The following is a 41,279-nucleotide window of genomic DNA, read 5'->3' as shown; positions in this document are numbered from 1 at the left end:
GATCAGGGCGTTCATGCCAGCACCTCCACGGCGAAACCGGCGGCGGTGCGATGAAACACGGCGCGACGGCCTTGGGCCACCAGCAGCGCAGACAAAGCGCGGGCTTCGGCCTCGGAAGGCAGTACAGAAACAGGCGTGGTAACGGCAGGGAACAGACGGAACAGGGCGATGGAAATCTTGGGCATGGTTGCCTCCTTACTGAGCGTAATGCCCGTCCCCGCTGCTAAACGGGGATGGCGGGCGCATGGCGGGGTTAGCAGACCGGCAGTAAGGGACCGGCAGCCCGAAGGCTCCCCGCCACGGGCCGCCATAGAAAAGGACGCACCAATGGCGTTTAACGGACGCAAAAAATGCCGCATATGGCGGCTATCCGCCTTACTGTTCGAGCTGCTAAACCCGGTCGCTGTTTTGAATGCGACGTAAAGATGGTGCAGCAATTGAGCGGGCTTGTCAATTCGCTGGCGGGGGTGGGCAATCAGGGTCGCGCATTTCATCGGGGGTGATATTTCTAAAGCGTGGGGCGGAGTCATCGGGAATGGGGCCGGGTATTAGCGGGCATTTTATTAAAGTCGCCATTCAATATTAAATAAGTGAATTAAATCCATTTCAGCCGACGCTATTTAAGGTCGATTGCAGGGGGGCATGGCCCGCCGGCCGGCGAGCCATGGTGCTTAGCCCAGGACGCGATGCCGCACGCGGCCGGGCGTCACGATCAGCGCTTGCCGAGGCGAGGGCGATAGGCCCGGCAAGGTGCGCAGCCGCTCCGGCGGAATCCGCGCGCCGCCGTGGATGGGCTGGGCCAGGGTCATCGGCTCGCCTTCCAGCGTTTTGTACTGGTGGCAGCAGTCATCGTTGCTGCAGTTGTAGTAAATCTCCTTGGTCGCGGCGCTGAGCATGCGGCTGGTCCGCACCCGCGACACCGCGCCGCATAAGGGGCAAGGGAAGGCCATGGTTCAATCTCCTTCAGTCGACGATTTCAACGGCGTCAATCAGCACGCAGGCGGCGAGGTTTTCGACGACGTAGGCATCGTGGCTGGAATGGTAGAACTCCACCCGGTTTAGCGACGGCTCTTCGTGGTAGTGGTAGCGGGTGGCGTGTTGGTTGAAGTACAGCGACAGGTTGTCCAGCCGGGTAATCAAGATGCTGTCGCCGGGGAAGAAGGCGGCCGTCGCCGCTTGCAGCCCGCCCAGGCGCTGTTTGTGAAACACCAGGTCGTCCTGGGGATTCGCGTCGCAGACCGCATCCGGCAGCAAGTCCGCGCCCACCAGCACCACCAGGCCGGGATCATCGCGCCACGCCGGCGCCATCCGCTGCTTGAGCGCATAGCGCACCAGGCGATGCAGCGAGCGGAAGCGTTCGCTCTCGCCGATGCGGGCGCCCTCGATCCAGTTTTGCGGCGCTTGCTCGCGGATCTGCTGCAGCCAACCGATATTGACGTCTTCCAACAGCGGATGGCTGTCCCGGTTCGAGTTCGGCGCGCGCTGCAGACCGTGGAAACCGATCATGATGCGGTCCAGCAGCATGCGGCGTTCCAGCGCCTGACGCGCGCGGGCTTCAAAGCCGGCCGGGGTCTGGCTCTCGCTCCACCAGGCGTCCAGCGTGTCGTAACTGAAGGCGGCGTCGAAGTTGGTTTGCTGGCAGTGGTACTGCGCCGGCCGCCAGGTCTTGCCGGCAGGCTGGCGTTCATGGCGCTGGATGTCGACGGTGGCCGCCAAGGTGCCGGCGAGATCGAAGTGCTTGGCCTGCCCGCGGATCTCGGAGACGCCGAGCAGGTTGATGGCGGACAGCAGCCGGCTGCGGGCCTTCAGCGCGTTGAGGCGGGCTTGCGCCGCTTGGGGCGTGGGGGTGGCGTACAGGCTGTCCTGGGCGCGGTACTGCTCCAGCGCGTGGTAGTAGTGGTCGATGAACTGGTTCAGCGCGTGGCGGGTGGGGTTCTGCATGTGTCGTCTCGGTTAGCGGTTGATCAGGGCTTGGTACTGCGCGTCGCGCTGGGCTTGGTATCGCTGTTGGGCAATCACGTTGTGTTGCTGTAGCGGCGGGGTGGCCAACGGCGGCAGCGGCTGGTTCAAGCGGGCGAGCAGGGTGTCCGGGGCCGCCGGGGCCGCGCTGCATAGCGTCTGCTGCAGCGCGCCGGGCTTGAGCACGGCATAGACTTGCTCTTCTTCGCGGTGCCAGTCGGCACTGCCGAACACGCGCTCGATGCAGGCCGGCGGCGCTTGGGTCAGCAACAGCGTCAGCACCGGCAGTTGCTCGCCCCACTGGGGCAGGTGATCGTCGAGCACCGCGTCCCAGTACTGGCGCTGCAGCGCGTCGCGCGCCTCGGCCAGCGCCTTGCGCTGCTCGAACAGCGCTTCATGCTGGATCTCGGCTTGAATCTTCTCTTCCTCGGCGATCTTCAGCGTTTCCTCGGCCAATTCCAGGTTGGCCATCTCCTTGTGCTTCAACTCGCGCACCGCCTTGGTGGGAATGCCCAAGGTCGAGCGCATCGCCTGGCGGCAATCCTTGCGCGCCTGCTCGGCCTCCATGCGCAGCGCGGCGGCGGTGTGCTCGCGGCGGGTGGTTTGGCTGGTCAACTGCTGCCAGGCGTCGAGCGCGTGTTCGAAGGCGCTCTGGCGTTCGGCCAGCTCGGCCACGGCCGCGGCGAGACGGGTTTGGGTGGTGGGGTTCTGGATATGCATGGTCTGAGTCCGGGAAGTTGCGGGGTTAAGCGCGGCGGGCCGCGATGCGTGCCGCCATCCAGCTCTCGATTTCAGAGGACAGCCAGGCCACGCTCTTGCCGCCCAGCGGCACCGGAGCCGGGAAACGGCCCTGCTTGATGGCGTCGTACACCGACGAGCGGGACAGGCCGCAAGTGGCGATGACTTCCGGCAAGCGCAGAAAGCGCAGCGGTTGAGGAGAGGGCGAAGCGGCAACAGCGGTCATGAAGCGTCCTTGTCGGTTGAGGTGGATATCAGTGGATGGCATCGGATACGCCGATCAGCGAACGCAGTATTTCAGAAATGACAAACCGGGTTTGGGGGTTGGGTTGTGCCGCGCTCCCACACAACAAAAAAATTTGAAATGCCAAAAAATCGCGGATTTTGCTATTGACGGTGGGCGGGAAAACAAGGAACGCGGGCGCAAAATGGCCCGCCATGGAACAGCATCGGACGGCGGTGGACGGGCTAGGACGGACTCAGCGGCAAGGAAACGGGGGACAGCGGGAAAACGCGAAGCGGGGACGGTCAGCGAACAGGGCGACTGCATGCATAGCGTGCATGAAAACGCATGAATCCGGGCAGGGGGACAAGGGTGCGCCAGGCCATACGGCAAGGGCCTGGCACGGGTTCATGCAGCTGCATGATTAGCGGCCCATGAAGTGCGGGGGCGAGGCGGGGCTTCGATAGCGCGCGCTGGGTGTAGCTGGTAAGGAATGGATTTACGAGGGTCAAATGGGTTGTATTGACCGCAGGCCTACCAGGGCGAGCCCACTATTGCATAAAAGCTAATCAAGCGTGTGCTGCTATATTACTTTTTCTTATTGTTTGAAATTAATTTAGCCGCATCAATCTGCGTCTGGACAAAATCAGACCATGCTTGCAAGACTGTTTTCCGCTGCTCAGCATACTCGGCACGGTTGTAAACCCCTTTAATTCCGACGATTTTGTGGGCTAGTGCCTTTTCAATTGCGTCGGACGGATAGCCCATTTCATGTAAATGCGTGGATGCCGTGCGGCGGAAGTCATGTAGGACGAAATGCTGCACATCCAGCGATAGTGAGTTCACTGCTTGATTGAGCGTGCTCCGGCCAATCGGCCTATCTTCACGGCTACGACTGCTCGGGAAAAGAAACTTGGAATGTCCTGCCAAAATCTTTAGTTCTTGCAGCATTTCCAATGCTTGGCGGGATAGGTACACCCGATGGGGCTTGTTTTTCTTCATCCGCTCAGCGGGGATGTCCCATATCCCAGCATCCAAATCAAATTCAGACCAAGTCGCTTGAATCAGTTCGCTCTTTCTAACCATGGTGATGGCTAACAGGTGCAGTGCCAGACGTAGAGATCGGCGGACATCTGATTGGTACACGGCCCGTAGTACTTGGCCGATTTCCTCGCCTGATAGCACCCGGTCGCGGCTTTCTTCCACTGCGATAAAGCGGGCCACCAAAGCTGCGGCAGGGTTGGTTTCCGCTAGTTGTCGTGCGATCGCATAGTCGTACATGCGCTTAAGTGCGTTGCGCGTAACAAGGGCCATCTTTGGGGCTCCGCGGGCCTTGATCCGGTCGCAAAGCTCCAGCACGTCAGACGGCTTCACTTCCATCAGCGGCATGCCCCCTAACCAAGGTAATACGTCCTTGTCCATGATCCGGCGCATCGTCTTCTGATAGCTGCCTGATTTTCCCTCTAGCTGCTCTTCCAACCAATTGTCGGCGAAGGCCGCAACCGTATTGAGCCGTTCCACTTTGGCCGCTTGGACTGCTCGCTTAGGGGACTCTCCATGAGCTACTAGCTCTGCCCATGCATCCCGCTGCTTGCGTGCAGCTTTCAAGCTGATTTCTGGGTAAGGCCCAATAGTCAAAGTCGGCTGCCGAACCCCATGCAATTGATAACGATAGCGCCAGACCTTGGTACCGCTAGGCATCACTTCCAGCAGCAAGCCACCCGAGTCCGTGATCCGGTAGCGAGCATCTTTTGGCTTCAATGCATTGATACGGGCATCGGTCAGTAGTTTGGTAGCTCTTGGCATAGTCTCCCCTTTGGTACACGCTCGAAATCAAAGGTACACGATAGTGGCTATAAGCCTTGCTCTATGTAGGTTCCAAAATTTATGCGCGAAATTTGGCAAATAAACCCCGGAAAAACGGAGTTGATTCTGTATAAATATCAAAATAAAATCATTTGTAAGTCATTGAAATGTATTGGATTTATTGTTTTTGGTACACATAAATAGGTGTTGAAATTTGTGTGCCAAATTTACATGACAATGTATTTATAATTTGATCTTGAGGATAGGAAAAGCCGTTGGTCTAGGTACACATAAAAACCTACACTATCGAGTGTGTGCCTAAGTGTGTACCTAAAGCCATCGGCTGTCTATGGATGTTGCTGGATGCTACTGGACGAAAGAATGTAGCAATAGCAATGGTTGTGAGGGGTTTTTTGGATGCTACTGGATGTCGTCGGACATCCAGTTATTTGCCGATGCAGAAGCGGCTGAAGATCACGCCCAGCAGATCGTCGGCGCTGAATTCGCCGGTGATCTCGGACAGCGCGTTCTGCGCCATGCGCAATTCCTCGGCGAAGATTTCCACTTGTTCCCAATCCGCGTGGGCCAGTTCCAGGTGTTCGGCGGCGCGGCGGATGGCGTCCAGGTGGCGCTGGCGCGCCAGGAACACGCCTTCGCCGCCGCCGCTGTAACCTATCATCTCCAGCAGCTTGGCCTTGAGCAGCTCCACGCCGGCGTGGGTGCGCGCGGACAGGCGCACCAGCGGGTGGCCGTCTTCATCGGCCAGGCCCGGCGCTTCGCCGGACAGGTCCACCTTGTTGAACACGTGCACGCGCGGCAGCGCCGCCGGCAGCCGTTGCAGGATGGCCTGCACCTCGCCGGTCAGGCCGTCGCGGCTGTCCGCCAGCACCAGGGCCAGGTCCGCGCGCTCCACCGCCTGCCAGGTGCGTTCTATGCCTATCTTCTCCACCACGTCGTCGGTGTCGCGCAGGCCGGCGGTGTCGATGATGTGCACCGGCACGCCGTCGATGACGATCTCCTCGCGCACGGTGTCGCGGGTGGTGCCGGCGATGTCGGTCACGATGGCGATGTCGTCGCCGGCCAGCGCGTTCATCAGGCTGGATTTGCCGACATTGGGCTGGCCCACCAGCACCACGTGCATGCCCTCGCGCAGGATGGCGCCCTGCTTGGCGGTGGCCTGCACCTGCACCAGCCGGCCGCGCAGCCGTTCAAGCTTGCCCAGCGCGTCCGCCTGCTTGAGGAAGTCGATTTCTTCCTCCGGGAAGTCCAGTGTCGCCTCCACCAGCATGCGCAGGGTGATCAGCTCGTCCACCAGTACGTGGATTTCCTTGGAGAAGGCGCCCTTCAGCGATTTGAGCGCGCTCTTGGCCGCGGTTTCGCTGCTGGCGTCGATCAAGTCCGCCACGCTTTCCGCCTGGGCCAGGTCCAGCTTGTCGTTGAGGAAGGCGCGCTTGGTGAATTCGCCCGGTTCCGCCAGCCGCGCGCCCAGCTCCACGCAGCGCGCCAGCAGCATTTTCAGCACCACCGGCCCGCCATGGCCTTGCAGCTCGATCACGTCCTCGCCGGTGAAGCTGTTGGGGCCGGGGAAGTAGAGCAGCAGGCCGTTGTCCAGCGGCTGGCCGTGGGCGTCGACGAAATCGGTGTACAGCGCATAGCGCGGCTTGGGCGTTTTGCCGCCGCTGACGGCGGCGGCGAAGGGCAGCAAATCCTTGCCGGACACGCGGATCACGCCGACGCCGCCGCGGCCGGGTGCGGTGGCGATGGCGCAGATGGTGGCGGGGGTGTAGCTAAGGCTCATGGGCATTCCTTGGAATCTGGGCCGCGGCCCCCGCGCGGCGGGGCGTCGTGGCGAGTACGCTTCAATTATCCAGCAAAAAACCCGGCCATGCGGCCGGGTTTGGGGTTCAGAGCGCGCGGGGCAATCAGGATTGCAGCGCGGCCTTGCTTTTCTTCTCTATGCTCTTGTTGATCTGCCACTGCTGGGCCATCGACAAGATGTTGTTGACCACGTAGTACAGCACCAGGCCGGACGGGAAGAAGAAGAACATCACCGAGAAGGCCACCGGCATGATCTTCATCATCTTGGCCTGCATCGGGTCCGCCGGCGGCGGGTTCAGGAAGGTCTGCAGGAACATGGTGGCCGCCATGATCACCGGCAGCACATAGAACGGGTCCGGGCGGGCCAAGTCGGTGTACCATAGGATCCACGGCGCCTGGCGCAGCTCAACCGAAGCCAACAGCGCCCAGTACAGGCCGATGAACACCGGGATCTGGATCAGCATGGGCAGGCAGCCGCCCAGCGGATTCACCTTCTCGGACTTGTACATCTCCATCACCGCCTGCTGGAACTTCATGCGGTCGTCGCCGTACTGCTCCTTCATGCGCTCAAGACGCGGCGCCAGCGCCTTCATCTTGGCCATGGAGCGGTAGGACGCGGCGGTCAGCGGGTAGAAGATGGCCTTGACGGTCAGGGTCAGCAGCACAATGGCCCAGCCCCAGTTCTGCACCAGCAGGTGCAGCTTGGTCAGCAGCCAGAACAGCGGGGAGGCGAAGATGTGGAAGATGCCGAAGTCCTTGGCGTATTCCATGCCGTCCGCCAGCTTGCTGATCACATCGTACTCTTCCGGGCCGGCGAACAGCGGCACCGACACGCTCAGGCTCTGGCCCGGGGCGATGGTGGCGTAATCCACCAGCGCGGCGGCGGAGTTCAGGCCGTTGCTCTGCTTCAGCTCAAAGCGGCAGGACTTGTCGTCCTTGCACACGCTGGCGCCGTCCAGCGGCTTCAGAATCCACGCGGACATGAAGTAGTGCTGGATCATCGCCACCCAGCCGTCGCTGCCGGTCTTGGCGTAATCGCCCTTGCCCTTGGCCAGATCGTCGAAGCTCACCTTCTGGAATTTGTTTTCCGAGGTGTACACCGCCGGGCCGGTGAAGGTGTGGGCCAGGCGGCCTTCGCCTTCCGGCGTTTGGCTGTCGCGCAGCAGGCGGTAGTAAGCGGTGGCGGCCAGCGGGGCGGCGCCGCCGTTGGCGATGTCGTAACGCACGCCGATCTTGTAGCTGCCCTTGGTGAAGGTGTAGATCTTGCTTACCTTCACGCCATTGGCTTCCGGCGCGGTCAGCTTCACTTCCAGCTTGTCGCCGGAGAGCTCGTAGCTGGTTTTTTCCGCGGTGAACACGGTTTTGTGGGTGGGCAGCGCAGGGTTGCTGGCGGCCACCAGGCCGGTTTGCGCCACATAGACGCGGCCGTTCCGGTCCGTCAGCAGATCAAGCGGCTTTTTGCTGTCCACGGCGGAATCGTGCTTCAACAGCGTCAGCTGGCGCAGATCGCCGCCCACGGTGTCGATTTCCGCTTTCAGCACATCGGTGTTCACCGTGATGCGCTGGCCGGAAGTCAGCTTGTTGGAATCCACCGGCTGGGCGTTGTGGGACGCGCTGTTGGCGGCCTGCTGCTGCGTGGCGGCCTGTTTTTGCGCGGCCACCTGCTGCGGCGTCGGCTTGGGCGCGAAAAACTCCTGCCAACCTAGCAGGATGCCCAGGGACAGCATGATGAAGATTATGAGGCGCTTGGAATCCATCTCTCGATACCGGATTTAAGTTCAGGGAACTGGGTCGTAGCCGCTGCCGCCCCAGGGGTGGCAACGTCCGATGCGTCTGGCGGCCAGCCAGCCGCCCTTGAGTGCGCCGTGCTTTTTCATGGCCTCGATCGCGTAGCTGGAACAGGTGGGCTGGAAGCGGCAACGCGGTGCCAGCCACGGGCTGATAGCCAGCTGGTAAAAACGGATCAGGAGGATGAAGAGGCGCGACATCGTGCCAGTTTAGCAAACAGAGAAGACAAAGCCGTGATCACTTCAGTTCGCTCGGCGCGCGTAAAAGGCACCTTGGCGCGGACCACGAAGTCCATGTCCGGCAGCGTTTGCCGGTTCAGGCGGAACCACTCGCGCACCGTGCGCTTGATGTAATTGCGACGCACGGCCCGCTTGTGGACCTTGCGGCCCACCACCAGGCCCAGCCGCGCGTGCCCCAATTCATTGGGCCGGGCCGATACCTGGAACGTGGCGTTGCTGCGCGACATCCGCAAACTAAAAACGGATGAGAACTCATCCGTTTTTAATAGCCGGTGCGCACGGCGAAAGCGGTAAGCCGACAAAGGCTTATACGGCCAGACGCTTGCGGCCTTTGGAACGACGGGCTGCGATCACTGCGCGGCCGCCGCGGGTCTTCATGCGGACCAGAAAGCCGTGGGTGCGTTTACGACGGGTATTGGAGGGCTGGTAAGTACGCTTCATGATTGGAATTCCTGTTTCGAAACGGAAATAAACGCGTGATTTGACAGGATAAACGCCGGTTTGTCAATGAGGAATTTTCTAAGCACCTGTGGATAACTTTGAGAAAAACCGTTAGAATGCCAAGGCTTACCGTTCCGAGTCCGCTGCGCAATTATTGAACGCGCGCCGGGGCGGAACGCCAACCCAGAGAAGCACTGCCAAAATTCAGCCCCACCCACTGGAGCAACGCGCGCCCGCGCAAGCGCGGCGCGTGCCGGATCCAGGAATTTTGCCAGCGGTTCTCGGGGGCCGCCCCGTCCATGCCTGGCCCGCCTTGCGGCCCGGCGATGCGCGGAACGCGGCCCTTGAATCATGCCGAACACACGTCGTCCGCCCCAAGCGCGGGGCGCGGCGGCTTCTCCCGCCGCTTGGCCTTAAAGCCGACAGCGGGTTTTTCGCTTTTACTTGCGTATATGTAATGACCGAACTGGATCAATTTTGGCCTGGCTGCCTGGCCCGCCTGGAGGCCGAACTGTCTTCGCAACAGTTCAATACCTGGATCAAGCCGCTATCGGCCGAAACCACGGAAGAGGGCATCGCGCTGTTTGCGCCCAACCGCTTCATCATGCAGTTCATCAAGGACCGCTTCCTGGCGCGTATTGAAGAACTGGCGGTGGAGCTGGTGGGGGAATGCCTGGTGGAACTGCGCCTGGGCGCGCCCGCCGGCCGTCCGGCCGCCGCGCCCGCGGTGATGCCGGCCAAAGCCAAGCCCGCGCCCAGCGTGCCGACGCCCAGCGCGCCGTCCCAGGCCAAGCAGGCCGCGGTCAAAGCCATTGGCGGCAGCCACGAAAGCACCCGGCTCAACCCCTCGTTCACCTTCGACACCCTGGTGACCGGTAAGGGCAACCAGCTGGCGCGCGCCGCGGCCATGCAGATTGCGGAAAACCCGGGCGACCAGGCCTACAACCCGCTGTTTGTTTACGGCGGCGTGGGCCTGGGTAAGACCCACTTGATCCAGGCCATCGGCAATCACGTGTTCCAAAAGAACCCGCAAGCCAAGATCCGCTACATCCACGCCGAACGCTATGTGGCCGACATCATGCGCGCCTACCAGCACAAGGCCTTTGACGAATTCAAGCGTTACTACCACTCGCTGGACCTGCTGCTGATCGACGATATCCAGTTCTTCGCCGGCAAGAACCGCACCCAGGAAGAATTCTTCTACGCCTTCAACGCGCTGATCGAGGGCGGCAAGCAGGTGATCATGACCTGCGACAGCTACCCCAAGCAGATAGAAGGCATGGAAGAGCGGCTGATCTCCCGCTTCTCCTGGGGCCTGACCGTGGAAATCCAGCCGCCGGAGCTGGAAATGCGCGTGGCCATTCTGATGAAAAAGGCCGAGGCGGACAGCATCAAGCTGGACCACAACGTGGCCTTCTTCATTGCCCAGAACGTGCGCTCCAACGTGCGCGAACTGGAAGGCGCGCTCAAGCGCGTGGTGGCTTACGCCCGCTTCACCAATCAGAACATCTCGCTGGAACTGGTCAAGGAAGCGCTCAAGGACATCCTGGCCGCCGGCAACCGCCAAGTGACCGTGGACGCCATCCAGAAAACCGTGGCCGAGTACTACAAGATCAAGCTGTCCGACATGCACAGCAAAAAGCGCAGCCGCGACATCGCCCGGCCGCGCCAGGTGGCGATGGCGCTGGCCAAGGAACTGACCCAGCTGTCCCTGCCCAATATCGGCGACGCCTTTGGCGGCCGCGACCACACCACCGTGCTGCACGCGTGCAAGACCATTGCCGAAATGCGCGGCAACGACGCCGATATCGCTCACGATTACGACACGCTGCTGGCCATGCTGCGTAACTAAGACCATGAAGCCTAACTTGAACCGACTCACAAACACCCAACGGGAGCCCGCCCCATGCTGATCCTGCAAGCCGAACGCGATGCCCTGCTCAAGCCACTGCTGGCAGTCACCGGCATTGTCGAGCGTCGTCACACCCTGCCCATCCTGTCCAATGTGCTGATAGAGAAAAAGGGCGGACAAGTGGGCTTCCTGGCCACGGACCTGGAAATCCAGATCACCACCGCCAGCAGCGACGAATTGCCGGGCGAAGACTTCCGCCTGACCACCTCCGCCAAGAAGCTGCAGGACATCCTGCGCGCCATCCCGGGCAACGCAACCGTGACCCTGGAACAACTGGACGGCGGCCGCCTGACCCTGAAAGCCGGCAAGAGCCGCTTCAACCTGCAAACCCTGCCGGCAGACGACTTCCCGCTGTTGTCCGTGGGCAGCGCCAGCGACTCCAGCTTCAGCCTGAGCCAGCGCGAACTCAAGCGCCTGATCTCCCAGGTGCAATACGCGATGGCGGTGCAGGACATCCGCTACTACCTGAACGGCCTGCTGATGCAGACCGACGGCAACCAGGTGCGCCTGGTGGCCACCGACGGCCACCGCCTGGCCTTTGCCAGCGCGGACGTGGAAGCCAACCTGCCCAAGTCCGAAGTGATCCTGCCGCGCAAGACCATCATCGAACTGTACAAGCTGCTGCAGGACATCGACGACCCGATCAATATCGAAGTGCTGGCCAACCAGGTGCGCTTCAGCTTCGGCTCCACCGTCATCATCAGCAAAGTGGTGGACGGCAAGTTCCCGGACTACAACCGCGTCATCCCGCTGGACAACGACAAGATCTTCTTGATTGAACGTCTGGAATTCCTGCACGCCTTGCAGCGCGCCGCCATTCTGGCCAACGAGAAATTCCGCGGCGTGCGCCTGGTGCTCAAGCCCGGCTCCATGTCCATTCTCTGCACCAATAGCGAGCAGGAAGAAGCGGAAGAAGAACTGGAAATCGCCTACCAGGGCGGCGAGCTGGAAATCGGCTTCAACATCAACTACCTGATGGACGTGCTGACCAACCTGCCGGCGGACACCCTGCAACTGGCCTTTGGCGATTCCAACCGCAGCACCCTGGTGACCATACCGGACGTCAGCAACTTCAAATACATCGTCATGCCCATGCGGATTTGACGTCGGCCGCCACCCGGCAGCCCGCCGGCGGCGGAGGCCCCGCCCCCGCCCCGGCAAACGGATTTTCAGATTGACCGGCAGAGGCCGGCCGCGCGGCGCCAGGAGTCACTCCCGGCCCGCCCGGCCCCTCTCCATACAGAAAGCAGCAGATGAGCGAACAGGAATACGGCGCGGATAGCATCAAAGTCCTCAAAGGATTGGATGCGGTACGCAAACGCCCCGGCATGTATATTGGCGACACCTCGGACGGCACCGGCTTGCACCACATGGTGTTTGAAGTGCTGGACAACGCCATTGACGAAGCGCTGGCCGGCCATGCCGACACCATCAAGGTCATCATCAACCCCGACAACTCCATCACCGTGGAAGACAACGGCCGGGGCATCCCCACCGACATCCACCCGGAAGAAGGGCGATCGGCGGCGGAAGTGATCATGACCATCCTGCACGCCGGCGGCAAATTCGACAGCAACAGCTACAAGATCTCCGGCGGCCTGCACGGCGTGGGCGTCTCCGTTGTGAATGCGCTGTCCGACTGGCTGCGTCTGAAAATCTGGCGCGACGGCAAAGTCCATGAAATGGAATTCCGCCGCGGCGACGCCGTGGCTCCGCTCACCGTCACCGGCCACACCAACCACCGCGGCACCGAAGTGACCTTCCGCGCCAGCGAAGAAACCTTCGGCCTGGTGGAGTTTCACTTCGACATCCTGGCCAAGCGCATCCGCGAACTGTCCTTCCTGAACCAGGGCGTGGGCATCAACCTGATAGACAAGCGCAGCGGCAAGGAAGAAAGCTTCGCCTTCTCCGGCGGCGTGGCGGGCTTCGTGGAATACATGAACCGCAACAAGAACGTGCTGCACCCCAAGGTGTTTTACGGCCTGGGTGAAAAAGACGGCATGACCGTGGAAGTGGCGATGCAGTGGAACGACTCCTACCAGGAAAGCGTCCAGTGCTTCACCAACAACATCCCCCAGCGCGACGGCGGCACCCATATGACCGCGCTGCGCCAGGTGATGACCCGCACGCTGAACCAGTACATTGAAGAGAGCGAAGTGGCCAAAAAGGCCAAGGTGGACACCACCGGCGACGACATGCGCGAAGGCTTGACCTGCGTGCTGTCTGTCAAACTGCCGGACCCCAAGTTCTCCAGCCAGACCAAGGACAAACTGGTCTCCAGCGAAATTGGCCCGGTGGTCAATGAAGTGATCAGCGAAGCGCTGAAAACCTATCTGCTGGAACACCCCAACGACGCCAAGATCATCTGCGGTAAGATCGTGGAAGCCGCCCGCGCCCGTGAAGCCGCGCGCAAGGCCCGCGAAATCACCCGCCGCAAAGGCATCATGGACGGCCTGGGCCTGCCCGGCAAACTGGCGGACTGCCAGGAAAAAGACCCCACCCAGTGCGAACTGTACCTGGTGGAGGGTGACTCCGCCGGCGGCTCCGCCAAACAAGGCCGCGACCGCAAATTCCAGGCCATCCTGCCGCTGAAGGGCAAGATCCTGAACGTGGAACGCGCCCGCTTCGACAAAATGCTGCAAAGCCAGGAAGTGGCCACCCTGATCACCGCCATGGGCTGCGGCATTGGCAAGGACGAGTACAACCCGGACAAACTGCGCTACCACCGCATCATCATCATGACCGATGCCGACGTGGACGGCGCCCACATCCGCACCCTGCTGCTCACCTTCTTCTACCGCCAAATGAACGAACTGGTGGAGCGCGGCCACATCTACATCGCCCAGCCGCCGCTGTACAAAGCCAAAGTGGGCAAGCAAGAGCGCTACCTCAAGGACGACTCCGAGCTCAACCAGTTCCTGCTGCAACTGGCGCTGGAAAAAGCCGAACTGATCCCGGCGGAAGGCGCCGCCGCGCTGTCCGGCGACACCCTGGGCGAAATTGCCCGCCAGTTCCTGCTGACCCGCTCCGTGATTGAACGCGAAAGCCGCGTGATTGATCCGCTGGTGCTGGAAGCCATGCTCAAGACCGGCCCGCTGTCCCTCAGCAGCCAGCAAGAAGCGGACGCCGCGCTGGCCAAACTGAGCGCGCTGCTGCCGGCGGACGCCATCGAACTGCAACTGCTGCGCGATGAAAAGAACGACGGCCACCTGATCAAAATCATCCGCAAACTGCACGGCAACGTGATGGTGACGGTGATGGACCAGGACTTCTTGGAATCCGGCGACTACGCGGAAATGAAGAAAACCGGCGACATGCTCAGCGGCCTGCTGCGCGAAGGCGCCCACGTCAAACGCGGCGAAACCGTGAAACCGGTGGCGGAGTTTGGCGAAGCGCTGGACTGGCTGCTGGCGGAAGTGAAGAAGGGCATGAACATCCAGCGCTATAAGGGCCTGGGCGAGATGAACCCGGAACAGCTGTGGGAAACCACCATGGACCCCACCGTGCGCCGCCTGCTGAAGGTGCGCATTGAAGACGTGATGAGCGCGGACGACGTGTTCACCACCCTGATGGGCGACGAAGTGGAACCGCGCCGGAACTTCATCGAGGGCAATGCCTTGATTGCGCGGAATATCGACGTGTAAGGATGTAGGATCCCACGAATGTCTAGCGCATCTAGATTTTGGGGATTCTCTTTGCTTGCTCACTAGCAAAAGGCCCCCAGACCAGGGGGCCTTTTTGAGCTTTGCGAATACTCGCCTGCCTAAGTAAGAAAGAGCCTGCAGCTATTAAGTACAAACATGCTTGTACTTTTTGAATACCCGGTCGTGCCATCTCCTTCATACGACCAAAAAAAATTAGAACCGAACAATGGCCATCAAAAAGTCTGACCTCTATTCCAAGCTCTGGGCCTCGTGCGACGAGTTGCGCGGCGGCATGGATGCCAGCCAGTACAAGGATTACGTGCTGGTGATGCTATTCATCAAATATATCAGCGACAAGTACGTCGGCCAGCCTTACGCTCCCATCCAAATCCCCACTGGCGCCAGCTTTGCTGACATGGTGGCCCTGAAGGGCCGCAGCGATATCGGCGACCAGATCAACAAGAAGATCATCAAGCCGCTGGAAGATGCCAACCGTCTGCGTATCAAGGCGGATTTCAACGACGATGCACTGTTGGGGTCGGACAAGGAGAAGGTTGAACGGCTGGGTAATCTGATCGGCATATTTGAATCCAAAGACCTGGACTTCTCCAAGCACCGCGCCGATGGCGACGACCTGCTGGGCGATGCCTACGAATACTTGATGCGCCACTTCGCCACCGAAAGCGGCAAGAGCAAGGGCCAATTTTATACCCCGGCCGAAGTCAGCCGCGTGATGGCCCAGGTGCTGGGCATTGCTCAGGCGCAAACCAGCCGCGAAACCACGGTGTATGACCCCACCTGCGGCTCGGGTTCGCTGCTGCTGAAAGTGGCCGAGGCTGCGCCAACCGAGGTCACCGTCTATGGGCAGGAGAAGGAAGAAGTCACCAGCGGCCTGGCGCGCATGAATATGATTCTGCACCACAACCCGGGAGCAGTGATCGAACAAGGCAACACCCTGGCCGATCCCAAGTTCCTGAAAGGCGATCAGCTCAAAACCTTTGACTACGTGGTGGCCAACCCGCCGTTCTCGGACAAGCGCTGGAGCACGGGTTTCAGCCCTGAGGCGGATGAGTACGGGCGCTTCGAAGGCTTTGGCGTGCCGCCTGCCAAGCAGGGCGACTATGCCTATCTGCTGCATATCATCCGCTCGCTGAACAGCACCGGCCGCGGCGCGTGCATTCTCCCCCACGGCGTGCTGTTCCGTGGCAATGCCGAAGCCGAAATCCGCAAGAGCCTGGTGCGGCGCGGCCTGATCCAGGCCATCATCGGTCTGCCGGCCAACCTGTTCTACGGTACCGGCATCCCGGCCTGCATCATCGTCATCGACAAGGCCGGCGCGGCGGCGCGCAAGGGCATCTTCATGATCGATGCCTCTCAGGGCTATATGAAGGATGGCCCAAAGAACCGCCTGCGCGAGCGCGACATCCACCGCATCGTCGATGCCTTCAACACGCTGGATGACAGCAACCCGCGCTACACCCGCATGGTGGGTCTGGACGAGATTGAGGGTCACGACTTCAACCTCAACCTGCCGCGCTACATCGACAGCAGCACCCCGGAAGACCAGCAAGACATCGATGCCCACCTGAACGGCGGCATCCCCGAGGCCGATATGCTGGCGCTGAGCCGTTACTGGGCAGTGTGCCCGCAGCTGCAGGCCGCGCTGTTTCAGCCCCGCCGCCCCGGCTATCTGGATCTGACCGTGGCGCCTGCCGCCATCAAGTCCGCCATTCACCAGCACCCGGAGTTTCAGGCCTTCACCCTGGCCATGAACGGCCATTTCGAAGCCTGGCGCGCGCCTGTGGCGCAGCGTCTAAAAATGCTGGTGCCGGGTTTCCATCCCAAGGAGCTGATCCACGAGCTGGCCGAAGGCCTGCTGGCCCACTACGAACAGCAGCCGACGGCCGAAGTGCTGATCGACCCCTATACCGTGTACCAGCACCTGATGGACTACTGGGCCGCCACCATGCAGGACGACGCCTACCTGATCGCCGAGGACGGCTGGGTAGCACAGACCTATCGCGTACTGGAAACCAAGAAGGGCAAGGACGGCAAACCCGGTAAGACCGTGGACAAAGGCTGGGCCTGCGACCTGGTGCCCAAGGCGCTGCTGGTGCAGCAATACTATGCCGCAGAGCAGGCGGAATTGGACAAACTGGCTGCGGATCTTGATAGCGTGCAGGCCGCCCAGGCCGAGCTGGAAGAAGAACACAGCGGCGAGGACGCCGCCTTCAACGGCTTTGACAAGATCAACGACAAGGAAGTGAAGTCCCGTATCAAGGAAATCGGCCGCGTACCTGCCGACGATGCAGACGCCGCCGCCGAGCTGGCGGTGCTGAAACGCTGGTTCGCGCTGTCAGAACAAGCCGCCGCGCTGAAAAAGCGCATCAAGACACTGGATGCGGCGCTGGATGCCAAAGCCTATGCCCGCTACCCCACGCTGACCACCGGTGAGGTAAAGGCGCTGGTGGTGGACCACAAGTGGCTGGCGGCGCTGCACCAGGCCGCGCACGGCGAGTTGGACCGCGTCAGCCAGGCCTTGACCCAACGCGTGAAGGAGTTGGCCGAACGCTATGGACAAACGCTGCCTCAATTGGCGCAGCGGGTGGATGACATGGCCGCGCGGGTGGCAGAGCATCTGGCGAGGATGGGGTTCGTATGGAAGTGAAAGACCTCACTGCCCATTACCTCATTGCCAAACAGCAGACAGAGCTGGGTGATTTGCCTGGTGACTGGTCATGCAGTCAACTTGGCGATGTGACAGACATCCTTACGGGATTCCCGTTCCCGAGCGCAGGCTATCGCGGTTTGGGGATACGCCTACTTCGTGGCTCGAACGTCAAGCGCGGCCGGATTGATTGGCAAGAAGAACTGACTGAATATTGGCCTGACGTTACCAGCGATATCAAGAAGTACCAACTCAAGGTGGGCGATGTTGTCGTCGCAATGGATGGTTCGTTGGTAGGGCGCAGTTTCGGAGCACTGACGGAACAGGACGTGCCAGCGCTTCTGCTTCAGCGTGTAGCACGAATTCGGTCCAATCAAGTAGAGATTGGGTACTTGCAACACTGGATCTGTAGTGAAAGATTCACCGCGCACTGTGATGCTGTAAAGACGACGACAGCGATCCCGCACATCAGCCCTGGTGATATCCGTTCCTTCAAGGTCGCTATCCCTTCAATACAAAGCGAGCAGGAGAGTATTGCTAGTGCGCTCTCTGATGCCGATGTTCTGATCGACACTCTGGAGCAACTGCTAAACAAGAAGCACCAGATCAAGCAAGGAGCCATGCAGGAACTGCTTACCGGTAAGCGGCGGTTGTCGGGGTTTTCTGAACCTTGGAGAGACGGACTGCTCGGCCAAGTAATCGCTGAACTGATCGCTGGCGTTAGCGTGAACTCCGATATGCACGAGGGCGGTATCGGCGTTCCTTCGGTGGTCAAGACCTCTGCAATGAAAGGTGGTGTGTTTGATGCATCAGAATGTAAGCTCATCGTACCTGTGGATCTGGCCCGCGCGACAACTCAGCCGCGTAAGGGCACCCTACTGATCAGCCGGATGAATACGCCCGACTTGGTTGGCGAGGTTGGGTACGTTGATCGTGACTATGACTGGCTCTATCTACCAGACCGAGTTTGGATGACGCGAATGCGTTCTTCCGACTGTGTTTGTGTGCGCTGGCTGGGCTACCTACTCAGTAGTACGCCCTACAAGAAACGCATCGGCGATGCAGCCACCGGGACCAGTGGCAGTATGAAAAACATTGCCAAGAGCGCTCTGTTGAACATTTCAATTTCATATCCGGATGTTCCCGAGCAAGAAGCCATCGCCGAAGTCCTCTCCAACATGGACGCCGACATCGCCGCAGTCAAAGCTCGCCTTTCCAAAGCCCGTGACCTGAAACAGGCGATGGCGCAAGCCCTGCTAACCGGCCACATTCGCCTGGTGGAGTCTGAAAACACATGAGCCAACCCGTTAAAAGCTATTACCGTGTAATGCTGGGCAGGCAAAGTGTGCATGCTGCCGAGTGTCTGGCCGGCAGTTTCATCGGCGCTGATTTTGGCATCGCGCAAGACCTGAGCGGCCAGTTGCCCGAGGCTTGGCGACAGTTCAATGCGGACTTCATCCCGGTATTTCTGGCTGGTCACCCGGATAAAAGCAAGATCGCGGCAGGACTGGCCTGCGGCGCGTTGTGGACGGTGGCCAAGGGGTTGCGGCCGGGCGACGTGGTGTTGAGCCCGGATGGCTCGGGTGTATACCGAGTCGGCATGGTTGAGGGCGAGTACTACTATGCGCCGGGCCAGGTACTGCCGCATAGGCGGCGGGTGAACTGGCTGCCGCTGACCATCGCTCGCGCAGCGATGAGCGAGGCGCTGCGCAACTCCGCCGGTTCTATCGGTACCGTCAGCACCATTACCGAGCATTACCAAGAGATCGAACAGTTCCTGGCCGCGCAGCTCGGCCAGACCAGCGTCAATATCGTGGCGACTGACCCGGTGGTGGAAGACCCGGTGGCCTTCGCCATGGAGAAGCATCTGGAAGACTTCCTGGTGAAGAACTGGGCGCAGACCGAGCTGGCGCAGCAGTTCAAAATTTACGAGGAAGATGGCGAGCTGGTGGGCCAGCAATACGCTACCGACGCCGGCCCTATCGATATTCTGGCCGTTAGCAAGGACGGGCAGCGCCTGCTGGTGGTGGAGCTGAAGCGCGGACGCGCGTCCGACGTGGTGGTGGGGCAAATTCTGCGCTACATGGGCTATGTGAAAGAACAGATCGCCGAGCCGCACCAGACGGTGGAAGGCGCGATCATCGCGCTGGACGACGACCAGAAACTGCGCTGGGCCTTATTGGCCGTGCCTGGCATCAGCTTTTACCGTTACCAAGTGAGTTTCAAACTGATCAAACACTGACGCCAGCCGCCAAGAGTCGCGCAGGGAGAAAAAGATGGGCAATGTCAGCAAGCCGGAACGCGCCACCCAAAACCGGGTGATTGAGCTGTTTACCCATACGCTGGGCTACCAATACTTGGGTGACTGGACTGAACGCGAGGATAACCACTGCATAGAGGAAGGCCTGCTGACAGACTTTCTCACCAGCAGCGCTTACAGCCCGGCGCAGATCAGTGCCGCCTTGCACAAGCTGCGTTCCGCTGCATCGTTGCATGGTCGCAGCCTGTATGCCGCCAACCAGGCGGTGTACCAGCTGCTGCGCTACGGCGTATCGGTGAAGGTGGAGGCCGGTCAGGTAAATGAGACGGTGCATCTGGTGAACTGGCAGCAGCCGCAGGAAAACCACTTTGCCATTGCCGAGGAGGTGACGCTGAAAGGCGGCCACGAGCGGCGGCCGGACATCGTGCTCTATCTCAACGGCATCGCCGTGGGCGTGTTGGAGCTGAAGAACAGCCGTGTCGGCTTGGGTGAGGGGATACGACAGTGCCTGTCCAATCAGCAGCCAGAGTTCAATCAGTGGTTTTTCAGTACCATGCAGCTGATCATGGCGGGCAATGATTCCGAAGGCCTGCGCTATGGCGCGATTGAAACCCAGGAAAAGTACTTTCTGACCTGGAAGGAAGACGAAGCCGACTGCGCGGGCTACAAGCTGGACAAATATCTGAGCAAGCTGTGCAGCAAACCGCGTTTGCTGGAGCTAATTCACGACTTTGTGCTGTTCGACGGCGGTATCAAGAAGCTACCGCGGGTGCACCAGTATTTTGGCATCAAGGCGGCGCAGACGTATGTGCAGCAGCGGCGCGGCGGCATCATCTGGCATACCCAGGGTGCCGGCAAGAGCATTTTGATGGTGTTGCTGGCGCGCTGGATTCTGGAAAACAAGCCTGCGGCGCGCGTGGCCATTATCACAGACCGAGACGAATTGGACCGCCAGATCGAACGCGTATTCCTGGAGGCTGGCGAAACCATTCAGCGTAGCCAGAGCGGGCGCGACTTGATGGCGCAGCTGGCACAACCCAATCCGCGTTTGCTGTGCTCCTTGGTGCACAAGTTTGGTCGCCGTGATGTGGATGATTTCGAAGCCTTCATCCGTGACCTCGAAGCGCAACCTAGCCCCACCCATGGCGAGATCTATGTGTTTGTGGACGAGTGCCACCGTACGCAAAGCGGCAAGCTGCACCGGATCATGAAAGCCATGATGCCCAATGCGGTGTTCATCGGCTTTACCGGCACCCCTTTGTTGAAGTCCGACAAGGCCAGCAGCATGGAGGTGTTTGGCGGCTATATCCACACCTACAAGTTTGCCGAAGCGGTAGAAGACGGGGTGGTGCTGGATTTGGTGTATGAGGCGCGGGATGTGGACCAAAAGTTGGTGGGGGCGGAGCCTGTTGATCGCTGGTTTGAGGCCAAAACTCGCGCGCTCAATGAATGGCAACGCAACGAGCTGAAAGCGCACTGGGGCACCATGCAACGGGTGCTGAGCTCCCGGGCGCGGATGGGCCGTATTGTGGCTGACATCATGCTGGATTTTGCGACCAAACCCCGGTTAAGCGATGAACGCGGCAACGCCATTCTGGTGGCGGCCAGTATTTACGAGGCTTGCCGTTACTTCGAGCTATTTAACGGGCGGGATACCGGGTTTGCCGGGCGCTGTGCCGTGGTGACTTCATATAACCCGCAGGCTTCGGATGTCAGCAAGGAAGAAACCGGCGCCAATACCGAGAGCGACAAGCAGTTCATCTACCACACTTATACCGAGCTGCTGAAGGACGTAGTGGCCAGGCCGGGGATGAGCAAGACCGAGACCTACGAACAAGATGTGAAAGACCGTTTCATCAAGATGCCATCCCAGATGAAGTTGCTGATCGTGGTGGACAAGCTGCTGACAGGTTTTGACGCGCCGCCTTGCACCTATCTTTACCTCGACAAGTCTATGCAGGACCATGGCCTGTTCCAGGCGATTTGCCGCACCAACCGGCTGGATGGCGAGGATAAGGAGTTCGGCTACATCGTCGATTACAAGAACCTGTTCAAGAAAGTTGAGAAGGCGATCGCCGTCTACACCTCGGAACTGGATCAAAGCGAGGGCGAGGGGGACTCGCAAGTGATGATGAGAAACCGCCTGGATACCGGTCGCGAGCGGCTAGACGGCGCGGTTGAGGTCTTGGCGCTGCTGTGCGAACCGGTAGAGCCGCCCAAGGGTGACCTGGAGCATATCCGTTACTTTTGCGGCAATACCGAAATTCCAGAAGACCTGAAGGCACGCGAGCCATACCGGATAGAGCTGTACAAGGCGGTGGTGGCTTTGGTGCGCGCCTATGCCAATTTAGCCGACGAGCTAGATGCTGCGGGCTATACGCTAGAGCAGATTGAGCAGATCAAACACCTGCAAAGGCACTACCTGAATCTACGCGAAATCATTCGCAAGGCGGCAGGCGAGACGTTGGACTTGAAGCCGTTCGAGGCAGACATGCGTCACTTGATCGATACTTACATTGAAGCCCAAGCGCCGCGCAAGATTTCCCCATTTGATGGCGTCAGCTTGCTGGATCTTATCGTTAAGACCGGCATTGCCGACGCGATAGTCGAGCAGCTGGGGGAGATGAAAGGGAATAGGGACGCCGTTGCGGAAACCATCGAGAACAATGTTCGTAGCAAGATCCTCAAAGAACAGCTGACCGATCCGGCTTATTTCGCCAAGATGTCGGCGCTGCTGGATGAAATCATCCGCCTGCGCAAGGAGCGCGCAATCGAGTATGAGGACTATCTGGCGCGGATTGCTGATATCGCCAAGCAGGTCAGCATTGGCAAAGCAGAAGACACGCCAGCGCAGCTGAAAACATCCGGTCAGCAGGCGCTGTACAACAATCTGAAGGGCTATATCGCGCAGAATGCGGCACTGCAAACCAGAGTCCCTTCTGGTGATATGACCCAGGTATTGGATATGGCTTTGATGCTGGATAGTGCCATCAAGACCAGGCGGCCAGATGGTTGGCGCGGAGTGATGGCCAAGGAGCGCATGGTTAAACAGGTGATGTTTGATGTGTTGAAAGATGAGCAAGAGGTGGAGCGCTTGTTCCAAATCGTTTTCGCACACAAGGAATATTGATGCGCGATGTGCTGGATCTGGGGGAGTTGCATGTCGAGGTGGTGCGTAAAGCGATCAAGCATGTTCATTTGAGCGTGTTGCCGCCGGATGGAAAAGTGCGCGTGGCCGCGCCGCAAAGCGCGCCGCTGGAAACCATTCGCCTATTCGTCATCTCCAAACTAGCTTGGATCAAGTCGCAGCAGCGCAAGCTGCAAACACAGGTGCGGGAAACACCGCGCGAGTTCCTGAACAAGGAAAGCCACTATTTATGGGGCAAGCGCTATCTGTTGGAAATCCGTTTTGTTGATGCTGCGCCGGCGATCAGTTTGACGCCTCGAAAGTTACAACTGCAGGTTCGGTCTGGAGCCGATCAGGTCAAGTTTGAAGAGGTGCTGGATTGCTGGTACAGACAGCAGGTGCGCGACGCAGTGCCGCCTCTGCTGGTCAAATGGGAGTCTTTGCTTGGGGTGAGGGCAAACAAGGTATTTGTTCAACGCATGAAAACCAAGTGGGGCAGCTGTACGCCTGCCTCAGGCTACATCCGCCTCAACACCGACTTGGCCAAGAAGCCGCCGGAGTGCCTGGAATACATCGTTGTACATGAGCTGGTGCATTTGCTGGAGCCAACCCACAACGAACGCTTTGTCAGGCTGATGGATCAGTACCTGCCACATTGGCAACACCTGAGGGTACAACTCAATAATCTTCCGGTCAGGCACGAGGACTGGCATTACTGATACACCCAATGGCAATCAGAGAGGTGATGCCGTAGCTCGCTACGGCGTTTCCATATTCCCCCATAGCCAGTGAGTGCGACCTGCCACCCCGCCATGACCGCCCCCAGCCCTCCAAGCTACCCAGCATTCCCCCACCCCCCAAACCTGTCCTTTAGTCCAATAGAACGCGCTGCCGGACCACGCCGGCTTGTGACTGTCTTCCTAACTTCATAAAATTTCAGGCTTATTTTCAATGTCATACCGCCGCTTGGCGGTGTTTTCGTTTGGAATGCCGATGGACCTGAATGCACTGTTGGCCAGCTTTGCTTCCGCCTTTGGCCAAGACAACCGGATGTTGACCTTGCAGTTTGGGGAGGGGCAGTTCGCCGCGGAACAGCTGCTGCCGCTCAGCCTGGAGGGCGAGGAGGGGGTTTCCCTGCCTTATCGCTATACGCTGACCTGCCTGTCGCCGGATGGCAATATCCCGCTGAAGACGCTGTTGGGCCAGCCGGCCCGCATTGGCATTCAGGGCGCGGAGGGGGGCGAGGCGATCCGTTGCGGCGTGGTCAGTCAGGCCAGTTTGGCGGGGTCGGACGGCGGCTTTGCCCGCTATCAACTGGTCGTGGAAGCGCCGTTCGCCTTGCTGCGCCATCGCAGGACTTCCCGGGTATTCCAAGACCTGTCCGTGCCGGACATCGTCAAACAAATCCTCAGTGAACATCAGCAAGCCAACCCCATCTTCGCCCGCGTGCAAACGCTGGTCTTGCAGCTCAAGCCGGCCACGCCGCGCAGCTATGCGCTGCAATACCGCGAGAGCGATTACGATTTCATCGTCCGCCTCTTGCATGAAGAGGGTTACGCCTGGCGTTTCCGCCACTTGGAGGCGGACGGGCCGCGGGTGGAGCTTTCCATTTTTGACGATGCCCACGCCTTGCCGGCTTCTCCGCTGCAGCGGGTGCGCTTCCACCGCAGCGACGCCACCGAGGAAGAGGATGGCCTGACGGGCTGGGAGGCCGCGCGCCAGATTGTCCCCGGCGCCAGCGCGCTGGCCAGTTACGATTACAAGCCGGTGCTCACCCAGCAAGGCCGGGAAACCAGCCGGGTGGAGCAGGGCCAGTTTGGTCAGGCCTTGCAAAGCAGCCTGGGCCATTACGATGCGCCGGGCCTGTATTACGCCGGGGATGAGGAGCAGCTGGGCCGCTACGCCGTACTGCGGCAGCAGGCTAACGATTTGCAGGCCAAGACCTTCAGCGGCAGCGGCGCGGTGCGCGGCCTGTTGCCGGGGGAGTGGTTCCGCCTGGACGACCACCCCGCGCATGAGGACGACGCGGAGGAGAAACGCCAGTTTGTTGTCACCGGCCAGCGCTTTCAGGCGCGCAACAATCTGCCGCGGGATCTGGCGCAGCACTTGGGCACGGAGGCGGACGCCGCGCCGTTTAGCGCCGCCATCCAGGCTCAGCGCCGCGGCATTCCGCTGACGCCGGCTTATGCCGGCACCGCTCACGCCAAGCCCACCAGCCTGGGCGTGCAAACCGCCACCGTGGTGGGGCCGGCCAGCGGCGATGCCGGGGCGGAGAGCCCCGGAGAAGTGCATACCGACGAACACGGCCGCATCAAGATTCAGTTCCATTGGCAGCGCCCGGAAGAGCATCCAGGCATCGGCGCGGGCATGGACGACAAATCCTCCTGCTGGGTGCGGGTGGCGATGCCGTCCGCCGGCGCCGGCTGGGGTCATCAGTTCCTGCCGCGCATCGGTCAGGAAGTGCTGGTGGACTTTATCGAAGGCGATATTGATCGCCCGGTGGTCAAGGCCGTGGTCTACAACGGCAGCCATCCCGCGCCGGACTTCAGCGGCGCCGGCAGTCTGCCGGCCAATAAGACGCTGTCCGGCATCAAATCCAAAGAGCACCAGGGCGGCGGCTATAACGAGCTGCTGTTCGACGACACCCCCGGAGAGGTGCGTGCCAAGCTGTCCAGCGAGGCGGGCAAGACCCAGCTCAACCAAGGCTTCCTCACCCATCCGCGCAGCAATGGCCAGGCCCAGCCGCGCGGCGACGGTTTTGAGCTGCGGACGGACCAGCATGGCGCCATCCGCGCCGCCCACGGCCTGCTGCTGTCCACGGAGGCGCAAGGCGGAGGCGCGGGCAAGCAGCTGGCGCGGGAGCAGGCCGGCAGCCAGCTACAAGCGGCGGTGGCCCTGAGCCAGGCGCTGGCCGAAACCGCCACCACGCAGCAGGCCGACACCATGGAAACCGGGCCGGACGGCATTGGCGACGACAACGTCAGCAGCGGCAAACGGGAACAAGGCCATGTGCTGCACCAGTTGCAGGCGCTGGAGGCCTGGGAGGCCGGCAGCAATACCGATCCAGACAGCAAAACCGCCAAGGAACAGGCCGGCCAGCAAGCCTTGCTGGTGTTGTCCGCGCCGGCCGGCATTGCCAGCCTGTCCGGGCAAAGCCAGACCCTGGCCGCGGAAACCCATCTCAATCTGGTGGCGCAGCGCGACGCCAATCAAAGCAGCGGCCGGCGCTGGATTCATAACGTAGGCAAGCACATCAGCCTGTTCGTGGCCGGCGTGGCGGATCAGGTGGCGATGAAGTGGATAGCCGCCAAGGGCAAGATTCAGCTACAGGCGCAAAGCGACAGTATTGAGCTGACGGCGGACAAGGACGTCACCATCACCTCCTGCAAGGAACGCATCATCATTGCGGCCAAGGACGAGATTCTGCTGACCAGCGGCGGCGGCTATATCCGCCTCAAAGGCGGGGATATCGAAGTGCACTGCCCGGGCACGGTCAGCATCAAGGGCAGCAGCCATGTATTGAGCGGGCCGGCCAGCCTGAACTACAGAATGCCCACCTTCGGCCAGGTTTACAGTGGCCGTTTCCAGTTGCAGGACCAGAAAACCGGCGCGCCGCTGGTTGGCCGGGCTTACTCCATTCAGCAGGCCGGCGGCCGCACTCTCAGCGGGTATAGCGATAAGGATGGCTGGACGCTGACCGCCATGAGCCGGCAGCCGGAAGGCATGAAGTTGCAGGTATTGGAGCCCGCGCCAGCCAAAACCGAGACATTGCACTTGGCCGGCGGCGGCCAGCACGAGTTGGAACTCGAGATGCGCAATGACGCCCCGCAAGGATGATCCGCATGACCTCTACCCAAATAGTCGGTAACGGCCTTACGCGGCTGGAAGAAGATCAGCAGTATGCCAAGCTGCCCTCTGAGAAAAACAAGCCCTATCTGCAACCCAAGGCCGAGGCCGCGGTTAGAGTGCCCGATGTGCGTATTGGGGTCAGCAAGCTGGGAAAGAACTTCACCATCCATGCGCGGCAAGCGGTGATGAGCGCAGAAATCCGCGCTGATGAGATGCGGTATGAATACCTGTGGTACTACAAGGCGGAAGTCAGTTTCGATATGCCTTCAAGTAGTAGAGGGGTGCCAAAGCCTTTTCTTAGTACTACGGAAGGCCGCAAGCCCAACCGCCGCCACTCGTTAACCCCTTTTCCTAAAGGCCTGCGCAAGAATTTCTTGCGTCGTCCAGACCTGATCATTGTGAAGGACAAGGCGGTACGCTGGCCCGGAAGAGCGACAAAGGATCATGATGGCGTTCCGCATGGGGACAATCTGCACCGGGTGGTCGAGATCAAGTTTCCGGGCGACAGTTTGCACAGGGAGCAAGCTGAGGCTTATCAACAGATAGCGGGAGGTTTGGATCGTTTTACGCTATTACATGTGATCCCGCCGGGTGAGAAGCGGAGGCAGACCGAGCCGGTGAAGAAGCCGGCGCCCGTGTTCGCGCCCAGGGCGGATGGAATACCGCGCGGCGAGAACCGGCGGGTGCCAATATATGGCCCCAAGCCTTTGCCTGATCCCGCCTTTTATGAAGAGTGGCTGGATGACGCCAAGCAGTTGGTGCATAGCTTGGCGGAAGACGGCAAGGCATTGGCCAAAAACTTACGTCAGGCCGTTGGCCAGCTTTCGGCCAAGGTGCAGGCGGAGCTGAAGCAGCATGCGCCCTGGTTGTTCACCGCCGGTCACTGGCTGCAAGACAAGGCCAACGATACCTGGCACTTCGTCAATGAGCAGGGGCAGCGCATTGCCAGTTGGACCAGTGCGCAATTACGCGCGGCCTGGGCGGAGATTCAGCGCGTGACCGATCTGACCCTGGAAACCTTGCGCCAGATAGACTGGACTCAAGTGTTGTTGGACATTGGCAAGGGCTTGCTTGCCGTCGCGGTGGTTATCGCCGGGGTGGTGGTGGTGTTTGTGCTGGGGGGATGGCTGGTGGCGGCATTGGCCGCGCTGGTGGAAATGGGGGCGGCCGCCTGGGCCGCGGTTGCAGTCATGTTGGGCGGTGGCGCCATGGCCGCCGCTTCTTGATGGCAGGATGGATGAAGCTAAAGATGAGTGCACAAGAATATCAACGCATGCAGGCCTATGCCCGTATTGCCAAGCAAGTGGATTTTATTGAAGGGGTAACTCCAGAGGGGGTGGTGTTGGTCAGGCTGGGGCTGATTTGCACCGTGTACTTCCGCAATGGCGGGCAGCGGGATATGGGCTACAAGGTATTAGGTTGCTTCGACCGTTTTGTCGAGCAGTTTGGCGAGCATCTACAAGGCCAGTTTCATAGCCTAAGTGGCCGCAGTTTTACCAGCCTGCGGAAAGACAGCATTGTGAAGGCTAGGGTGAAGCTCCAAGAAATGATAGAGGAAGGGGCGATGTTTTCTTGGGATTTACAAAGTGAAAAAACGGCGGAGGTGGCGGCTGAATACCATATCGAGACGCTGACTAGCAATATTGACCATGATCCTGAGTGGCTGTCCTATTTGAAGATCACATTGCCATGGCAGTTGTTGGAAGAGCCGGATGGTGAGCAGCGATTCAAGGACTGGGTACGTTACTTGTGCGAAACGCTGGATGTGGACCAAGGCTACGCTGGCTTGGCCTGCAATCTTCCCTATGACTACCACCAATTCCAGCCTTATGAATTCCAGATGGCACAGAGATATAGCGGCCTAATGGTGGACCCGGCTCCACATTTGGATAAGGCGGCTTTAGAGGATGGCATCAAAGGCGTCAACTGGCTGACGCTGCTGGGTCCTCGCTATATCGAGCAGCTGGGAGGTATGGCCGCACTCAAGCAGCAACTTCAGTTACCCGATGTCAGCGTGCAGGAAACCGATAACGGCAGATTGATGGTTCAGGCGGGCGTGTTGCCGGATGTCGGCGCACCGGAAGATGGCCATCCGCCGGCCTATGTGGCGGTGAACCGGGTGCTCAAGCGGGTGCGGGTGCCTCATCCGGATCAACTTCATACCTGCATGGACGATGCGGAGGGCTTCACCAAGGCCAATACCTTGGTGTGGTATGCGCGATTTGACGATGCGATGCCGGCGGTAAACCTGCCCTCTCCTGTGCCGGCTGGAGGCTTGCGCTGCGAAGCCGGGCTGCCTTGCCCGGAAAGCGGGATCTGGTGGACACCGGCGAAAGACAGCTCGCATCAACACTTTAAGAAAGGGGACCTCATGCCGGATTTCCCTGGATCCAGTTATGGCAGCACGATCTGGTATCGAGAACCGGCCCCCGACGCAAGATGAGTGCAGAGATGTGGGGCGTGCTGGTGGCCATGCTGGCGGGGGCTTTGGGTAAGCGCTAATCCAACGATTGGAGATCGTATTGTGGGAGATGTCCGGATAGAAACAGTGGCGCAGCTACAAGCTCATCTTAAGCAGTTGTTGAGCCTGGACGATGACAGCTTTACTGCTACTGGAACGCAGACGATTTGTTTTGTTGACATGCCTGTAAAAAAATTATTGGCGCTCTTCAAGGACAGGCAAGGCCCGCTGGGATGGGAGAAAGTAGGAATGGAATGGGCCTACTCTAATAAAGAGCGTAATGTAAGCTTTTATATCAGGGGGGTTGGGTCTAACTCGTTGCTTATTTCCACTGTTATGACGCTACATAACAAATATCTAACGCGATTTGGTGGTGGCGTAGTGGATGAAAATATAAATGAGCAGCAACTAAGGTATCTGAACGCCTATGGCTGTATTCTCAATCAGGCGGATTACATTGATGGCGTAAGCCCGGAAGGCGAGGCGCTGGTTAAACTGGGTTTGATTTGCACCGTGTATTTCCGTAATGGCGGGCAGCGGGATGTCGGTTACAAAGTCTTGGGCTGTTTTGACCGCTTTGTCGAACAGTTCGGCCCGCACCTAAAAGGGCAGTTTCATGACTTTAGTGGAAGAGGGTTCACCTCTCTGCGCAAAGCCAGTATCACGAAAGCTAAAGAAAAACTGTCCGGATTAGTAGACGATGGGGCCATGTTTTTCTGGATTCTGCAAAGCGAAAAAAATGGTGAGTTGCCCGCTGAGTACGCCATCAAGGCGATGACCTGCAATATTGATCATGACTCCGAGTGGTTGTCCTATCTGAAAATCACATTGCCATGGCAGTTGCTGGAAGAGCCGGATGGCGAGCAACAGTTCAAGGACTGGGTGCGTTATCTGTGCGAAACCTTGGATGTGGACCAAGGCTATGCGGGTCTGGCCTGCAATCTTCCCTATGACTACCACCAATTCCAGCCTTATGAGTTCCAGATGGCACAGCGTTATAGCGGCTTGATGGTGGACTCTGCACCTTACCTGGATAAGGCGGCTTTAGAGGATGGCATCAAAGGCGTCAACTGGCTGACGTTGCTGGGCCCTCGTTATATCGAGCAGCTGGGCGGCATGGCCGTGCTCAAGCAGCAGCTCCAGTTGCCCGATGTCAGCGTGCAGGAAACCGATAACGGCAGATTGATGATTCAGGCAGGCGTGTTGCCGGATGTCGGCGTTCAGGAATACGGCCATCCGCCGGCCTATGTGGCGGTGAACCGAGTGCTCAAATCGATCCGCGTGCCAAACCCCGATCAGTTGCATAGCTGCATGGACGATGCGGAGGGTTTCACCAAGGCCAATACCTTGGCGTGGTATGCGCGTTTTGACGATGCGACTCCGGTGGCAAGCCTGTCTCCTTCCACGCCGGCCGGTGAGTTGTGGCGTAAAGCTGGGCAGGCCAGCCCGATTCCATCAAACCAAATGATGAGAGATGCCCAAGCACCCTCGCACAAGCAAGCCTATGCCCGTATTGCCAAGCAAGTGGACTTCATTGAAGGGGTAACCCCTGAAGGCCAGGTGCTGGTCCGGCTGGGGCTGATGTGCACCGTGTACTTCCGCAAGGGCGGGCAGCGGGACATCGGCTACAAGGTGCTCGGCTGCTTCGACCGTTTTACTGAGCAGTTTGGCGAGCATCTGCAAGGACAGTTTCATAGCTTGAGTGGATGTAGCTTCACGAGCCTCCGCAAAGGTAGTATCAAGAAGGCCAAAGAGAAGCTCCAGGAACGTGTGGATGATGGGGGGCCATTTTCTTGGGATTTGCAAAGCGAGAAGAATGGCGAACGGGCTGCCGAATACTCCATCCAGGCAATGACGGCACACCCCGAAAGCGATCCTTATGGCGTGTTGTCTTACGTCAAAATCGTGCTGCCATGGCAGTTGCTGGAAACCCCTGACGGCGAGCAGCGGTTCAAGGACTGGGTTCGTTATTTGTGCGAGACGCTGGATATTGACCATGGTTATGCCGGGCTCGCTTGCACGCTTCCCTATGATCGCCATCAGTTTCAGCCTTATGAATTCCAGATGGCGCAGCGTTATAGCGGACTGATGGTGGATTCCGCCCCCCACATGGACCTGACTGAGTTGAGAGATGGCATCAAAGGCGTCAACTGGCTGACGTTGCTGGGCCCTCGTTATATCGAGCAGCTGGGCGGCATGGCCGTGCTCAAGCAGCAGCTTCAGTTGCCCGATGTCAGCGTGCAGGAAACCGATAACGGCAGATTGATGATTCAGGCGGGCGTGTTGCCGGATGTCGGCGCTCAGGAAGACGGCCATCCGCCGGCCTATGTGGCGGTGAACCGGGTGCTCAAGCGGGTGCGGGTGCCTCATCCGGATCAACTGCATACCTGCATGGACGATGCGGAGGGCTTCACCAAGGCCAATACCTTGGCGTGGTATGCGCGTTTTGACGATGCGACGCCGGTGCTCAGCCCACCCCCTCACGCTCCGGCCGGTGCTTGAGCGGCGAGGCCGGGCTTCCCTAGATCAAGTTATGGCAGCACACTGTCCGGTATCGGCAGCGCGAGTAGCGGTGATCATTAGGCTTAGCTTGTAGGCGCAGTATTAATACGAAAAATGCGAAAGACAGTAAATGAATGCACGAGTGGATTTGAATAATCAGGATGTCACCTGGGAGACAAAAGAGCTTGTTGCGGACCCGGCTCGCTTGCTGGCGAGAATGCGGAGCGCGGGTTTGCCCTTGCAGGATGGCGTTGCCGGGGAGGTGGAGGGCGAGTCCGACGGCAGCAAGATCACGGCCTTGGTGGCGGTCAGCGCGGACCGTTTGGCGGCGATTGTCGCGTCGCCAAGCGGCTTGGTATACCGGCTGGAGCCGGAGATTATTGAGCAGGAGTGGTGGTCGTTTGCCGCTCGGTATTACTACATCGTGACGGGCAATCTGGCGGATCGGCAATTGCTGGCCGAGCATGCCGGCGTTGAGCTCAGCGCCGTCAAGGGTAAAACGATTTCCAGGAAGAAGCTGGCCGAGCCTTCCGGACTGACTCTGGACCAGTTGTTGGATCAGGCATGCCCGGAACTGGCGCAACGGCAAGAATCGTTATTTGATTGATGGTTTTGGCTGTAACAGCATAGTCGGCAACGCCGCAGCGCCCGCTGCGGCGTTTTCACATCTACATCACCTCGGATATCTGCGTGAAGCCGGTCAGCAGTTCCTGGCGGATAGGTTCCAGCAGGGCGGCGATCTGTTCGCAATGAATTTGCTTGTCCTCTGGGCAGGCCAACAGCAGTGTCATGATTGCGTGCAGGCTTTGGTTGGCGGAGTGGATATGGACAATGCCCCGGATCAGGCCTTCATCGGCGAGGAGGTAGTACTTCTCCAGGTTTTGGGCGAGTGCGTAGAGGGTGTCCTGGTCGGCAGTGGCGAGACGCAGCAGTTTGATCTGCTCGTGCATGTTCTGCAGCAAGGACTGTTCCCGTTTGACGGCCGGGGCGTTCATATCCGTCCCTCCATGATGACCGGGGTGATACGGCGGTGGGGCTGACGGTAGATATTCAATATATTCACTATGGCCTCCACAAACATTTGCTTAAGGAAGCCTGCGCGGCACGCACGGAAGGCGTGGGCAGGCTCATGACAAAGTGGGAGGACCGGAACGTTCCACGGCAGCCCCTTAGGGGCTCAGTGCCATGAGCCCGCCCGGTGGTGGCAGACGCATGAGCACATAGCGAATCGCAGCCAAGCGATTTGCTAAGAAACGTTCAGAACGGGCCTCCCAGCCCATGGCTGCGTTATTTGGCGCAGCGCATGGGCAGAGTAAGGGGGGCAAGGCCCAGCGTCAAGGCGGCGGCGGGCCGGGGTGGGGATTACAGCAGAAAGCCGCCCTTTACGGGCGGCTTTTGGCGTTGCAGCGCCGCGGCGCGGCGATCACTTGCCGGTTCTAAGAAGGTGTTTACGATCTTGCGAGCTAGAGCGAGACAGGGCGTTGCGGCTAAGAAAGCGGAATGTAGCTCCGGTACATGAGCATTTCGGAGCGGTGCCACCGTGTCACGTCTCACGACGCGCAGCAGATCGTCAATAGGTTCTAAGCCGCGTTCATGGCGGCGCCGGCCGGGGCCGTCACGGCGCCCAGGTCCTGGATGATGTCGTCAATCAGGCGGTCCAGCCGCTGGCTGTCGTGGTGGTGGGGCGTGGTGATCAGGTGGGCCGCGCCGCCGGATCTGGCCAGGCCGTGTTTGTTGCATACCGGTTCAGACGGGCTGGGGAACACCACGGTGATGGAGTTTTTGCAGCGCCAAGCCTGGATGCCGGCGGACTGGAAACGGTCTATCGCGTATTGGGCCATGTCCAGGCAATGGCGCACTTTGCGGCGCCATTCCGCCAGCGGCCGGCTCTTGATGGCCGCCCACAACATCATGGGGGTGTGACCGTTGCGGGAGCCGCTGATGGTTTGGTCGTTGGCGGAGATGTAGTCAATTTCCACGGAGATGCGCGACACATTGCTGCGTTTGGCCAGCACGATGCCGCACGGCATGGGCGACCCTATCATCTTGTGGCCGGACACGCTGATGGAGTCGATGCCGTCGGCGAAGGAGTAAGGCTGCGGGCTGTCGACAAAGGGCAGGATCATGCCGCTGAGCGCGGCGTCCGCGTGCAGGTAGTAGTCCCGCCGCGGGATGCCGGCCTTAGCCAGCTTGTCCTGGATGACGCCGATGTCGTCCACGGCGCCTTTCATGGTGGTGCCGACGTTGACGAAGACGATGGGGTGGCGTTCCTGGTCTTGCTGGATTTTGGCCACCAGGTCGTCGTAGTCGATTTCGCCGCTGGGCAGGGAATCCACCGCGCGGGATTTGATGCGCAGCAGCTTGATGATTTTGGCCACGGAGTAGTGACTGTCCTTGGAGTAGTACAGGGTGGCGTCCGGGAACAGTTCGCGGGCGAGGTAGCAGCCGAACATATTGCCTTCGGTGCCGCCGTTGGTCACGTAGCCCCAGCTTTGGTCAAAGGGGATGTGGAACAGTTCGGCGAAGAAGTGCATGACTTCGCGTTCGAAGTCGAAGGAATTCAGCAGGTAGTTGCTGCTTTCGTTCCAGTCGCCGCAGTTGTTGATGGAGAAGCGCAGGAAGCGGTGCAAGGGGGCGTAGTCGAAGTCGGCTGACTCTGGATAAGCGAGATTGAAATATTGGTGTTGCAAGCAGTACTGCCAAAAAGATTCGATACGGTTTTGGTCAAGTTGGGACAGCGACATGGGTGACTCCGTGGTTTCTCAGAACCTGTTCACGATCCGCTGCGCGGCGACGGGATAGTTTAGACAGGGCGTTGAGAACGCTTTCGAAATGCTCATGCACTCTGCGCACATTCCGCTTTCTCGGCTGTTCTCGCCTTGTCTTGGCTTGTCTTGCAAGCAAGATCGTGAATGGGTTCTTGGTGGGTGGGTATTGCTGGTGTTTTTCCTTGTTGGCTGGGCGTGGGTTGGCGCCCGGTTTTGTCTGTTTTAGGGTTTTGTTAGTGGTTTTTAGTGCGTGTTTACGCTCTGGCGAGCAAGGGCGAGACAAGGCGTTGCGGCTGAGGAAGCGGCATGCACTCGTGGCGCATGAGCATTTCGAAGCCGTACTCACCGTGGGGCGTCTCACGACGCGCGGCAGGTCGTAAACCGGTTCTAAGGGCCGGTTCTGCGCGCCGGCCGCGGCCATTCTTCAAGCGCCCGCTTGCCGCGCGTCCAGCAGCGCTTCCCAGCCCGCCAGGGTGGGGGAGCGGCTCAGTTCTTCCGTGCGCACGGGGATGCCGCGGGCGTTGAGCTCCGCGGCCAGCGTCATCAGGCGCAGGGAATCCAGGCCGTAATACATCAGGTTTTCCGTGGGGTTCAGTTCCCCGTCTTCCGCCAGCAGCTGCCGCAGCCGGCCATGCAGCCATTGGCGCGGGTTGGCGGCTTTTGCTTGAGGCGCGCCGCCGGCTTGCGGCGGGGTGGTGCTGATTGCTTTTTCATTCGTCATGACGATTTCACCTGGATCATTGCATCACGCTAAAAATGTAAATTATAATCATTCGCATTTAGAGATGCCATATGGAGATGGAAGAAATGCAAGAAATCCATTTGTCAATTTTCATGGGTGCGCAATGAGAGAGCTGACTTCAATGCAGGCGGCCTGCTGGATGGGCCGGGGCGATCATTCCGATCTGGGTGGCGTCTCTGCGCATTTGTATGCGGAGTTCGACGGCCAGGCCATTGAGCTGCCGCGTTTGGTGGCCGCGCTGGTCCGGCTGGGCCGCGAGCACGCCATGCTGCGCGCCTGCGTAACGGCGGACGGCATGCAGGCGCTGGCGGCGGCGGACAAAGCGCCCCATCTGGAGGTGGAGGATTTCACCGCCTTGGAGGGCGAGGCGCTGGCGCAGCGCCTGGAAGCCAAGCGCCAGCAGTGGACTCATCAGCGGCTTGACCTGGCAACCGGTCAAGCCGTTCGTTTTTCCATCAGCCTGTTTGGCGCGGGCGATAGCCGGCTGCATGTGGACGCGGACATGATCGCCGTGGACCCGTCCAGCTTCCGCGTGTTGATGGAGGATTTGGCGCTGTTTTACGAATCCCCGGACGCGGAGACGCCGCCCACGCCGTCCTTCTTTGAGTGGTGCGACCGGGCGCGGGACGAGCCCTGGCTCAAGGCGGCCCGGGAGCGGGACCGCGATTGGTGGCGCGCGCAGTTGGCCGATATCGCGCCGGCGCCGTCCTTGCCGCGCCGGGAGGGGCCGGCGGGCGCGGCGTCCAGCCAGCGCTTGTGCGCCTGGCTGGCGCCGGAGCAACGCCAGGCTTTGCGGCGGCTGGCCAAGGCGCAACGGCTGACGCTGTCCGGCCTGATGCTGGGCGTGTTCGCCCAGGCTTTGGGCGCGGCCACCGGGGACAGGCGCTTCCGGTTGAATGTGCCGGTGTTCTGGCGGCCGCCGCTGTTGGAGGGCGCGGAGCGCATCATCGGGGAGTTCGCCAATCTGGTGTTGCTGGATGTGGATTTGGACGCGGCGCCGACTTTGGGCGCGCTGTGCCGAAACCTGGCCGCGCAGTTGCTGGAGCGCGCCGGCCATTGCGCTTATCCGGGCGTCAACCTGATGCGGGATTTGTCCCGCCATCACCGTTCGCCGCAGATCGCGCCGGTGGTGTTCACCGCGGCGCTGGACATGCCGGGCGGGGAGCTGTTCTCGGAGCGGGTGCGGCGCGCCTTCGGCGCGATGAACTGGGTGATTTCGCAGGGGCCGCAGGTGGCCTTGGACGCGCAGATCGTCAGCGCGGACGGCGGGGTGTTGATCAATTGGGACATCCGCCTGGACGCCTTGCCGCAAGACTGGATCACGCAGCTGTTCAACGATTTCGTGGCCCTGGCCACCGCCGTGGCGGCGGACCCGGCCGCGCTGGAGCGCCCGCTGGCGCAGCCGGAGGCGGAAACGCCGCTGTCGGTGTTGCAGCAGGCGTATCTATTAGGCCGCACCGCGCAGCTGCCGCTGGGCGGGGTGGCGATGCAGGAGTTCCGCGAATACCACGGGACGATGGACCCGGCGCTGCTGCGCGCCCGGCTGGGCGAGATGGCGCGGCGTCACGATTGCCTGCGCACGGTGATAGACGTCACGCGTTTACGGCAGCGGGTCCGCGCGCAGCCGCGGGTGAATCTGCGGGAGGTGGATTTGCGCGCCTTGTCGCCGGCGGCGGCCCAGGAGCGGGTGGCGGCGGCGCGCGAGGATTACGCCCACGCGCTGTTTGATCTGGAGCACGCGCCTTGGGAGCTGACGCTGTTCCTGCTGCCGGACGACAGCTTGACGGTGTTTGCGCGTTTTGATGCCTTGATTGTTGACGGCCGTTCCATCGCCGCGCTGATGCTGGAGCTGTTCCAGGGCGTGGCGGAGCCGAGCAGGCCGGCTGCCGCCGCGGCGGCCGAGGCGTCCGCTGAAGCCCGCAAGGCGGATGCGCTGTATTGGAAAAACAAGCTGGCCGATTGCGGCGGCGCGCCGCGGCTGCCTTGGCGCAAGCCCTTGGATCAATTGGGCGTGGCGCGCTATGAGCGGCAAAGCCTGACGGTGAGCGCGGAGCGTTTCGAGCGGCTGGGCAAGCTGGGCAATGGGCAGCGCTTTTTCAAGAACACCACGGTGATGGCGCTGGTGTTGGAGGTGTTGTCGCACTGGCTGGACGAGGGCGGCTTGTGCGTGGCGGTGCCGGTGGCGCCGCTGCCGTCCGGCGGTTTCTCCAACCGTTCCAGCTTTATCGCGGTCACGTGGCAGGCGGGGCTGGACAGCCTGGCCGAGCGCGGCCGCCGCTTGCAGGCGGACGTGATGGAGGGCTTGCAGCACCTGGCCTTCTCCGGCGTGGACCTGGCGCGGATGCTGTTTGAGAGCCATGGCCCCGGCCCGGCGCTGCCGGTGGTGGTGACCAATGGCTTGTCGTGGCCGGTGGCGGCGGACGGCGCCATGCGCCAGATCGGCGGGCTGACCCAGACGCCGCAGGTGGCGATGGATCTGCGCTTTTCCGCGCGGGCGGACGGCGCGCTGGTGTTTGACATCGATTACGCCCGCGACGCGCTGGAACCGGCTCTGGTGGGCGCGGTGCTGAGCGCGCTGGAGCGGGCCATCGAGCAGGTGACGGACAGCGGCGTGTTCGAGGCGCCGGCCGGCCGGGTGCTGGATTACGGCCATTACCGGCTGAACAGCGTGGAGGCCGAGGCGCGGCGCGAGAATTTCCTCGGCCGCATCGCCGCCCATATCTTCGACCCGGACAACGCCCGGGTGGCGCTGATCAGCGGTCAGCGGCGGATACGCTACGGCGAGCTGGGCGAGGCGGTGTCCCGGGCGATGGCGGCGCTGAAGGCGCGCGGCGTCAGCGCCGGCCAGGTGGTGGCGGTGTGCCTGCCGCGCAGCCCGGAACACACCATCGTCACCCTGGCGTGCGCCTTCAGCGGCGTGGTGTGGGTGCCGATAGACGCGGCCTCCCCGGAGGAGCGGCTGCGTTATTTGCTGGACAACTGCCGGCCGGACTTGGTGGTGGCGGCCCAGCCGCTGCCGACGGAGCATGCGCGGGCCACGCCGGAGCAACTGCTGGCCGAGGCCGCGCCGCTGGCTGCGCGCGGCGGCTGGCAGGCGCTGTCGCTGGGCGAGACGCCGGCGTATTACCTGTACACCTCGGGCACCACCGGCAAGCCCAAGTGCGTGGTGTTGTGCAACCGGGCCACGGCCAATGTCATCGGGGCCACGCTGGAGCATTGGCAGGTGACGCAGCGCGACGTGTGCATGTCGGTGACGCCGCTGCACCACGATATGTCGGTGTTCGACGTGCTGGGCAGCCTGACTGCCGGCGCCACGCTGGTGTTGCCGGAGGCGGGCGAGGAGAAGGACGCGGTGCGCTGGAACCAGCTGGTGGACGAGCACGGGGTCACGCTGTGGTGCACGGTGCCGGCCATGCTGGAGATGTTGCTGTCTTGCCGGCGGGAAGGCGGGCTGCAAAGCCTGCGGCTGGTGGCCCAGGGCGGGGATTACATCAAGCCGTCCATCATCGCGGACTTGCGCGCTGTTCTGCCGGCGGCGCGGCTGCTGTCCTTGGGCGGGCCGACGGAAACCACGATCTGGAGCATCTGGCACGACATCGTCGCGGAGGACAGCGCCAAGGTGCCCTATGGCCGGCCGCTGCCCGGCAACCGCTATTGGCTGCTGAACGAGCGCGGCGAGCATTGCCCGGCCGGCGTGGCCGGACGCATTCACACCGCCGGCGTCAATCTGGCGCTGGGCTATCTGGAAAACGGCGAGCTGACCCAGCACGACTTCGTCACGGTGCGCGACGAGGCCGGCCAGCAGGCGCGGGCCTTCCGCACCAGCGATTGCGGCCGTTACCGGCCGGACGGGGTGATGATGTTCGACAGCCGGGTCAATGGCTACGTCAAGGTGCGCGGCGTGCGGGTGTCGCTGCCGGACATCGAGATGGAGCTGATCAAGCATCCGGCGCTGGCCCATGTGCTGGTGGTGGATGTGGGCGACGAGCGGCAGGGGGAGTTGGGCATCGGCGCGCTCTACGTGGCCAAGCCCGGCGCGGAGGCGAGCGCGGCGGATCTGCGCGAGCATGCGCGCCGCGTCCTGCCGCAATCCCATGTGCCCACGCGTTTCTTACAGGTGGCGCAACTGCCCTTGTCGCAAAACGGCAAGCCGGACCGCCGCGGCGCGCGCGCGCTGTTGCAGGCGCCGGCCCATGCCCCGGCCCCGGAGCGCGTGGCGGCGCCCACCGTTGTCGAGGCGCCGGCCGCGGCGACGCGGCACCGGCGCCCGGTGCTGGATATTTATCTGGGCGTGCTGGGGCGTTCCTATCAGGAGCTGGCCGACGAGCTGCTGGACTTCAGCAGCATGGGCTTGCTGCCCCAGCATCTGAAAGCCATTGCAGCGCGCCTGCGGGAAACCTTCGCCGTCGAGCTGTCGCCCGGTCAGCTGCTGCGTTGCCGCAATGTGGCGGATGTGGAGCGTTTGCTGGCGGCTGGCCAGCCTTAAGGGCTTGTTCACGATTTTTTAAGGGCAGGCAATGCCAAGGCATTGAATCCGCTGCGCGGATGATGGTTTGCATTGCCGGGGCTGCCCGGCGGGCAGGAAGGGGAATTTGCTCGGCCAAATTCCCCTTCACCCCAAAGGCCGCCCTGCAAGCCTGGCCTGCGGCTTCCCGCCGGGTCCCGTCAGGCCCGAGGCGCGGCTGAACTCGCACCGCGCTAACGTCGCGGTGCTCGAACAAGCAGCCGCTTAAAACCTCGGGCCTGCCACCCGACGGCAGGCTTGAAGGGAGTTGGGGCGCGTCGGGCACGTGGTTTTCTTCGCGCCGAGCAAGCTGAGTCCCGTTGGACTTGGTAGTGCAAAAGATCGTGGACAAGTTCTAAACACTTTTACCCCGGGGCGGCGATCCCGCCCTGGGGACAATCGATAGAACCTTTGATAGAACCTTGGGAGTTTTTCGCATATGGAAATGGCGAACGTAGATGTTGCCGGCGTCGGCATCGGGCCGTTCAATCTGGGCTTGGCGGCTTTGTTGTCGCGTCACTCGGATATCAAAGGGGTGTTTCTGGAGCGCAAGCCGGCGTTTCGCTGGCATGAGGGTTTGCTGTTGCCGGGCACCACGCTGCAAGTGCCGTTCCTGGCCGATCTGGTCACGCTGGCGGACCCCACGCATCCGCTCAGCTATCTGAACTATCTGCACCAGCATGACCGCCTTTACCAGTTCTACTACTACGACAACACCCTGGTGCCGCGCATCGAATACGACGACTACTGCCGCTGGGCCGCGCAGCAGCTGCCGGCCTGCCGCTTTGGCGAGGAGGTGCGGGACGTGGCTTACGACGCGGACGCGGGGCGTTTCGTGGTGGACAGCGAGTCCGCGTCGGGCGGGATGCGCCGCTACGCCGGCCGCGATCTGGTGGTGGGGGTGGGCACTTCGCCATGGCTGCCGGCGTGGGCGCGCGCCAGCCGCCACCCGCGGGTGATCCATTCCGCCCAGTTCATTCCCAATCAGCAGGCTTTGTCGCAGTGCCGGCGCGTCACCGTGATCGGCTCCGGCCAGAGCGCAGCGGAGTGCGTGCTGGCGCTGTTCCGCGAGCTGAGCCCGGAGCAGGCGGCGGCCGGGGCGTCCATCCAGTGGATCACGCGCGCGCCGGGCTTTCACCCGATGGAGTTTTCCAAGCTGGGGCAGGAGTGTTTCACCCCGGCTTATATGCAGTACTTCCACAGCATCCCGCGCGAGAAGCGCCGCGAGGTGGTGGCCGGCCAGGGCCTGCTGTACAAGGGCATCAGCTTCTCCACCATCGGCGATATTTTCGATCTGCTCTACGAGCGTTCGATAGGCGGCCGCGAGCCGGGCCTGAAGCTGTATTCCAATTGCGATGTGGAGGCGCTGGAGGAGCAGGGCGCGGACGGCGTGCTGCGCATGACTTGCCATCACCGGCAGCTGGGCCAGCGTTGCCAGCTGGAGACGGACGCCATCGTCGCGGCCACCGGTTACGCCCACGCCTGGCCGCAGTGGTTTGAGCGCTTGAAGGAGACGGTACTGGAGGTGGACGCGCAGGGCGATTGCATCGTGGAGGAGGATTTCACCGCCCGCCGCCGCGATCAGGGGCCGGGCCGGGTGTTTGTGCAGAACGCGGAGATTTTCCAGCACGGGGTGGGCTCGCCTGACCTGGGCATAGGTCCGATCCGCAACGCGGCCATCATCAATCAGTTGCTGGGTCAGCCGCGTTATCGCCTGCCGCAACGTTCGGCGTTCCAGCATTATGGGCTGCCGCAGGGCTAGGTTCGAAACCGGCCGGTGGGTATCGCTGCGCTCCACCCACCCTACGAAGGCTGCTTGTCGCGGTAGGG

29 protein-coding genes are annotated in these 41,279 nt (G+C 60.9%); 15 read left to right on the top strand and 14 right to left on the bottom strand.

Annotated elements, in window-relative coordinates; translation table 11 throughout:
- Nucleotides 1-11: 11 nt before the first annotated feature.
- From ACODSD_RS22330 to rpmH, 11 genes are all read right to left on the bottom strand, one after another.
- A complete protein-coding gene (locus ACODSD_RS22330) occupies nucleotides 12-185 on the bottom strand; it encodes a hypothetical protein (protein WP_488878366.1) in 174 nt (57 codons plus the stop codon).
- Between the two features lie 486 nt (nucleotides 186-671).
- Nucleotides 672-950 carry an Ogr/Delta-like zinc finger protein gene (locus ACODSD_RS22325; protein ID WP_488878365.1) on the bottom strand — a complete coding sequence of 93 codons (279 nt, stop codon included), beginning with the start codon at nucleotides 948-950 and terminating at the stop codon, nucleotides 672-674.
- A 13-nt stretch (nucleotides 951-963) separates the two neighbouring features.
- Nucleotides 964-1,941: a P2 family phage major capsid protein gene (locus ACODSD_RS22320; protein ID WP_488878364.1), complete on the bottom strand. Its 978-nt coding sequence runs from the start codon at nucleotides 1,939-1,941 to the stop codon at nucleotides 964-966.
- A 12-nt stretch (nucleotides 1,942-1,953) separates the two neighbouring features.
- Nucleotides 1,954-2,679 (bottom strand): hypothetical protein, encoded by a 726-nt coding sequence (locus ACODSD_RS22315; protein WP_488878363.1) that lies wholly within the window; start codon nucleotides 2,677-2,679, stop codon nucleotides 1,954-1,956.
- Between the two features lie 25 nt (nucleotides 2,680-2,704).
- Nucleotides 2,705-2,923, bottom strand: coding sequence for an AlpA family transcriptional regulator (locus ACODSD_RS22310; protein ID WP_488878362.1), 219 nt, complete (start codon nucleotides 2,921-2,923; stop codon nucleotides 2,705-2,707).
- A gap of 585 nt (nucleotides 2,924-3,508) precedes the next feature.
- Nucleotides 3,509-4,726, bottom strand: a complete 1,218-nt coding sequence (locus tag ACODSD_RS22305; protein WP_446024521.1) for a tyrosine-type recombinase/integrase — start codon at nucleotides 4,724-4,726, stop codon at nucleotides 3,509-3,511.
- A gap of 445 nt (nucleotides 4,727-5,171) precedes the next feature.
- Nucleotides 5,172-6,524, bottom strand: a complete 1,353-nt coding sequence (mnmE, locus tag ACODSD_RS22300) for a tRNA uridine-5-carboxymethylaminomethyl(34) synthesis GTPase MnmE (RefSeq protein ID WP_019102217.1) — start codon at nucleotides 6,522-6,524, stop codon at nucleotides 5,172-5,174.
- 124 nt (nucleotides 6,525-6,648) lie between these two features.
- Nucleotides 6,649-8,301, bottom strand: a complete 1,653-nt coding sequence (gene yidC, locus ACODSD_RS22295; protein WP_227106074.1) for a membrane protein insertase YidC — start codon at nucleotides 8,299-8,301, stop codon at nucleotides 6,649-6,651.
- Between the two features lie 21 nt (nucleotides 8,302-8,322).
- Complete coding sequence (gene yidD / locus ACODSD_RS22290) at nucleotides 8,323-8,532, bottom strand: membrane protein insertion efficiency factor YidD (RefSeq protein ID WP_107801093.1); 210 nt, start codon at nucleotides 8,530-8,532, stop codon at nucleotides 8,323-8,325.
- The gene (rnpA, locus tag ACODSD_RS22285; RefSeq protein ID WP_039753648.1) at nucleotides 8,508-8,873 is read right to left on the bottom strand and encodes a ribonuclease P protein component; all 366 of its coding nucleotides are present in this window, start codon (nucleotides 8,871-8,873) and stop codon (nucleotides 8,508-8,510) included. The genes yidD and rnpA overlap by 25 nt, the downstream gene beginning before the upstream one ends.
- 4 nt (nucleotides 8,874-8,877) lie before the next feature.
- Entirely contained in the window at nucleotides 8,878-9,012 is a 135-nt protein-coding gene (gene rpmH / locus ACODSD_RS22280; RefSeq protein ID WP_048408088.1) for a 50S ribosomal protein L34, read from the bottom strand.
- Between the two features lie 457 nt (nucleotides 9,013-9,469).
- Between rpmH and dnaA the strand changes: the two genes are divergently transcribed.
- From dnaA to ACODSD_RS22215, 13 genes are all read left to right on the top strand, one after another.
- Nucleotides 9,470-10,864, top strand: a complete 1,395-nt coding sequence (gene dnaA, locus ACODSD_RS22275; RefSeq protein ID WP_107801092.1) for a chromosomal replication initiator protein DnaA — start codon at nucleotides 9,470-9,472, stop codon at nucleotides 10,862-10,864.
- Nucleotides 10,865-10,918: 54 nt separating this feature from the next.
- A complete protein-coding gene (gene dnaN / locus ACODSD_RS22270; protein WP_048408090.1) occupies nucleotides 10,919-12,028 on the top strand; it encodes a DNA polymerase III subunit beta in 1,110 nt (369 codons plus the stop codon).
- A gap of 149 nt (nucleotides 12,029-12,177) precedes the next feature.
- Complete coding sequence (gene gyrB, locus ACODSD_RS22265) at nucleotides 12,178-14,568, top strand: DNA topoisomerase (ATP-hydrolyzing) subunit B (protein WP_488878361.1); 2,391 nt, start codon at nucleotides 12,178-12,180, stop codon at nucleotides 14,566-14,568.
- Between the two features lie 226 nt (nucleotides 14,569-14,794).
- The gene (locus ACODSD_RS22260) at nucleotides 14,795-17,236 is read left to right on the top strand and encodes a type I restriction-modification system subunit M (RefSeq protein WP_488878360.1); all 2,442 of its coding nucleotides are present in this window, start codon (nucleotides 14,795-14,797) and stop codon (nucleotides 17,234-17,236) included.
- Nucleotides 17,227-18,534, top strand: coding sequence for a restriction endonuclease subunit S (locus tag ACODSD_RS22255; RefSeq protein WP_488878359.1), 1,308 nt, complete (start codon nucleotides 17,227-17,229; stop codon nucleotides 18,532-18,534). The genes ACODSD_RS22260 and ACODSD_RS22255 overlap by 10 nt, the downstream gene beginning before the upstream one ends.
- Complete coding sequence (locus tag ACODSD_RS22250) at nucleotides 18,531-19,478, top strand: endonuclease NucS domain-containing protein (RefSeq protein ID WP_488878358.1); 948 nt, start codon at nucleotides 18,531-18,533, stop codon at nucleotides 19,476-19,478. The genes ACODSD_RS22255 and ACODSD_RS22250 overlap by 4 nt, the downstream gene beginning before the upstream one ends.
- A 34-nt stretch (nucleotides 19,479-19,512) precedes the next feature.
- Nucleotides 19,513-22,626, top strand: coding sequence for a type I restriction endonuclease subunit R (locus ACODSD_RS22245; protein WP_488878357.1), 3,114 nt, complete (start codon nucleotides 19,513-19,515; stop codon nucleotides 22,624-22,626).
- Complete coding sequence (locus ACODSD_RS22240) at nucleotides 22,626-23,342, top strand: M48 family metallopeptidase (protein ID WP_488878356.1); 717 nt, start codon at nucleotides 22,626-22,628, stop codon at nucleotides 23,340-23,342. The genes ACODSD_RS22245 and ACODSD_RS22240 overlap by 1 nt, the downstream gene beginning before the upstream one ends.
- 274 nt (nucleotides 23,343-23,616) lie before the next feature.
- Nucleotides 23,617-26,460 (top strand): type VI secretion system Vgr family protein, encoded by a 2,844-nt coding sequence (locus tag ACODSD_RS22235; RefSeq protein ID WP_488878355.1) that lies wholly within the window; start codon nucleotides 23,617-23,619, stop codon nucleotides 26,458-26,460.
- A gap of 5 nt (nucleotides 26,461-26,465) precedes the next feature.
- Complete coding sequence (locus ACODSD_RS22230; protein ID WP_488878354.1) at nucleotides 26,466-27,698, top strand: VRR-NUC domain-containing protein; 1,233 nt, start codon at nucleotides 26,466-26,468, stop codon at nucleotides 27,696-27,698.
- Between the two features lie 23 nt (nucleotides 27,699-27,721).
- The gene (locus tag ACODSD_RS22225) at nucleotides 27,722-28,915 is read left to right on the top strand and encodes a type VI immunity family protein (protein WP_488878353.1); all 1,194 of its coding nucleotides are present in this window, start codon (nucleotides 27,722-27,724) and stop codon (nucleotides 28,913-28,915) included.
- A gap of 105 nt (nucleotides 28,916-29,020) precedes the next feature.
- Nucleotides 29,021-31,435 (top strand): type VI immunity family protein, encoded by a 2,415-nt coding sequence (locus tag ACODSD_RS22220; protein WP_488878352.1) that lies wholly within the window; start codon nucleotides 29,021-29,023, stop codon nucleotides 31,433-31,435.
- A 130-nt stretch (nucleotides 31,436-31,565) separates the two neighbouring features.
- Nucleotides 31,566-32,042, top strand: a complete 477-nt coding sequence (locus ACODSD_RS22215; RefSeq protein WP_146176754.1) for a hypothetical protein — start codon at nucleotides 31,566-31,568, stop codon at nucleotides 32,040-32,042.
- Between the two features lie 61 nt (nucleotides 32,043-32,103).
- On the opposite strand, the gene ACODSD_RS22210 is transcribed toward ACODSD_RS22215, so the two are convergent.
- The 3 genes from ACODSD_RS22210 to ACODSD_RS22200 all read right to left on the bottom strand — a co-directional run bounded on the left by ACODSD_RS22210 (nucleotide 32,104) and on the right by ACODSD_RS22200 (nucleotide 34,924).
- Nucleotides 32,104-32,430 carry a hypothetical protein gene (locus ACODSD_RS22210; protein WP_107801082.1) on the bottom strand — a complete coding sequence of 109 codons (327 nt, stop codon included), beginning with the start codon at nucleotides 32,428-32,430 and terminating at the stop codon, nucleotides 32,104-32,106.
- Between the two features lie 585 nt (nucleotides 32,431-33,015).
- Nucleotides 33,016-34,179, bottom strand: a complete 1,164-nt coding sequence (locus ACODSD_RS22205) for a histidine decarboxylase (protein WP_227106163.1) — start codon at nucleotides 34,177-34,179, stop codon at nucleotides 33,016-33,018.
- A gap of 448 nt (nucleotides 34,180-34,627) precedes the next feature.
- A complete protein-coding gene (locus tag ACODSD_RS22200; RefSeq protein WP_488878351.1) occupies nucleotides 34,628-34,924 on the bottom strand; it encodes a phosphopantetheine-binding protein in 297 nt (98 codons plus the stop codon).
- Between the two features lie 124 nt (nucleotides 34,925-35,048).
- On the opposite strand from ACODSD_RS22200, the gene ACODSD_RS22195 reads away from it, so the two are divergent.
- Both ACODSD_RS22195 and basC read left to right on the top strand, forming a co-directional pair.
- Complete coding sequence (locus tag ACODSD_RS22195; RefSeq protein ID WP_488878350.1) at nucleotides 35,049-39,431, top strand: amino acid adenylation domain-containing protein; 4,383 nt, start codon at nucleotides 35,049-35,051, stop codon at nucleotides 39,429-39,431.
- 463 nt (nucleotides 39,432-39,894) lie between these two features.
- Complete coding sequence (gene basC, locus ACODSD_RS22190; protein WP_488878349.1) at nucleotides 39,895-41,211, top strand: putative histamine N-monooxygenase; 1,317 nt, start codon at nucleotides 39,895-39,897, stop codon at nucleotides 41,209-41,211.
- Nucleotides 41,212-41,279 lie beyond the last annotated feature (68 nt).

The organism is Chromobacterium sp. FG22, from assembly GCF_057809415.1.
This window is presented reverse-complemented; position numbering and strand designations above follow the sequence as displayed.

What these genes read in the sequence shown, in the direction of transcription:
- mnmE (WP_019102217.1), bottom strand. Translation starts at nt 6,524, where the DNA reads ATGAGCCTTAGCTACACCCCCGCCACCATCTGCGCCATCGCCACCGCA.
- ACODSD_RS22210 (WP_107801082.1), bottom strand. Translation starts at nt 32,430, where the DNA reads ATGAACGCCCCGGCCGTCAAACGGGAACAGTCCTTGCTGCAGAACATG.
- ACODSD_RS22250 (WP_488878358.1), top strand. Translation starts at nt 18,531, where the DNA reads ATGAGCCAACCCGTTAAAAGCTATTACCGTGTAATGCTGGGCAGGCAA.
- ACODSD_RS22310 (WP_488878362.1), bottom strand. Translation starts at nt 2,923, where the DNA reads ATGACCGCTGTTGCCGCTTCGCCCTCTCCTCAACCGCTGCGCTTTCTG.
- basC (WP_488878349.1), top strand. Translation starts at nt 39,895, where the DNA reads ATGGCGAACGTAGATGTTGCCGGCGTCGGCATCGGGCCGTTCAATCTG.
- ACODSD_RS22225 (WP_488878353.1), top strand. Translation starts at nt 27,722, where the DNA reads ATGAGTGCACAAGAATATCAACGCATGCAGGCCTATGCCCGTATTGCC.
- ACODSD_RS22205 (WP_227106163.1), bottom strand. Translation starts at nt 34,179, where the DNA reads ATGTCGCTGTCCCAACTTGACCAAAACCGTATCGAATCTTTTTGGCAG.
- ACODSD_RS22235 (WP_488878355.1), top strand. Translation starts at nt 23,617, where the DNA reads ATGGACCTGAATGCACTGTTGGCCAGCTTTGCTTCCGCCTTTGGCCAA.
- ACODSD_RS22240 (WP_488878356.1), top strand. Translation starts at nt 22,626, where the DNA reads ATGCGCGATGTGCTGGATCTGGGGGAGTTGCATGTCGAGGTGGTGCGT.
- ACODSD_RS22325 (WP_488878365.1), bottom strand. Translation starts at nt 950, where the DNA reads ATGGCCTTCCCTTGCCCCTTATGCGGCGCGGTGTCGCGGGTGCGGACC.
- yidD (WP_107801093.1), bottom strand. Translation starts at nt 8,532, where the DNA reads ATGTCGCGCCTCTTCATCCTCCTGATCCGTTTTTACCAGCTGGCTATC.
- ACODSD_RS22260 (WP_488878360.1), top strand. Translation starts at nt 14,795, where the DNA reads ATGGCCATCAAAAAGTCTGACCTCTATTCCAAGCTCTGGGCCTCGTGC.
- ACODSD_RS22255 (WP_488878359.1), top strand. Translation starts at nt 17,227, where the DNA reads ATGGAAGTGAAAGACCTCACTGCCCATTACCTCATTGCCAAACAGCAG.
- ACODSD_RS22245 (WP_488878357.1), top strand. Translation starts at nt 19,513, where the DNA reads ATGGGCAATGTCAGCAAGCCGGAACGCGCCACCCAAAACCGGGTGATT.
- dnaA (WP_107801092.1), top strand. Translation starts at nt 9,470, where the DNA reads ATGACCGAACTGGATCAATTTTGGCCTGGCTGCCTGGCCCGCCTGGAG.
- ACODSD_RS22200 (WP_488878351.1), bottom strand. Translation starts at nt 34,924, where the DNA reads ATGACGAATGAAAAAGCAATCAGCACCACCCCGCCGCAAGCCGGCGGC.
- ACODSD_RS22315 (WP_488878363.1), bottom strand. Translation starts at nt 2,679, where the DNA reads ATGCATATCCAGAACCCCACCACCCAAACCCGTCTCGCCGCGGCCGTG.
- yidC (WP_227106074.1), bottom strand. Translation starts at nt 8,301, where the DNA reads ATGGATTCCAAGCGCCTCATAATCTTCATCATGCTGTCCCTGGGCATC.
- dnaN (WP_048408090.1), top strand. Translation starts at nt 10,919, where the DNA reads ATGCTGATCCTGCAAGCCGAACGCGATGCCCTGCTCAAGCCACTGCTG.
- ACODSD_RS22305 (WP_446024521.1), bottom strand. Translation starts at nt 4,726, where the DNA reads ATGCCAAGAGCTACCAAACTACTGACCGATGCCCGTATCAATGCATTG.
- ACODSD_RS22330 (WP_488878366.1), bottom strand. Translation starts at nt 185, where the DNA reads ATGCCCAAGATTTCCATCGCCCTGTTCCGTCTGTTCCCTGCCGTTACC.
- ACODSD_RS22215 (WP_146176754.1), top strand. Translation starts at nt 31,566, where the DNA reads ATGAATGCACGAGTGGATTTGAATAATCAGGATGTCACCTGGGAGACA.
- ACODSD_RS22320 (WP_488878364.1), bottom strand. Translation starts at nt 1,941, where the DNA reads ATGCAGAACCCCACCCGCCACGCGCTGAACCAGTTCATCGACCACTAC.
- ACODSD_RS22230 (WP_488878354.1), top strand. Translation starts at nt 26,466, where the DNA reads ATGACCTCTACCCAAATAGTCGGTAACGGCCTTACGCGGCTGGAAGAA.
- rpmH (WP_048408088.1), bottom strand. Translation starts at nt 9,012, where the DNA reads ATGAAGCGTACTTACCAGCCCTCCAATACCCGTCGTAAACGCACCCAC.
- gyrB (WP_488878361.1), top strand. Translation starts at nt 12,178, where the DNA reads ATGAGCGAACAGGAATACGGCGCGGATAGCATCAAAGTCCTCAAAGGA.
- ACODSD_RS22195 (WP_488878350.1), top strand. Translation starts at nt 35,049, where the DNA reads ATGAGAGAGCTGACTTCAATGCAGGCGGCCTGCTGGATGGGCCGGGGC.